This window comes from Priestia koreensis, assembly GCF_001274935.1.
GTDB lineage: Bacteria > Bacillota > Bacilli > Bacillales > Bacillaceae_H > Bacillus_AG > Bacillus_AG koreensis.
This window is the reverse complement of the sequence record NZ_LILC01000023.1, coordinates 115,344-173,014: the sequence shown is the minus strand read 5'-3', so window position 1 is coordinate 173,014 and position 57,671 is coordinate 115,344. Positions and strand designations below refer to the sequence as shown.

Here is a 57,671-nt window from a genome sequence, read left to right as displayed (position 1 = left end):
CAAGTTTCAGGTGAAAACGGCGGTACACAACGTTAGCTTTACCATTCCTAAGGGAGAAATTATCGGCTATATTGGATCGAATGGGGCAGGGAAATCAACGACAATCAAAATGATCAGTGGAATTCTGACGCCTGATGAAGGAGAAATTACGGTAAATGGTATTGTTCCATATAAGGATAGAATGGAAAATGCGAAAATTATTGGGGCTGTATTCGGACAGCGAACGCAATTATTTTGGGATATTCCTGTTCAGGAGTCGCTTCAACTGCTTAAGCACATTTATGAAATTCCAGAAGAACAATATCAGAAAAATTTGGCCGTTTTCCGAGACGTACTCGATTTAGACCCGCTGCTGTCCATTCCAGTTCGTCAATTATCGTTAGGACAAAAAATGAGATGTGAGTTAGCGGCAGCGTTTTTACATAATCCATCCGTCGTGTATTTGGATGAGCCGACAATCGGTCTAGATGCATCGGTCAAAATTAAAATTCGTCAATTTATCAAAGAAATGAATAAGCGCTACGAAACGACCATTATTTTGACTACGCATGATATGCAAGATATTGAGGAGCTTTGTCACCGCGTGATCATTTTAGATAAGGGAATCGTCATTTATGATGGCAGTTTGCTGGGCCTTAAACAGCGTACGACGTTTAATCGTATGATTGAATTAGAAGTTGAAGGAGATCTTGATCATTTCCCACTCCCAGCTTCACTTCAAGGAAGCGTAGAGGTTGAACGAAAGGATGATCAAAAACTTGTGTTGTACTTTAACACGGCCCAAATTAGCGTAGCTGTGATTATGAAGGCGATTATGGAAGCATATCCGGTTGTTGATTTTACGGTAACAGAGCCAAGTATTGAATCCATTGTTCAAGAGATTTATGAGCGGGAGGTTAAGCAATGCGAAAGTACTGGCACTTATTAAAATCACAAATGCAAATAGAAACGGCTTATATGGCGTGGTACTGGGCAGACACGATATCTGGCATTTTGCGTCTGTTCATCATGTATTTTTTCTGGGCAGCCGTTTTTCAAAACCGGCAGTCGGTTGGAGAATTAACGTTTCAATCAATGATTACCTACGTCATTATCGCGATGACTTTAGAGGCCTTTGTAGCAGGAGTTGGGAAAACGATTGCACAAGACATTAAGGGCGGAAATATTGCGCTAGAGCTCCTAAAGCCATACGACTATTTGACAAAGCTAATTTGGATGGATTTTGGATCAAAAATTAATGGATTTGTCCGAAGTGCACTTCCTATCTTACTGTTATCGTTCTTATTTTTAGATATTACGAAGCCTGCATCACTTTTAGCAGGGTGCTTTTTTATCCCAAGCATGGTCGCGGGGATTTTAATCGGAACGCAAATTGATTTAATTATTGGCGTGCTGGCATTTTGGACGGTGAATATATGGGGATTAGGCGTGCTTCGTGAGGCGATTGTCAAATTCTTTTCTGGCGCATTAATTCCGCTCACGCTCTTTCCGGGGTGGTTTCAGGAAGTCAGCCAGTGGTTACCATTTCAATCAATGATTTATGTGCCTGTTGGTATTTACACAGGGCAGATTAGCGGGGGACATATTCTTACATCGTTTGCCATTCAGTGTGTATGGCTACTTGCTATTTATATAATCGTTCGTGTAATGTGGCAACAGGCTGTAAAACGAATTACGGTCTTTGGGGGATAAAAACATGATGAAAAAATGGAAACGATATTTGGTTTTGTACAGCAAGTACTTTAGCAATCATTTGAAAGTCATGATGGAATATAAAGCCGATTTTTATATTGGGATGTTTTCTGTTGCCGTTCAGCAGTTCACGTCGCTTTTCTTTTTGAAAATCGTCTTTAATCATATTGATGTTTTAAAGGGATGGACGTTTTATGAAATTCTATTTATTTATGCCATCGCTTTTCTAGGCCGCTCTATTCATCACATCTTTTTTGATAATCTATGGACGCTTGGGTGGCAGTACGTTCGTACAGGTAATTTAGATCGATTGTTGCTACGACCTGTAAATCCTTTGTTTCAGGTCATTTCGGAGCGCGTACAGCAAGATGGTTTCGGACAACTGTTAATCGGCCTTGTCGTCTTATTTACAGCGACGACACATCTAGACATTACGTGGTCAATCGGAAGTGTACTACTACTAGCGCTTGTTATTATCTCAAGCGGCTTTATTTTCGTCGCTATTAACCTATTTTTTATTTCCTTTTCCTTTTGGATGGTGGACAGTCTCCCTATCGTAGCATCAGTTTTCCAACTCAGTGACTTTGCACGCTATCCGCTCACGATTTATCCAAAAGTCATTACGTATTTAATTACCTGGCTCATTCCATATGGGTTTACCGCTTTTTATCCAGCTGCTTTATTTTTTGAGCAAAAGGGTTACGCACTAACGGGCTTTTTAACACCACTTATCGCTATTTTATCGATGGTGATTGCCTATAAATTTTGGCAAAAGGGCTTGAAAAGCTTTGTGAGTACGGGCAGCTAATAAAGACTTTCAATGGATTTAATAGCGGAGTGCACACAACCAAATGATGATAATTTTCACATAAAAAAAAGCTTAGAGGATTTTTCTCTAAGCTTTTTCGGCGCTTCACGGAATCTCCTACATGATCTAGGAAGAAACCCATCCCACTAATCTCACAATAGAATACGAGATGTATCCTGCTCCTGTACATAAAATGATAAACCTCACGATCCAAGGAAATTTTGTTGGTGGGAAAAATGCGACAACACCAACCACTAAAAATAAAAAGCCAATAGCAAAACTTGTGATAAATTCCAGCAGGATCACGTCCTTATAAAATTTTTCACCAACGTACCAAACCCCCTAAGCGCAGTATGTGACGGCTCAATAGGGAAGTGGTTATTTTTTTAACATATATTACCATAATTGAACGTCGTGCGTATACATATTCCAGGTCTTTTACATGACTGAAGCAAACGTATTACGTCAGCAGAAGACAATTTCTTGTCATTTTAATGGATAAATACGCTGAAAAAGGATCATTATACAGACAGAACGATTGTGTGAGAAAATGATTTAATATTAATAAAACTATGTTCCAAATAATCAATATTAAATAAAGTTATGCAGCAAAGGAGTTTTCCTATTGATTATATATGAGAAACATGAAAAAATAGGGGAAGAATAACGATAAATGCTAGATTTTTCTTTTGTTTTCGTTACTATAAAAGAGAAGATATTTTTACGTAGGAGGAATAACGATGATTCACTTAGATTGGAAAGACCGCGAAACGACTAAAACGGTCAAATGCATTCATACAAATGCCGCAAAATACATGGTAAACAACGTGTTAACGGAAGGAAATACATACGACGTAAAAAATGAAACAGAAGAGTTTTACTTTGTCGTAGACAACACAGGAAAAGTTGGCGGCTACTACAAAGATTATTTTGAGGCGTAAAAAAAGAGCAGACTATCTGCTCTTTTTTTGTTCGGTTTATGCAAATAAAAGACGGATCGCTTATGAAGAAAAAACAATAATGCGACGACAGCTCTACTCCGCTTGTCTCTTTTTCGTATAAGAAAAAAGATTTATCTTTACAGTAATATCAGAACTTCATTTTGAGGTTTAGGTGTGTAAAAATAAGGAAATATTACCTTAGAAATGGGAATAAGATGTAGTATAATAAGGTGATTACATACGAGATAGAGAGAGGAGACTACCAGTGGCTAAGAAAAGAAGACGAAATACACCTGCGTTTACAATGCTAGCTTGGTTAGGGTTGATTGTGTTTACCCTGTTAGTATTTGTAGGATTGTATACATTGGACGCTGAGCTTTATGTAAAAGGTTACTATATCATGGGAACCGTTGGAATTATCATTTCATCTTTTACGGTGGCAAAAGTTGTTCGTGACAATCAAGAGGACGACGACGATGTTAAAGGCAACTTTGATAGCTAACTAGTAAAAAAGCACGTGCAATCACTGCACGTGCTTTTTAACGTTTTCTTGTGCGCCTTGTTACTCGCAGAAGGACCACACCTACAAATAACACAACTAATATGGCAAACAATAACCATCCCCATGAAAATGACGATGATGCCTCTTCTTTCACCACTTTAGGTAATTTCTCTAGCTGTTGGCTTAAAATGGGTTTGCCCTGATTCGAAACATGCAAAACGCCTGTACTCGAGACGTTAATCTCGTCTTTTTTACTTTTGGAACTAACGTATCGTAGTTCCTCTGGTACTCGGTAAGTGACTCCGTTCTGCTTATACAGTTTGTTCTTCGGAATCTCTTTCCACATATAGTCACCAAATGACATATCAAGCAATTTCACCGTATCTTTGTATGCACGCTTTTTATTTCGTGCTTTCAACGTTACGACAATAAGGTTCAAGTCATTCCTTGAAGCGGTGGTAATGAGCGTATAGCCTGATTTGGTTAAATAGCCTGGTTTCCCACCCGTTACGCCTTCATACGGAGTCGTGGTTAATAAGCGATGCTGGTGGGTATAGGTAGTATGTAACGCTTGAGATTGCCATTCCATTTGCTTTAGGCCGAAGATACGCTTGAACTCCGGATTTTTGATTGCATACTGTGTGAGCTTGGCCAAGTCATAGGCAGTCGTCGTATGATTCACGTCGAACAATCCGTTTGGCGTCACAAAGTGCGTATGCCCAAGCTTTACCGTTTGTTTAAGGTAGGCGTTTAAGTCTTCTGAGAACTGTTCAACGCCTCCACTCATATGCTCTGCAATGGCTACCGCTGCATCGTTTCCAGATCGCAACAGCATTCCTTCAAGAAGAGTGCGAAGGGGAAGCTTCTCTCCGGCGACAATCGCTACGCTAGATCCTTCCACGTTGGCGGCACGCGAAGAAACGGTGACCATATCATCTAAGCGCCCATGCTCGATCGCGTAAATGGCTGTTGCGACCTTTGTTAAGCTTGCTGGATAAAGCGATTCATTTATATGCTGTTCGTATAAAATTTGTCCATTATCGGCATTCATTACAATTGCAGCCTCACTGTATAGCTGAAGAGATTGTGCCGTACTTGCTTCACTAACAGGCATGATGAAGATGAATGAACTGAGTAAAAGAAAAAGTGCTTTTTTCATTTTTGTAACTCCCTATAAGATGAATAATGTGCTGAGCAATAGTTGTATTATACATCATCATTTATAGAAAGGAAGGAAGAAATGAAGGTTACTAAGGATGGTTTAGAGGCAATGCTACATAAAAATACCCCCTTCGCAGAAACGAGAGGGGGAGGCAAAAAGGTGGTACTCGGATTTGAACCGAGGATGAAGGTTTTGCAGACCTGTGCCTTACCACTTGGCTATACCACCGCGTATCGAGATATTGTTATTTATATGCCGCTTCACTAAAAAAATGACTACGCGGATCAGCATGAGTGAAAAGTCAATATTTGAACAAATTTTCATAGTAGGATACTATATATGTAGGATGGAAGTATCATAATAAAATGACCATAAAAAGATTATGTAAACAAAGGCTGCCGTAAAAAAGCAGTCTTTTACCTCATGAAATTCACTTTTCATGCTGTATAATTTTTATGTGTGCAACTAGAGATACTTAAAAAAGTAGGAGGTTTCACTTTTGATATTTACAAATAAACGATTTCTTGTTTTGATTTTGTTAGTTGTTTGTTTGTTCGGTTTGCTACTTGTTTATAAAATTCAGGCTTCGCCGACACCAACAGAGCACGCGGCACAGCAAAAAGAGACGTTAAACAAACTACCAGAATCCAAAACTGTTAATACAAAGGATAAGAAAAAATATCGTATGTATCATTATCAAATTACGAAAATTGAAGGCGGAAAATATTACGGTGAGGCGAAAGACGGCACGAGTATTATTTTCCAACTTACCAATTTAAAAGAACCACTGAAAGAACCCCTCGCAAAGGGTGAGATCATTCGCGCCTATTTTGATTTGAAAAATGGAGCGACACTTGTGAAGGTGGAAAAAGTGGAGGAGTAAAAAAGGACACGTGCTGTCCTTTTTTTATTGTCTACTTTGAAGTCACCGCAGTTCTCAATGATCTACAGATGTGGTAAAATGGAAGAAATTTCAGAATAAAAGGAGTTTTTATACATATGTCAACATTTGAACAGAATTTAGAAAAATATGCGGAGCTTGCAGTAAAAGTAGGCGTTAACATTCAGCGGGGTCAAACACTTTTAGTAAACGCAGCCATTCACACAGCCCCATTTGTTCGTAAAGTAGTTGAAAAAGCGTACGAAGTAGGCGCAAAACACGTATATGTAGATTGGAGCGATGAAACGGTTGCTCGCTTAAAATATGATCTTGCACCTGACGAAGCGTTCACGGAGTTTCCTTCATGGAAAGCACAAGCAAGCAAAGAAATTGCAGAAAATGGTGGGGCATTCTTATCCATTACGTCTTCAAATCCAAGCCTGTTAAAAGGCGTAGAACCATCCCGTATCGCAGCAGCGAATAAAGCAGCTGGTCAGGCAATGAGCGAATTCCGTCGCTACATTCAATCGGATAAGGTTAGCTGGTCAGTTATGGCAGCTCCTTCTAAAGAATGGGCAGCAAAAGTATTCCCAGATGCACCAGAGTCAGAGCAAGAAGGTTTGCTATGGGATGCGATTTTTAAAGCAACACGCGCAGACTTAGAAGACCCTGTTCAAGCATGGACGCAGCACGATCAAAATCTCCATCAAAAAGTGGATTATTTAAATGAGAAAAAATACAAAAAACTTCATTACAAAGCACCAGGAACAGATTTGACGATTGAACTTCCAGAAACGCACATTTGGGTAGGCGCAGGAAGCATCAATGAAAAAGGCGATTCGTTTATGGCAAACATGCCGACTGAGGAAGTCTTTACGGTACCATTAAAATCTGGAGTGAACGGCGTCGTAAAAAGCACGCTTCCGTTAAACTACGGTGGAAACTTAATTGAAGACTTTTCATTAACGTTTGAAAATGGAAAAGTAGTCAATATCGACGTGGAAGAAGGCTATGAAACGCTGAAAAATCTGATTGAAACAGACGAAGGAGCAGCTCACCTAGGAGAGGTAGCGCTTGTTCCTCACAATTCACCTATTTCACAATCAAATACCGTGTTCTTTAACACACTATTTGATGAGAACGCTTCTAACCACTTAGCGCTCGGAAGCGCCTACGCGTTCTGTATTGAAGGCGGAAAAACAATGTCAAAAGAAGAGCTAAAAGAACGTGACATCAACGAAAGCATCACACACGTTGACTTCATGATCGGCTCTGCTGACATGGACATTGACGGCATCAAAGAAGACGGTACATCTGAACCAATCTTCCGTAAAGGAAACTGGGCGTTTTAATTCGTACTGTTGGATATGTAAGGCTGTTTAGCTAATTAATAACTTATTTATTGGCTAGCGGTCACAAAAAAGTTATTAAAATAGTGTATGTAACTCAGTAGCCACGTCCTACCTCATAAACGGTAGGGCGTGGCTATACTGATTTAAAGTAATTTGAATAGAAAAATAACTCACGCGCTCTGAAATGACTTTTGCAATAGTACCTTCTACTATTGTCATGGTATAGTGCAAATTATGCCTTCTCGATCCCTAATTTACGATTAACGATCATCTGAAAGGTTATTTTAAATGTTAACAATGTACTAGGAGTGAAGTTAGCATGAAATTTAAGTTGAAAATTACCACTTATGAATATCCGGATAGTTTAATAAGTGATATACAAACGGGAGAAATTGAGTATTCATTATGGGGACGTCTTGATTTTATGATAAATGAAACGACTTTCTTCCAAAATGCAGATGGACTATCTGAGGAAGAAATGGGTACTTCCTCTATATCAAGTTTGGGGCTAACAATCCCTGTTCATGGATTTATGTGTAGTTTTTTAGAGAAAATAAATGATATAGGTAATAAAGCTATAATTGTTGAAGAAGGTCAAATTGATAAAGAATTAGTTATGAAAATCAAAAAAGAAGATATAGTATTTGCTATAAGACACAAGAGGGCATCTAAAGTACATTGGTATGATGGAGAGAAAATAAGTAGATCTGAAAAAATGCCAATCACTAAATATAATTCTGTTCCAATAGACGTGTTTAAACAAGGAATGATGGGAGGAATACAAGAATATTTAGATAAAACCTTGAGTGAGTTTCCGTCATTGAAACAAGCAGAAGAGTTTAATGATTTGTATAAGCAAGTAAGTAATTACATATCGTAGTAGATTGAGATGTTAGACGGTGTTTACAAATTATCTCAAGAAGAAGAGGAGTGAATTTAGTACAACTAAACGCTCTTAGGTAACGAATAGTCATCACTTCATTTTTCTAAAAAAGTTTCGTTTTTTAGTAGGAAAAAACGAAAAAAAGTTGAATACTTATAAGGGGAGAATTTGTAGTTAAAGCAATGGTTAAGTGCTTAACAGTAATTACTGCTTAAGTCATGCTTAAGCAGCTTACATACTAAATTTACACGAACAACCTAGGGGGATGAATAAGATGAGTAAATTAAAAGTAGGAATTATTGGATGCGGTGGCATCGCAAATCAAAAACATTTGCCAGCATTAGCGGCATTTAGTGATATGTGTGAAATGGTGGCTTTTTGTGATATTGAAATTGATCGTGCGCAAGCGGCTGCACAAGAGTTTGGAACAACGGATGCGAAGATTTATGTGGACTATCAGGAGTTATTAAAAGATGAAACGATTGATATCGTTCATGTTTTAACGCCGAACGTTAGTCACAGCCCAATTACGGTGGCAGCGTTTGAAGCAGGGAAGCACGTGATGTGTGAAAAGCCAATGGCGCATAATACAGAAGCAGCGCAAAAAATGATTGACGCATGGAAAAAATCAGGCAAGAAATTTACGATTGGCTATCAAAATCGTTTCCGTGCAGACGTTCAGTCTCTTTATAAAGCATGTGAAAAAGATGAGCTAGGAGACATCTATTTTGCAAAAGCACATGCGATTCGTCGTCGCGCTGTGCCAACATGGGGCGTATTCCCTGATAAATCTCAGCAAGGTGGGGGTCCGTTAATCGATATCGGAACGCATGCGCTTGATATTACGCTATGGATGATGGATAACTATAAGCCAGCGTCCGTGTCAGGTTCAGTGTTCCACAAGCTTGGGAATTTACCAGAAGCAGTAGAAGGAAATATGTTTGGCCCGTGGGATCCCGAAACGTATGAAGTAGAAGATTCAGCGTTTGGCTATATTAAAATGGAAAACGGCGCAACGATTTTCTTAGAATCTTCTTGGGCGTTAAATGTACTAGAATCCAAAGAAGCTGCTACAACGCTGTGCGGAACAAAATCTGGTGCACAAATCAATGCAGGCATGAGCTATGAAAATAACGAGCTTATTTACAATAGCGCAAGAAATGGAATGCTGACAGAAGAGCGTAACTCTACTGGAGGGGCGATTGCTTTCTTTGAAGGTGGTTCTAACAAGCCAGAAGTATTAGAAGCAAAGCAGTGGCTAGAAGCCGTAAAATATGACAAAGAGCCTCTTGTAAAACCGGAGCAAGCGTTTATGGTAACGAAAATTTTAGACGCGGTGTATCGATCTGCTGAAACAGGTAAAGAAGTTGTGTTTGGTAAAGAAAGCGTTGTGAGTCAATAAGGGGAGTCCATTCTCTTATTAGCACATATGTGAACAAAAAAGCTGCTGATGATGTTAATCAGCAGCTTTTTTGTTTGAAGGTAAAGGGAGATATAAACAACTAAATAAGAAGATTCGCTTTTCCATTAATTTGACCAAAGTGATGCTAGAAGGATTATGTGATTGACACGAAGGATTACCTGCTGATATTTGAAGCGAATCATCGTCTCCTTTTTTTCTATGTTTTTCGACAACTTCTCGTATAATTAGGTCTTTGTATCTATTATAATGAAAAGGGAGGGAGAAAAGCATGGTACTAAAAATATGGTTAACGATGTTTACGAGTTTCAGTATGAGTTATTATCTATGTCAATATGAGCTATTACATAGCATCCAGCCAATTATTGTGGCTGCTTCCATCATCGTATCAGCGCTTGTGTGGCTTTCAGATGATCATCCGTTTTTGGCCCGTATTTTGCTGGGCATTTCATCCGCAATCCAGGTCTTATCATTTCTCACTTGGATAATGGAAAAAGCTTCACTTACAATGTCAGTGCCTTCATACAGCAATGAACTCTTTTTGTTTCTGCTTTCTTTATGTATAATCATGATATTCGTGTTACGGTCAGACGGCGGTTTATTTATGACAGCGGGTCTATGTACAGGTAGTGGGATGGCGTGGGCGATCGTCACATTTTTTCAAAGGCTGATGCATCAGCCTAGTATTGCTCTCATTTTTCCATTGCTTGCTCCTTCATTTGCGCTTCTTTTTGCCCGAAATCGAACGTTTTGGATCGCGCCGTTTATTGTGCCCGTCTTTTTCTTAACCATTTCTACTTCGTTATCTCTTAATCGATATGGGGATGGAATAAATCATAGAGCTCTTTCTACTCCTGATCTATCCTTGCTTTTAGGATGGGTGTTTACAATGGGAATTGGCCTGATGCTCGCACCGTTTTTAAACCGGAAGCCAGGTGAGTTTAAAGCGATGAGGTCGTTTGATGAGGTAGAAAAACAATACGAGTCAAGAACGGTGAACCACGGATAATACATAGCAAGGAGAAAGCGTACAATGAATCATCGTATCGGACTGCGAGTTAGAAGTGAAAAAGGTGTTCACGAGGAGGTTCGTAAAGCATGTCTAGTCTTTGCGAACTGGCTACGCTGGCAGATGGAATTTCCTATGCGAGTAGTGGTCTACTTGAAGAAAAAGGAGCAAATCCGTTCAAACGGTGAATGGGTAAGTGCTTCTTTTTTTGCTCCTTTTTCATTAGAAGAAGAGCCCTATATTCGAATTGCCACTGGAGATTACCCGCAGCTTGTTAAAGAATTGGGCCGGGAAGATGCTCTATTAGCGATCCTTATGAGCTTCGCGCATGAAATAATTCACTATCAACAGTGGCTAGATGGACGGGAATTTAGCGAACAAGAAGCAGAAGAACAGGGAGAAAGACTTGTTTATGACTACTGTGATGACCAGGCCTTTTTTGAAGACGTTTTAGAATTGAAAAGAGTATGGACGATTGAAAATGAAGAAGGAACAGCTCTTTTCACAAATGAACAAGGCGAGTCATTAATGCCTTTTTGGTCAAAGGAGGAAAAGGCGTACAAAATTATTCATTCTGTCGCTTTTTATCGGGATTACAAAGCAATAAGTATTACGACAGAGGAGTTCATAGAGGAGTGGCTTCCTGAACTAGAGGAAGAGGGGTATCAGGTCGGACTGAATATGTATAGTCGTTCCTTAATAGGACGTGAAATGGAGCCAAGCACGGTGCTGGAACGACTGGAGGAAGAACGCCGAAAAGGGAGTTCATAATTAGTCTAACCAGCCCGTATCTTTTGATTTTAATTTTAGAATCAGATCTGTCACCACAGCTTCTAATTCGTTAATTCGATTTTTTAGGGCGGTGTTTTCTTTTTTTAGCTGTGCGACTTGAAATTCGTTTTCGACATGCTGGGTAGATGAGAAATTCTGTTTTGATGTGTCTTTTTTAGAAGAAGTAGATGTCTTAGGTGAGAGATTTAATTCTTTTTTCCAATTGTATACCGATGAAAGGTGTACGCCTAGCTGTTCGGATACATCTTTTGGCTTGATTCCTTGCAGCAATAGTTGTTCAGCTTTTTGACGCTCAGCGTTTTTACTATACATATTGCAACTCCCCTTTTAAGCATCAGATGCGAGAAAATCGAGTGTAGTTATTTTTATTTTAGTAGAGTTATAGAAAAAAAGAAAGACTTTCGAATGTGTATCTTTTGGTTTTCGGCTTTAGAGAGGATATAATGGTTAACGTAAAAAAAGAAGGAGGTCATTTGACCATGACTAAAGCAGAAGTATTTGCAGGAACTTGGATGCGTCATCGCGGCGTATTAGAAGAAATCGTTTCAAAAGTAAAAACAGAAGATTTATCGTTTGCCCCTTGGGACGGAGCGCTTACATTTAAAGATCTAGTGATTCACACAGTTGGATCAGCTGACTTCTTCGTAACGGCTGTAAAAGACGGGAAAACATCAGCACCAGCAGGCGGACAGCCAGAAATTAATGATGCACAAGCACTTCAACAATTCGTAAAAGACATGACAGCTAAAACAAAAGCAACAATCTTATCATTAGAAGAGGCTCAGTTTGAAGCGATGGTAGATGCAACAGTACCATTTGGAACGCATATTCCAGGTAGCTCACTTCTTCATATGATGCGTGATCATGAAATTCACCATAAAGGTCAAATGTTCACATACGGTCGTATGGTTGGTATGGAAACAATGCCATCATTTGTTCAACATTAATCACAAGACTCTCTGTGAAAGCAGGGAGTTTTTTTAGATTGAATTGTCAGAAAAGATAAAAAAGTGTTGACAGTACTTTGAGAATTGTGGCATAGTAACAATATTAAAATTGTTCGAAAATAAAATCGCTGATAAGAACGAGTACATGATGTGTAAAATCCACAGAGAGTTGACACCTTGCTGAAAGTCAATGTTTGAACCGTTATGGAAAATCCTCTTTGAGATGTCATGCTGAAATGAATTCAGAGTAAGCGTGACCGGAATTCCCCCGTTATGTGGAACGCGTATGTTTGTACGTGACAAAGTGCTATTTTTGTTAAATAGAACTAGGGTGGTATCGCGAGTAAAATCGTCCCTTCATTAGAAGGGGCGATTTTTTTATTTTCGTAATAATGATCCATTAAGGAGGAACAAATATGACAACACTCTCAAGAAAAGAAACCTTCTTTGTAGGTCTGATGCTGTTTGCATTGTTTTTTGGAGCTGGAAACTTAATTTTCCCACCATTTTTAGGCCAACAATCAGGAACACACTTCTGGTATGCGATTGCAGGATTTATCATTACAGGGGTAGGATTACCAATCTTAACGGTTTTAGCTGTGGCAAAGGCAAAAAACGGCATTCAAACGATTGGGAATCGCGTTCATCCCGTATTTGGAGTCGTCTTTACCGTTATTGTGTATTTAGCGATTGGTCCGTTTATGGGAATTCCGCGCGGTGCAAACGTGGCGTATGAAATGAGCGTGAAACCATTCGTGAGCGAAGGATCAAACACGATGGCCCTGCTGATTTTTACAATCATCTTTTTCGGACTTGTGTATTGGGTAAGCTTGAATCCATCAAAGCTTGTCGATCGTATCGGTAGCTTGCTGACACCTGCCTTACTAATCGCCATTGCTGTACTCGGGGTGGGGAGCTTATTAAAACTTAAACAACCGCTTGGCGCAGTAAGCAAAGAGTATCAAGCTCATCCGGTAATTCACGGGTTCATGGAAGGATACTTAACAATGGATACGATCGCAGCTTTAGCCTTTGGGATCGTCGTCATTACCGCTATTCGTCAAAAAGGCGTGACCAATCAGCGAGCGATCGTAAAAGGAACGCTGCAATCAGGGTTAATTGCTGGAGCTGGACTTATTCTTGTGTATGTCACAATTGGTGTAATGGGTGCAAAAGCAGGGGCAACGCACACTTACAAAGACGGCGCCGCGATCTTGACGACAACGGCTGATCAGCTGTTTAGCGTATGGGGTGTGCTTTTACTAGGTGTTATCGTTCTTCTTGCCTGTTTTACGACATGTGTCGGTCTTGTGGTAGCATGCAGCCAGTATTTTGGAAAGTTGCTTCCAAAGATTTCGCATACGATGCTTGTAACCGTGATGACGGTTATCAGTTTTTTAATTGCCAATCTTGGATTAGCAGACATTTTATCATTATCTGTTCCGATTCTTTCAATGATCTATCCACTTACCATCGTACTTGTCATTCTTTCCTTCTTCCACGGCCTGTTTAAAGAATCAGCGCGCGGGATTTACAGCGGTGCACTCATTGGAACGATTCTTGTTAGCGTGTATGATGGTCTCGTACAATACGGTGTAAAAAGCGAGTTCTTAACTGACCTGTATGGTCATCTTCCTCTATTTGCGGAGGGGCTAGGATGGCTGATCCCAGCTATAATCGGCGGCTTGTGTGGTTTTCTTGTTAGCCTTCTTTCAAAAAGAGCCGATCAATCTGTTCATGCATAATCACGAAAAGGCGCCTCATAAGGCGCCTTTTGTATGCATAAAGTGGGAAGATACGCTATCATTAAGAGAGCATCAAGAGAAAGGAAGCGAAAAAAATGACTATTCGAGGAGCAAGAAAAGAAGAAGCCGGCGAAATTGCGGCCCTGTTGACGGACATGCTTGGCGATATCGCAAAAGACCAAACGGCTGAGCAGAAACCGGAAAAAGTGGCAGAAGTGCTCGCATCATACATACGATCTGAATTAAATCGATTCAGCTATCACAATATCTGGGTAAAGGAAGTAGACGAGCAGGTAGCAGGCGTGATCGTTTGTTACGCGGGTGATGATGCCCTGATCATTGATCAGCCTATTTTGGAATACGTGAGAGCGAAAACAGCTAATGACGCATTTATGCTTGATCGCGAAACAGAGGAAGGTGATTACTACGTGGATTCACTCGTGGTTCACCCATCCTATCGAGGACAAGGAATTGGTTCAGCGCTTCTTCAAAAGGCAGAAGAGCTTTCAGGAGACCTGCGCTTTACGCTAAACGTAGAGCTGGATAATAAAGGAGCGGCTTCCTTATATGAGCGTCAAGGATTCAAACGAGAAAAGAAACGGGATATAAGCGGTCACCATTTTTGGTATATGGTGAAATAATAGATGAACCCTTCCATAAATCGAGGAACGCTCAATTTATAGAAGGGTTCTTTTCGAATACAGAAGAAGAGTGGATGGGAAAGGTTCGTCATTCGGCTTTTTTATGGTAAAATATGTTATAAGGAGTGGTGGATACCTAAAGGAGGAAGGGGAGAATGAAAAAACGCGTAGTGAAAGGAATCGTGTGGATCATTGGCTTTGTTTTATTTGCTTTTTCAATTAAATTACCAGCACTTGGGTACCAAAATATTTCTTCTACACCAGGTACGACCGATTATGAAGTCACGTCGTACAGCTGGTATGGAAAGAGGATTAGTCAGGATGTATTGGCAGGAAACAGTGAGCAAGCATTGAACATTTTTCAACAACAGACGATCGTTCAAAAAATGGAAGTGATAATCCTGTTTCTTCTCGTATTAGCACTTTTTTACTCATTATTTAGAGAACCACGAAGAAAAATTCTCGCGAGCACCATCTCAGCTGGAATACTGATAGGTGTACAGTTCTTCGTCATCCACTATGCTTTTATATAAAAAAACGCTCTACATAAGAGCGCTTTTTTTGTGTTTATTGATATTCCTTACGCAACGTTTTGACTAAAGCAGGCATCCATTCGTGAAGATTTAAAAATGTAAATCCAGCATCTTTGGCTTTTTGTGTATTCATCGTCCAGTTATCAGGAACACCAAATGGGGACATGTGCTGATCCTCTGTTGATGATACGACACGTGATTGTTTTCCCGTTATTTCCTCAATCAGCGTAATAAGCTCATCAAGTGAGTAAGCGCCATTTGAACACGCGTTCACAGGACCTGTAAACGTTTCGTGTCCGGCAAAGAAAAGAAAGTCCGCTGCTTCTTGGGATGTAATAAAGGAAAGAGAAGCCTGTTGATTCGGAATACCGATTGGCAATCCCTCTAATACGTGCTCAACGTGAAAGTGAAGGCGCTTTGTATAATCATCTTCTCCTAGAACAATTGGAAAGCGGACGTACGTAGCAGAAAAAGCACGCGTTTGTTCAAAAATCGCTTCTGCTTGACGTTTTCCTTCTTGGTACGTAAATTCGTCTTGATTTAAATCATAAGCATATGTAGATGGATCAAAATCACCTTCTACTTTCGCATCACCACCGAAGTCGTAGACGGAAAGGGTAGAAGTGAAAACATAGCGACCAACGTTTCCTTCAAATACTTCAATCGCACTTTTTGCGTCGTGCGTATTGTAGTTAATATTATCGTACACAATGTCCCATTTTGTATCTTGAAACGCGTCCTTCATGGATTGTGGATTACTTCGATCAACCGTCACTCGATGTACGCGATCACCAAATGCATCCTTGGTTTTCCCACGCGTTGCAACGGTTACATCATAGTTGTGCGCTAACAGCTTTTCTACTAAACGTCGTCCGAAGAAACGTGTTCCTCCGAGTACTAAAACCTTTTTCATGTTCATTCCTCCAATTTCTTTGAATATTCGTATAAATTATAGCACGAACGATAAAAAAAGAAGGAGAATCTGCTCTCAAAAAAAGAGAAAAGGCCACCGTGTAGGTGACCTGTTTCATTACGCCTGTTGTTCTGCATAGAGCTGTTTGATAAGAGCAGGCAACAAATTATACGCATTATAAGAACGTGCTAATAGAGATTTTGGCCCCTTTTATACAGATGGTAATAAAAATTGTACAACAATTTTTCTCTATCCTATTTACAAATAGTAAGAGAGGTCCTATAATCAAGAAATTGTAGAACAATCTTAATCGGCTTAGAGGAGAAATGCGGAATGAAGAAAAACATCAAAGAATGGAGCATCTTGACGGTTGGTTTATTACTAATTGCCACGTACGTTCATTTTTTCTTAGCACCTAATCAATTGGCAACGGGAGGAACAAGTGGACTCTCCATCATTATTCATCACTATTTTCCTGGCGTTCCAGTAGGGGCTATTATGTTGGGATTTGAACTGGTGTTATTTGTGATCGGATTTATTTTTTTAGGGGCAGCGTTTGGGACAAGAACAGTCTATGCAAGCTTAACGCTGTCATTTTTAGTGTGGGCATTTGATTATTTATTCCCAATGACTGCACCACTTTCAGACGATAAGCTTATTCAGCTTATTTTAGGAATTAGCTTGGACGCGCTAGGTCTGGCTCTTATTTTTAAGCAAAATGCGTCATCAGGCGGCACGGATATTATCGCCATGATTTTAAATAAATATCTTTCGTTAAATATGGGTCTGGCGATGCTTGCGGCAGATAGCTTAATTGCGGCATCATCTTCGCTTGTATTTGGCTTTGAGACAGGGATGTACGCAATTTTTGGCGTCTTTTTTGCTGCAATTATGATTAATTTTGTATTAAAGCAGCTTCAAATTACAAAACAAATTATGATTATTAGCAACCACGGAGAAGAAATTAAGCGATACATTGTATCAGAATTAAAGCGTGGTGCAACGGTTCAAACCGCAAAAGGGGCGTTCACAAACGACTCTAAAGAAGTTATTACAACGGTTCTCTCTCGTAAAGAACTTCTTCGCCTGAAAAAACACTTAATCAACGTCGATCAAAAAGCATTTGTCACGATTCAAGACACGAGTGAAATTTTAGGGAATGGGTTTGCCCGCTCCATCTAAAGGAGTAGAGAAGGGTCATTCCGTTACCTGATGCGGTGCTCTTCGTTTCGATCTATACTAACGGTATAAAGAAGAATCGAGGGGAACGAGATGGAAATTTTGCACGTGAATTTAAAAACAACGAATTTAAAAAGGATGAAAACATTTTACACCGAACAGCTTCGTCTGCGTCTGTTAAGGAGTGGACAGCTGTTTTTTACGGTTGAGGTAGGAGAGACGAAGCTAACGTTTGAAGCAGGTGAAGAGCAAACACGCTATCATGTTGCATTTCGATTAACGACACGAGGATTTAATGCTCTTCAAAATCATCTTGCTTTTCTGCCTAATCCTGAAGGAGAGACGAGCCTATTTTGGAAAGGCCGTCAGCGCTATTTGTATGATCCGGATGGCAATATTTTAGAACTTTTAGAGCGTGAAAGTACGCTTCCACGAGATTTTTTAGATATTGGCGAGGTCGGGATGCCTAGTGATGATGTTTCCGAATTTGCGGCCTTTTTACGTCCCATCGAAACGAGCTTAGAAGCAAAAGGAGATGCGTTTCGATTTTACGGAGACGAGACGGGTGTGCTTGTACTTGTGAAAGTAGGGCGCCATTGGTATCCAACGATGGATGAGGCGACTATTTCGCCCATTCATCTAGAAATTAGAGGAAGGGAAGAGCAGCTTCTTACTCATCCAACGTATCCTTATACCATCGCCGTAACGAAATAAAAGCAACGATTAAAAAGCTCGCTTTGATCGATCAAAGTGAGCTTTTTGTGTGGAAGAATATATTTCTATAACACACTATTTGACCCAACAATTTGTAGCGAAAAGAGGGTTTTCTTCGTTAAAGTTGAATAATTACAAAATATGTTAGGAGGTGTCTTGTGAGAAAGAAAGTCACCATTTTATCTCTACTACTCATATTTACGGTTTTTTCATCTGTGCACGCATTATCGTGGGCGATTAATTTTGTTGTTTGGAAAGGAAAAGTCTATGAAGTCAAACAAGCGGAACCGATTAAAAACAATAGAATTGGCCACGTCATTGGAGAAGTAAAGACCAAGCCCGATGATATGACGGGGGAGTACTATGGAAATGCTTCAAATTTTTATCCGATCGGAACGAAATACTATGAAATAAAAGGGGTATCAACTTCACATGTCATTGCGATCAAACATGACAATCAGTGGGCAAAGGCTATTTATGTTTACAAAGCACCTTTTCACATAATGAATCTTTTAACGAACCCAATGTTCATTGTTTCTATTCCACTACTTGCATTGATTTTAATCGGATTTATATTCCGAGTGAAAAAGCTAAGAATCCATACATAACATATGCTTATCCTATTGTATGTAGTATTTCTTCTATTTTTGTCACTCGTACTGGGGTACTACAGCCAGATAAAGGCCACAATCATTTTTTTAGCAAAGGGGGAAACAGCAATACTGATGGAGAAGCAAGAGAAAATTTTAGATGAGCTTAGAGAAATTAAGCGATCATTATGGGACGTACATAGACGAATGGATGAACTTGAAAAAAAGCAAAAGAAGCCATTTCTATTGTGGGACATAATCAGGTCTCTTTTGATTGGCTTTTTCGCTGTTGGACCTGCAATTATTATTGTGATGGTTTTGTGGCAGTTTGTATTGAATTGGACGGGGCTATAAGTAGTTAAGAAAAAGGAAGATGTGAACACTTCACACCTTCCTTTTTCTTATACTTTTTCAAGCGGCCGATGTGGAAGAGAGGGAAGTTCGGCAATAATTCGATCTCCGTTTTGTACCGTTCCTCCTTCAAGAACAATTCCCATAATACCCGCTTTTCGAATGAGATTTCCTTGTTCATCGTGATCCAAGACAGCCTGCATAAGGCCTGATTGAAAGTCGTTGATTTGTTGACAGGGATTGCGAAGTCCTGTTACTTGAATAATAGCTGAATCACCAATATGTAGAAGGGTATCAGTCGGAAGAGACAGAAGGTCAATTCCTGAAGTCGTAATGTTTTCTCCGAGTTCACCTGGTTCAATATGATAGCGGTCTTGTAAATCATAAAACAGCTCTTGATGAATGAGATGAACTTGTCGCAAATTAGGCTGATGGGGATTTTGCGCCACTCTTGAGCGGTGCTTGACAGTGACTCCTGCATGGGCGTCTCCGTCTACTCCAATTCCTTTTAAAAGGGTAATAGAAGCACTTGAATGTTTGCTAAAGCTATGAGAGGAACTTTTGCTTACACTGATGACGGTTCCTTTATGCATTGAACATCATCCGTTCTTTTTGTTATTTACAGTTTATGTTAACTGTATAAGTTGAGTATATACAAAAAATGCGCTTCTGCCTATCGAAATGCTTAATCATACGGATGATTTGCTCCTATAGACAGACGGGGTGACATGCGTTTACGGAGCGATTTCCTCAACATTCAGCTGCTTATAAAAAGTGTCAACGATTGGGTATAGATCAGGTTCTGTATGATAGTAATGTCCATCTACATTTGTCATACTGAAAGAAAAAATGGATTTTTTATCGTTATAAAATGTAACGTTGTATCTAAACCCTACTCGTCTTTCTTGATTTTCATCTGGTATAAACGGAATGTCTTTGATGCTGTTAATAAACGGTACGATACTTTGTTTGTCCGTAGTCGTTTTTTTAGCACCTGATGATCCATTAAGGATAGCTATTTTCGATACGTGATCAAAACCCTTTGGATAAAATTGTGAAAGAGTTTTCGTTTCGAGCTTTTCTTCGTGTAATACGGCTACCCCCTCGAACTGATGAACGCACAACCCAACGAGTATAGCGACCAACCCAACGATAAGCAATACACGCCTCACTATTATTCCTGCCCCCTTCATCATTTAAAACGTATGTACAGAAAGACCAACACCCATTTACTTCACATCAAATGAAATAACGGTACTGAGCGGCTTGCTAAGCTGCTTTGCTCCTTTTTCAACAGAAAACTGAGCTTCGGCATGCAAAATGTAGTGTCCCTTTGGCATAGAGTCTTTTGCTATTTGTTTGGCAAAATTAATTTTGTCTTTTTGCTCGTCTGGGATATAGCCACCAAAGGGTTGAAGAGATTCACGAAAAGGTTTGTCTCCGGTGAACGGAACGCCGGTTGATAGGGGAGCAGGAACAGATGCGTCAAACGTATATCCTCGTGTCGTTTCTTCGAGTTTTGTGAACGTGATGGGGGAATATCCGTATGAGATCGTTACGCCTTTTTCGTTTCCGATATAGGCGAGCTCTGCATAGATATCCGGCTTTTCTCCCTGGAGATAGGTTGCCTTTTTTGAGACAATGTTAAAAACAAAATCGCCTTCCTGCACTTGTTTTTGAATGTCTTTTTGAACATGTTCTTTGCTTTCGATTGGTTTTGCTTCTGATTCTGCTGATGTACAGGCGCTCATAAGCAATATGCTGCTAGTCAGAAGCACCATACCTAACTGTTTTTTCATAAAAAAACCTCCTTATCGGAACATTAGACGGGGGTGAGGAGGAAAAAGTTACAAAAAAAGAGAAGATCACGGAGATCTTCTCTTTTTGTTTATTAATAGATCGCTTTTACTTGTGCTTGAACAGAAGAATCGTCTAAATATTCATCGTAAGACACTTGTTTATCAACCATTCCGTTTGGTCCGATTTCAATAATGCGGTTAGCAATTGTTTGAACGAACTGATGGTCATGAGATGTGAATAGCATTGCGCCTTTGAATGCGATTAAGCCGTTATTTAGTGCTGTAATTGATTCAAGGTCTAAATGGTTTGTTGGCTCATCTAAAAGTAAGATGTTTGATCCGCTTAGCATCATTTTTGACAACATGCAGCGAACTTTTTCGCCCCCAGAAAGAACGCTTGATTTTTTCAACACATCTTCACCAGAGAATAGCATTCTTCCTAGGAATCCACGTAGGAAGCTTTCACTTTGGTCGTTTGGTGAGTATTGACGTAACCAATCAACAAGAGTCATATCGTTTCCTTCAAAATAAGCAGAGTTATCGTTCGGGAAGTAAGCTTGAGATGTTGTAACACCCCACTTGAATGAACCGCTATCAGGCTCCATTTCACCCATTAGGATTTTAAGAAGCGTTGTTTTGGCAATTTCATCGTGACCAACTAACGCAATTTTGTCTTCTTTGTTCACAATGAAGCTTACGTCGTTCAATACTTTTACGCCGTCGATTGTTTTGCTTAACCCCTCTACGCGAAGCACGTCGTTTCCGATTTCACGTTCAGGCGTGAAGTTTACGTACGGGTAGCGACGAGAAGATGGACGAATATCATCCAGCGAGATTTTATCAAGTAATTTTTTACGAGACGTTGCTTGTTTGGACTTTGATGCGTTCGCACTAAAGCGCGCAATGAAGTTTTGAAGCTCTTTAATTTTCTCTTCTTTTTTCTTGTTTGATTCCTGTGTCAATTTAAGCGCTAATTGACTAGATTCATACCAGAAGTCATAGTTCCCAACGTAGATTTGAATTTTTCCAAAGTCTAAGTCGGCAATGTGTGTACATACTTTGTTTAAGAAGTGACGGTCATGGGATACAACAATAACCGTGTTCTCAAAGTTAATAAGGAATTCCTCTAACCATTTAATTGCTTGCATGTCTAAATGGTTGGTAGGCTCATCGAGAAGAAGAACGTCTGGTTTACCAAATAGTGCTTGTGCAAGCAATACTTTTACTTTGTCTGAACCTGTTAGGTCAGCCATTAGTTTTGTGTGAAGATCTTCACCGATACCAAGACCTTTTAAGAGAATCGCTGCTTCAGATTCTGCTTCCCAACCGTTCAGCTCAGCAAATTCACCTTCAAGCTCAGCCGCACGCATGCCGTCTTCATCTGTGAAGTCTGCTTTCATGTAGATCGCATCTTTTTCTTGCATAACTTCATAAAGACGGCTATGTCCCATGATGACCACTTTTAATACTTCATGTTCTTCGTACTCAAAGTGGTTTTGCTTTAGAACAGCAAGGCGTTCACCAGGGCCCAAGTGTACATCGCCGCTTTGTGCTTCAATTTCACCAGATAAAATTTTTAAGAACGTTGATTTACCTGCACCGTTTGCTCCAATTAGACCGTAGCAGTTACCAGGCGTGAATTTAATATTTACATCTTCAAACAGCTTGCGGTCACCATAGCGCAAGCCAACATTATTTACAGTAATCATATAAGTTAATTCCTCCAAGACTAATATCTACGAAATTATATCATTAAATAGAAGGAAGATGAAGTACATGAAGAGAAAAGCTGACAGAAGAGGCAAAAATAATTGTCTCTCTGCTCCTCTAAAGAGCGATTCGTGCTTGATCATGGCGAAACATACATAAAGATCATTTGGATGAAAAAGAAAAAAATGGATTACGATTCCTTTTTCTTTTTGTATAATAAAATGGTGATTTAGGAAGTTAACTTTTCGTTTTTCGAAATATACATAGTAGTAGTCATTTATTTTACGGGGAAGAAGGAATGTCTGATGCAAGTCGTCACCAAAGCGAATGTTGCACCAAAACAGATGGTGTATCAAATTTTATTTGCGATTAGTGCAGGGCACTTATTAAATGATTCCATGCAAGCTGTTGTACCGGCTGTTTTTCCTATTTTAGAGAAGTCAATGAACTTATCGTATGCGCAAATTGGCTGGATTGCGTTTGTGCTCAATATGACGTCGTCGCTGCTTCAACCGGTATTCGGCTATTATGCGGACCGGAAGTCGTCACCGTTTCTGCTACCGCTTGGCATGTTTTTTAGTTTGATCGGCATGATTGGACTTGCGCTTGCCCCTCATTTTTATGTCGTGCTCGCGTCTGTCTTATTTATTGGCCTTGGCTCAGCTATTTTTCACCCCGAAGGCTCTCGCGTTGCGTATATGGCGTCTGGTCCTAAGCGAGGGTTAGCACAGTCTATTTATCAAGTAGGTGGAAATACGGGGAATTCGCTTGCGCCTGTTTTTACGGCTCTTATCTTTCTTCCTCTTGGTCAAAGGGGAGCGCTTTGGTTTACGGGCCTTGCCGCACTTGGCATGATGGTTCTTTGGTACGTATCCATCTGGTATCGCGGACAGCTCGCACAGGGAGTAGCAACAAAAAAACGCCCGCAATCAGCAGTTCCTGCAGGCAATATTAGCCGTTCAGTGAAGGTGGCAATCGGACTTCTAATCTTTTTAGTGTTTGCTCGTTCTTGGTACGGAGCAGGTATTTCAAGCTTTTATCAGTTCTACTTACGCGAACATTATGACATTACGATTAAGCATGCGCAGACGTACATCTTTATTTTTATGATGGCGGGCGTGTTAGGAACGTTTTTTGGTGGTCCGCTCGCAGATCGCTTTGGAAAACGAAACGTGATTTTGTTTTCGACGATCGGCTCAGTGCCACTTACGCTACTATTACCGCACGTTTCTCTTGCGATGGTCATACCGCTTCTGTTCCTTATTGGATTCATCCTGTCGTCAAGCTTTAGCGTTACCGTAGTATACGCACAGGAGCTTCTTCCGGGGCGAATTGGAATGGTATCAGGGTTAATTGTGGGTCTTGCATTTGGCATGGGAGCGCTCGGTTCGGTTGTATTAGGAAATCTAGCCGACCTTTTTAATCTTCGCTTTATTATGATTTTTTGTAGCGTGCTACCTGTGCTTGGTGTACTGACCTGGCTGTTACCGAGCGATGAGAAAATTAAACAAATGTATGCTTCATAGGGCTAACCGGCGCTGTACATACTAACAGAAAAACGGCGATCATTCATGTTCGCCGTTTGTTTGTATTGGGGAGGCTAATTTCTTTTCTTTCTCTTTGAAAAAGAGCTATAGTGAAACAACACGATATGGAAGACAGGAGGTTGCATCATGATACGGTTAGGTGTCTTAGATCAAACACCCATTTCAAACGGACAAACACCAAGCGATGCATTTGGTCAAAGCGTGGAGCTAGCACAGTGGGCAGAGAGACTCGGGTATGAGCGATACTGGCTCGCTGAGCATCATAACACATCAGGACTAGCTGGAACGTCTCCTACGCTACTTATGACCCATATTGCATCAAAAACAGAGAGCATTAAGGTAGGTTCAGGGGGTGTTTTACTCCCGCAGTATAGCCCGTTTAAAGTAGCAGAAGATTTTCACGTGATGGAAACGCTATTTCCTGGTCGCGTTGAGCTAGGAATTGGCCGTTCACCAGGCGGAGGAAATACAACCCGTCTAGCTCTAACAGATGGAATTCGAAGAAGCATGAATGAGTTTCCGCGTCAGGTAGCGGATTTGCAGTATCATTTGCATAACCGTCTACCAAGCGATCATGAATTTGCGGGAGTGATCGCAAATCCTAAAACGGAACAGCAGCCAGAGATTTGGCTACTCGGAATTAATCAGCGCAGTGCTCGCCTTGCTGCTGAACAAGGCACCGCTTTTACGTTCGGTCACTTTATTAATCCTACTGCGGGAGAAGAAGCAATCGACTATTACTATGAGCATTTTCAGCCTTCTTTTGCACAAAGTGAGCCACATGTAAATGTATGTGTGTTTGTTGTTTGTGCGCCAACGGATGAAGAGGCCGAATACCATGCAAAGAGTCTCGACTTGTGGCTACTGAAAGTCGAAAATGGGCTTGATACACGCGTTCCAAGTCCTGAAGAGGCGAAGAATAGAGCATACAACGAGCGCGATCGCGAAAAAATTTCGAAAAACCGACGTCGTATGATTGTTGGAAACCCAGAAAAAGCCGCAAGAGAACTAGTAGAGCTACAGAAACGCTACCAAACCGATGAATTTTTAATTATTACGAATATCTATGATTTTGAAGCGAAAAAACGCTCGTATCAATTACTAGCAGAGGCGATTAAGAGCGGTTCGCACACTCATTTTACCCCTTAAAGGGAAGAAAAGTGTTAGAATACTGATAGAGCTTATAAACTTGGTAGATAGTGGGGAAAAACATGAACGACTATATGGTACGTATAAGTAAAAAGATCTTTGAACAAAAAGAGGAACTTGCACAGAAAATTACAGATGAACAAAACAAACGATATCCAGATGAGTTATTGCCTATGGCGAAAAGTCTATACCCGTTACGCATAGAGCTTGTCACGCTCTATGCTAATTCGCTTATTTTAGATGAGAGCGAACGTACGCGTCAGGTTGAAGAATGGGGATTGCAGTCAGGTCGTAAGTGTGCAGAGATGAACGCGACGCTTGATGCCATGTTAAACGAGGTTCCTCAATACCGACATTTTATCGGAGAAGTTGTACAGGAGGAAGGAATTTATTTAAATCTAACTCTCTCAGAGTTTTACTATGCAATTTCACTTCTCGACCGAACAGTAAATGAAGTCGTGTATTATTTTAGCCTTCCGTTCGTTAATTTCCACAGTGAACAAATCGAGCAATCAAGAAACGCCATGATGGAGCTATCGGTACCCGTCGTTCCGATTGTTGAAGGAGTGGCTGTCCTTCCCGTTGTCGGAACCATTGATACATATCGTGCCAAGCTTTTACTAGAGCATGCGCTTGAGCAAAGTGTACAGCTGAAGCTTTCTTACTTCGTGCTTGATTTATCTGGTGTTCCAATCATTGATACATATGTAGCGCAGCAGCTTTTTCAAATTATTGATTCGTTAAAATTAATCGGTGTAGACGCTATGGTCAGTGGAATTACTCCTGATATTGCCCAAACGGTTGTGAACCTTGGCATTAACTTCGGTCAGACAAAAACGTTCTCAAGCCTTCAACAAGCGCTTGGAAACATCGGCCTGAATTTTCAGAGCGTTCAGTAGAACGTTTGTTTAAAGCTATGTACATGGTTGAACATATAGAAAGTCCGATCGATCTATAGGGGGTATGGGGATGTTTACGATGAAACGGCTTGCTGATTGTACGATCACAGAAGCAGTACAGGCATGGAATGAGGGATTTGAGGGGTATTATTTTGATATGAAGATGACCCCCGATTCTTTCTTAAAACGGCTCGGCACATATGGATTATCTGCCACACATTCTGTTGTAGCGTTTGATGGGGATCAGCCTATTGGGCTCGTTGTGAATGGAATTCGCACAGCAAAAGGAATTAAACTTGCTTATAACGGGGGCACAGGGGTGAAAATGAGCTACCGAAATGATGGCGTTGGTCAGCTTTTGATGGACGAGGTGCTGGCAATCTATCAAAGAGAGAACGTCCAGCTTGCAACGCTTGAGGCGATTAAAGAAAATGAGCGGGCAATTTCTCTATATAAGAAGAAGGGGTATGAAATTGTTGATTATGTCGATCACTATCAGGCAATGAATTTCACTCCGATAATCGTCGCTGATTCACCCTATACGTACACAAACGCTTATAAATGGGAAATAACGTCCCTTGATTTTTATAATGAACGAGCGCCGTGGCAGACGCAGTGTGATCATATACCTGACGCACAGTACGTTCTAGCAAAAGATGAACGAGGCGAGGTAGTCGGTTATGCAGTGTATCGCTCAGCAGTTGATCCCCATAAGAAAAAGCTGATCACTACGCTGATGCAGTGTGAAGTGAACGAAGGGAACGGGCAGCGAACGTGCTACGATGGATTATTGACCCAAGTGTTTCATCCTTCTAAAGAGATGATTCGTCTAGCAGCCTGTATTCAACAATCGAATGAGACGTTAGCAAAAGCACTAGCTGATTGGGGATTTGAGAGAACGGTAGAGCAAGTGTATATGACAAAGGCAATATCATCATGAACAACTATGAAAGAGGGATTAAAAGTGGCAGGGGCAATTGAACAATTATTGCAAACACAGCTTGAAAAAATGGTGTATGAGATGCGCTATGATTTTCTACATGAAAAAAATGATGAAGGGGAAATGCTTTGTCAGATCGTTACGCGAGATGATTCAGGCGACATTCTAGCAACACCTTTAAGCTTTCAGCTAGACATTAATGAAGACGCTGGAAAAGGAGAAGTCATTTTTTATCACAGCAGCGGCGAATTTCACCGGGAGCGTGTGGACATTGCACAGACAGAAACGATTTTAAATGTGATTCGTTTCGTGCAAAATCGCCTACGCTTAAATGAGTAAGAGAGGGCAGAGATGCTCTCTTTTTTTTGCAAGATAAGATTGTAAAAACAAGAATAAATTACCACTAAAAAACTATGTGAAAAACTTCACATATATCTTGATTTTTAAAAGGAATCGTCCTATAATGAAAATTGTAAACGATATGTGAAACATTTCACATAAACTTGTGAAAAGATTCACAATCATACTTTTTCTTATTATAAGGAGGACTTTTTCATGAAAGTAGCAGTCATTGGTTGTACACATGCCGGAACAGCGGCGGTCAAAAATATTGCAACACTATACCCAGAAGCTGAGGTTACCGTATATGAGCGAAATGACAACGTGTCATTTTTATCATGTGGTATTGCACTTTATGTAGGAGGAGTAGCGAAAGATGCAAATGGACTTTTCTACTCATCACCTCAAGAGCTTGCTTCAATGGGTGTTTCAATGAAAATGAAGCATGAAGTCCTATCGATTGATACAAATGAAAAACGAATTACGGCGAAAAACTTAGAAACCGGTGAACAAATCGAAGATACATTTGATAAGCTTGTGATGACAACAGGTTCTTGGCCAATCATTCCGCCAATTGACGGAATTAAGCTAAATAACATCGTGTTATCGAAAAACTTTCACCATGCAAATAACATTATTGATAAAGCGAAAGAAGCGAAAAAAATTACGGTCATCGGTGCTGGATACATTGGTGTAGAACTTGTAGAAGCATTTGAGAAATACGGTGCGGAAGTTACGCTAATTGACGGAGAAGAGCGCATTTTAAATAAATATCTAGATCGTGAATACACGGATTTAATTGAAGATGAATTTAGAAAACGAAACGTTACGCTAGCGCTCAATCAAACGGTGACAAAATTTGAAGGCGAAAACGGTAATGTTTCTAAAGTCATTACGACAAAAGGTGAATACGAAGCGGATCTTGTTATCTTGTGTGTGGGCTTCAAACCAAACACAGGGCTTTTAAATGGTCAAGTTGATATGTTAGGAAATGGAGCCATTGTTGTTAATGAGTATATGCAAACAAGTAATCCTGACGTATATGCTGCAGGTGACAGCTGTGCCGTGAAATATAATCCAACTGGTGAACACATGTATATCCCGCTTGCGACAAATGCGGTGCGCATGGGAACATTAGTAGCCAAAAATCTAGTAAAACCAAGCATTCGTTACATGGGCACACAAGGGACATCAGGTCTTCACATTTATGACTATAGCATGGCATCTACAGGTGTAACGGAAACATCTGCTAAACTTTTAAATATGAATGTGAAAAGTATCACAATCACAGAAAACAATCGACCTGAGTTTATGCCAACGTACGAGCCGATTATGCTAAAAGTAACGTATGAAGAGGAAACAAGTCGCATTGTGGGCGCGCAAATTATTTCGAAAGTAGACGTGACTCAAGCGATTAACACCATTTCAGTTGGTATCCAAAAAGGTCTAACGATTGAAGAGCTTGGATTCGTGGATTTCTTTTTCCAACCGCACTTTAATAAACCTTGGAACTTCTTGAATCAAGCTGGACTGCAGGCACTTGCGTAAGAACGAAAAAGGGGCTAGGATCTTCGAGGCCACTGAAAAAGTGTAAAGGATTGCGGTCATAACGGAGTCGGTTGATCTCCACTCCAGGTCGCTTCGCTTTCCGCGGGGCGTGCGGTGAGCCTCCTCGCTGCTCTGCGGGGTCTCACCTGTCACGCTAGTCCCGCACCTTCCGTTCCAAACCACCTAGAGCGACTGCATCAGATGTAAGGGCCAAGTTCCCATCTTGAAAGGAACTTGGCCCTTTTTTGCTTGATAATGAAGAAAATCCATTTATTCAAAAGGGTGGTTCCAATAATTCCGTTTCAGTGAAGTCAACGGAACATACTGACCAAGCACCTTTTCAAAGAGAAGCATACTTCAAGGAGAAATCCAAGAAACGGTCTAAATTGAAAAGCAAAAGCTGGATCAATTCTAGAAAACGGAATTGATCCAGCTTTTTTGTCTTACGTTCTACTGATTATCTAAAAATCTGAAGTTTTTCAGTGGCCTAGGATTTTCCAAGCTTCTTTTTTCATGCTTCCCTTTATTAATCTACCACAATATAAGCAATCATCGGTCCGTTATGAGCCATGTCTGAATGAGCCGTGCAAATTAAACGGTACGTACCTTCTTTGTTAAAACGAAGGTTGACAACGGTTTCTTTGCCTTTTGTCACCATCCCTTTAATCGTGGTGCCTTCAATTTTAAACGGGTGCTCTTTTCCGTTGACACCGTAGAGGCTCAGCTTAATATTCTCGTCTTTAGGTACGACGATTGTTCCTGGGTCCCAGCGATAGGCTTCAATTTCTTTGCCATCACTCGTTGTCGTTTTAAATTCGCCTGTTACCATATTGATTACGTATTCTTTTTGCGGTTTCCCAGTCGTTGCAACACTATCAGGCTTCAGTAATAACCATGCACCGCAAACGGCCACAGCAAAAGCCAAAGCAAACGCGATCAGTCGTTTTTTCGTAATCACCACAAACTTCATGATTTTCACTCCTTTTTAAAGATGCTTGTTTTATATGTATGCATGTACCAGTAGGAGACTTGTCTGTTTTTTTACATAGAAAAAGAAAATGTCCGCACAATCGAGAGCGCTCCTTAGCGATACGGTTAAAAATACTGGAGAAGTCACTCATTTACGTTATAATGGAGAAAGTGAATTGGAGGTATATAGAAATGAAATCATTAGTACTCGCTGAAAAGCCAAGCGTTGCTCGGGAAATTGCACGTGTACTTGGCTGTAATGATAGTAAAAAAGGATACATAGAAGGACCAAAGTATGTCGTTACGTGGGCATTGGGTCATTTAATTGAATTAAAAACACCAGAAGATTACGATAACCGATATAAGATGTGGAAATTAGAAGACTTACCGATTATTCCAAAAGAAATGAAGCTAAAAGTGATTGGTAAAACAAGTCCGCAGTTTCGCACGGTCGCGGATTTAGCGAAACGAAAAGACATAAAAGAACTGATTATCGCAACCGATGCAGGGCGTGAGGGAGAGCTTGTGGCACGCTGGATTATGGAGAAAGTTCGCTGGAATAAGCCGTTCAAACGCTTGTGGATTTCGTCCCAAACGGATCAGGCCATTCGCCAAGGATTTCAAAACCTAAAGCCTGGGAAAGAGTTTGACCGCCTATACGAATCAGCGGTTTGTCGCTCAGAAGCTGATTGGCTGATCGGTCTAAATGTGACGCGCGCAATGACAACAAAATACGAAGAGCCTTTGTCAGCAGGTCGTGTTCAAACGCCAACGCTTGCGATGATTTTGCAACGTGACAAGGAAATCGAAAAATTCGTCCCTAGCGAATACTGGACGCTATCTGCAAATCTTGGTAAGTTCGGAGCGATGTGGGAACGAAATCAAGAAAAGCGTTTATTTGATAAGGAAGAAGCAGAGCGTATCGAGAAAAAAGTAGCGGATCAACAAGCAAAAGTCGTGAAGGTTTATTCTAAGATCGCAAAAGAAGCGCAGCTGCTTCCTTACGATTTGAACGAATTACAGCGTGATGCGAATAAACGCTACGGCTTTTCTGCCAAAAAGACGCTAAGCGTATTACAAAAGCTGTATGAACAACATAAGCTTGTCACATATCCACGTACAGATTCTCGCTATTTAACGACGGATATGGTGGACACAATGAAAGAGCGACTGCAAAGCATTGTAGGATCGTATAAAGAAGAAGTGCGTCCGATTCTTCAAAACCCTACGCTGCCAAAACGTGTCGTAAACAACGAAAAAGTGAGTGATCATCATGCGATCATCGTCACAGATCAACCGCTATTTTTACGTGATTTATCACAGGATGAACGCAAATTGTACGATTTGATTGCTAAGCGATTTATTGCCCTCTTTTATCCTGCTTATCAATACGAATCCATTCGTATGGATCTTGATCTGAACGGCGAGCGCTTTGTAGCAAAGGGAAATCGCGTCATTGATCTAGGATTTAAAAAGGTGATTGGAAAAGACGGTGAGGACAAGGAAAGTACGCTTCCACCCGTTGAAGAAGGGCAAATGCTTAGCGTTCAGGACGTGCAGCTAAAAAGTGCGTTCACAGAACCGCCACATCGTTATACAGAGGCCGATCTATTAGGGAAAATGGAAAAACATAATCTCGGTACACCGGCTACTCGTGCGGATATTATTGAAAAGCTTTTGCATAGTGAATCCATCGAACGTCAAAATAATCGTCTGTTCCCAACGAAAAAAGGGAAGCAGCTGATTGATCTTGTCGCAGATGAATTGACTTCTCCAGAGCTTACAGCGAAATGGGAAAGTGAGCTAGAAGCGATTGCAAAAGGAAAAGGAAACGCGCGTGAGTTTTTAGCGAACATTCGCAAGCAAACGGAAAACCTCGTATCTGAAGTGAAGATGAGTAGCAAAGAGTATCGCCCGCATAATTTAACAGGGTCTAAATGTCCAGACTGCGGGGAGTTTTTGAAAGAAAAGAAAACGAAGCAAGGACGTATGCTTATTTGTTCAAGCCGTGAATGCAGCTACAAGCGTGCCAAAGATCCGAAGCTTTCTAACCGTCGCTGTCCACAGTGTCATAAACGCATGGAAATTCATGATGGAAAAGCAGGAACCTATTTCCAATGTCGCATGTGTCAAGTGGTCGAAAAAGCAGAAGATAAGAAGAAAAAAGTGACAAAGCGCGAGGAGCGTCAGCTGATGAAAAAATACAGTGATGACAGCGCATTTGGTTCAAGTCTTGGCGATGCATTAAAACAAGCGTTGCAAAATAAGAAGTAAAGAAAAAAGATCTGACGTCGCATATACGTCAGATCTTTTTTTGCTATTTTCCTTTTAAAAAGCGGTCATATAACACGTAAACAGCAGAAAGACCGATAGCCCAGTAGATGATGTCAACGAGTGTCGGGGATGATCCAAATAGCTTTGTTACGAGATTAAAGTCAAGAGACACAAATAACCAGTTGAGCCCACCGATAATAAGCAACACGCTTGCGAGCATGGAAATAAATTTTGTCATGTTTCGTTCACCTCTTTTTTTGTAAGCGATTTCCTTATAAAATATGAGAAAGCGAAGGGTTTGGCGCCAAAAGAAAAGAAAATCCTTCCTTTGAACTAGAGGAATTGCGGTGGTTACAGTATTTTTCTCTCTGCCTTTGCTTCATAATATGCTACACTAGGGATACTGATAGAGTAGAGAGAAGGGTCTTGATGAGAAAATTCGTAATAAGTGATATTCACGGAAGCTATCGTGAGATGATGCAGCTATTTGAACACGCTGCGTTTGATCCTGAAACCGATCAGCTTGTTGTGATAGGAGATATGATGAATCGTGGTCCAGATAGCGGCCCCGTATTAAAAGAGATTAAGAGACTTCATGAAACGTACGAGAACGTGCACGTAACGATTGGAAATCATGAAGAGATGATGCTTTGGTACATAGGTAATATTCTTGATATGTGGCTTCAATTTGGCGCAAAAGAAGCAGCGGATAGCATTAACGAGACGTTTTCAGAGCCTGGCGAGGTGGCTGATTTGTTAGAATGGCTTCGAACATTGCCGATGCGATGGGATGATGACGAATACGTATACAGCCATGCCGGTTTTGAAATTCCATACGGCGATACGAATCGTGAAAATCTGTGGATGAAGCGCAAAGATCTGTATCGCTATAGCAAGCAGCAAATTTTAGACGAAACGGGTGGGAAGACGCTCGTTCATGGGCATACGCCGATTGCGGCCGTAACGTTTGACGGGGCGAGACTTGCGATCGATTTAGGTGCACAAGTCGTATCCAAGCGCCCAAAACTGGCACTCGTTGAGCTGACGGAGTTTGTCGCGCACGTATATGATTTTGATCAAGAAACGATTACAACAGAACCAATTAAACGAGGAACACGTTCCCGCCGATAATAAATAGAACAACCATTTTTGGTTGTTCTATTTTGATATTCTTTTATTTACACACAAAACTACATAAAGAAAGAAGGAATCAACTACGTGAATCAAGCTTTATCTGTCACGCAAAAGCAGCTATATGATTTTTTACTAAACGTCGCACCCGTTCGACCTGTCTTCATTTGGGGCGCACCTGGTATTGGAAAATCTTCCATCGTAGAGTCGTTCGCTGAGGAGTTAGGTATGGAGTGCGTCTCGCTTTTAGGAAGCCAGCTTGCTCCTGAGGATATTATTGGCGTACCGCAAATTGAGAATGGATATAGCGTGTTTTGTCCACCTAAAAACATTGCCAGAACCGAACCGTTTTGCTTATTTTTAGATGAGCTTAATGCCTGTTCACATGAGGTCCAAAAAGCCTTCTACAGCCTTATTCATGAGCAGCGAATTGGCGAATACCGTCTTCCAGAAGGCTCAATCGTAATCGGAGCAGGAAACCGAGCGCAGGACAGTGCGATCGTCAAACCGATGTCTTCTGCACTTATTAACCGTATGGTCCACGTACAGCTTCGTGCGTCTCATCGTGATTGGCTAGAGTGGGCATACGATCATAGCATTCATCCACATGTGATTGAATACATCCAGCTTCGACCAGATCACCTGTGGAGCGAGCCACCCAAAACAGAAGAGCCGTTTTCGACTCCACGCTCTTGGCATATGTTAAGCGACTGTTTGTATGGATACGGAGAAAACGCAAGCGATCAGGATATAGATATGATCGCAAGAGGCTGCTTATCCCCTCATCATGCGAACCAGTTTAAAGGATTTATTAAGCAAGTCAACAGCCGCTTTGATTTAGCTAAAATCATCAACGGCGAAATGAAGTGGCCGTCAGAACCAGGAGAGCGGGACTTATTATACTTTATGGCTCAATCTTTCCGTGCGCAGCTTTTAAAAGAGCTTCCAAACGATAAGCAAGGCTTGCGTGATTCCCAGCAACAGCTATCATTCCGCGCCAAAGACCTTTTAAAAGATTTAGCGTCAATTAGCCTAGAGATTGCCCAAATGGTCGTGTCAGAGCAAAAAGGTGAGGTGCTACCTGCTTGGTTTATGTTAGAAGTCATTCGTGACCTTCCTCGACTAGCTCTCAAGAAGGACGGAAAATCGTGAAGAAGCAGCGAGATGTAAAAGAGGAAAAGCGTCTTAAACAGATTGAAAGAGGCGTTGACTTAATCAAGCAATCTCCCATGTTCGCACAGATGTGGGAGGAGGTGTGGGATCATGCGGAATCGATGGGGCCTACTTCATGGGCGTATATCATGTCTTCAGGTGTGATGCGAGTAAACAAGGACAAGGATGCAACGCCAGAAGAGTGGGCATATGTGATTGCCCACTGTCTTCTTCATTTAGGTCTTGGTCATGAAAAGAAGAAAAAGCATCCGGAGCTTTGGAACATTGCTTGTGACTGCTATATCGCGCAGTTCCTACAAGAGCTCAAGTTTGGAAAAGTACCAAGAGAATTTAATATTCCTGTTTATGAATCCATTTCATCCGAGGAAGTGCTGTATGAACGTTTCGTACAAGAGGGCGTTCCTGATCATTTAAAAGGATTTAGTACGATGCCAGGAGAAATTGATTTTATTTTGACAGAAGAAAAGCTCTATTACTACCACCAGCCACCTAAATTCGATGAGCTATTTGCTACGGGATTGGCTCATGCTGTGCAGCACGTTGTACGATCAGCAGGCGGATATGAATATGATCTTGGTCTTCAAAAAAAGCGCACGCTCGCAAAGGAAGTAAAGGATTGGTTTATTAGCTCTTATCCGCTTTTAGGAGCGCTTGCGAGTGATTTTGAACTTGTCGAAGATCCGATTATTTGTCGTCGTCTTGACATTTCGGTTGCGGCCGTTGCGGTTGATACGAAGGAAATTTACATTAATTCCGCTGTACCATTAACGAAAGAAGAGCTAAAGTTTGTCATGGCACATGAATTTTTGCATGTTGGCTTAAGTCATGCGCCGAGAAGACAGGGGCGAGATCCTTACTATTGGAACGTAGCCTGTGACTACGTCATTAACAGCTGGTTGATTGAGATGCAAATTGGAGATATGCCGCAAATAGGTGGCTTATACGACCCCGAGCTCAAAGGTCTCTCTGCAGAAGAAGTGTATGACCAAATTGTCACAGATCTTCGTCGCTATCGTAAGCTAATGACGCTACGTGGTCAAGGTGGCTGTGACATGATTGAAAGCAAATCACCAGACTTTTGGGATGGAAAAGTCGGAACTGATTTAGATGACTTTTATCGTCGAGCGCTTAGTCAAGGGCTTGTGTATCATCAGGCACAGGAGAGAGGGTATTTGCCTCAAGGATTAATAGAAGAAATTCGTGCGCTCTCACAGCCTGTCATTCCGTGGGATGTTGAATTAGCACGATGGTTTGATCATCATTTTCAACCGATTGAAAAAGTTCGGACATATTCTCGTCCAAGTAGACGGCAAGCGTCGACACCAACTATTGCACGACCTCGCTATGTCTATCAGGCAGGCGATGAAGATGGCCGGACATTTGCAGTCATTATTGATACGTCAGGATCAATGGACCGTGAGCTGCTTGGGAAAGCGCTTGGCACGATTGCAAGCTATAGCATTGCACGGGACGTTCCGTACGTTCGGGTTGTATTTTGTGATGCTCATGCTTATGATGCAGGATATATGCCGCCTGAAGCGCTCGCGGATCGCCTCAAGGTAAAAGGACGAGGTGGAACGGTTCTTCAACCAGCCGTTACGCTAATCGAACAGGCAACAGACTTTCCGAAAAATGGCCCGATTTTACTTGTTACGGACGGAGAATGTGATCGCCTATCTATCAGGCGTGATCATGCATTTGTGATGCCGCAAGGGGCGCGCTTACCTTTTATACCAAAAGGAGAGGTCTTTCGAATGAAGTAAAAAAGGTTCTAACCAACACGGCTAGAACCTTCTTTTGCTTATTGTAATGTCGCTTGCACAGGAATTGATTTTGATTGCTCTGCTTCATCTGCCGTAATATACCCATGAGCTGCCATCGCATCAAGCACTTGATCACGACGATTTTTCGCGGCCTGTGGATGCTCGCGAGGATCGTAGCCGTTGGGGTTTTGTTGCATGCCAGCAAGCATAGCCGCTTCATGGATTTTTAAGTCATCTAAACTTTTTCCATAATATTTTTCAGCTGCGGTTGCTACACCATAGATATTCCCAGGGTAGTAGATACTGTTTACATACATTTCAAGAATTTGCTGCTTCGAAAAATGACGTTCCATTTGAATGGCCAGCCACATTTCCTGGGCTTTACGTCTTGGCGTTTTCTCAGGAGATAACAGCGTGTTTTTAACAAGCTGCTGCGTAATGGTACTTCCGCCCTGTGCACCGAACCCACCTTTTACGTTAGCAAGGAGTGCGCCACCGAAGCGAATGAAATCAACCCCGTGGTGATCATAAAAACGCGCATCTTCAATTGCTACAAAAGCGTTGCGAACACGACTCGGAATTTCATCAGCCGTCACGTAAATTTGATTATCACCTTTATGAACCTCTTCTTTTACTTTTGCTTCATCAAGCGGTGGTGCAGAAGAGGCGTAGTAGGCAAACACGCCGCCGCCGATAACGCCTACAATGATGGCTACCGTTACCAAAAAGGCAATAAGTCGTCGCAAAAAACGGAGCTTTCCCTTTTTCTTCGGCTTCTTTTGCGGTTGTGGCGCGATCTCTTGCTCTTGTTTTTGACGCTGCTGTCTTTTATATTCACTTCTTGTTAAAAACTCGTCACTCATAATGTATATCCGCCTTTCAATGGCAAGTCTGTGTTAATAGTTACTAGTAGTTTGTACAAAATTCGAAAAGTTAGCTATACTGAAGGTATATACCAAGTATATACGTGAGGTTAAAGCAAATGTCAATTTTAACGGTAAGAAATTTGAACAAATCAATCGGAAAAAAACAGATTTTGTCGAACGTATCCTTAGACGTGAAGCAGGGAGAAATTATGGGTTTACTCGGACCAAACGGCTCGGGGAAAACAACGCTCATTCGTACGATTGTGGGCCTAGTTCAAAAAGATGATGGCGAAGTGAACATTGGGGGAGAGAACATTCAGAGTCAGTTCTCACGCGCTATTTCACAGGTTGGTGCTATAATTGAGAACCCAGAATTCTACGATTATTTAACGGGGTATCAAAACTTAGTTCATTTTGCCAGAATGAACGGAGCGCTAGATGAGAAGAGGATTGATGAGGTAGTGGAGCTTGTGGATTTGTCACCTGCCATTTATTCTAAGGTAGGCACATATTCACTCGGGATGAGGCAGCGCCTTGGGATTGCTCAAGCCATTTTACACCGCCCCGCACTCTTAATATTAGATGAGCCAACGAACGGATTGGACCCAGCTGGTATGAAAGAACTGCGTATCTACTTGCGAAAGCTGTGTGACGAAGAAGGCGTGTCGATCTTAATCGCCACGCATCTTTTAAAAGAGATTGAAGCACTCTGTGATCGTGTAGCGATTATTCAGCGCGGAAAAGTCATTGCGATACAGGAAATACGCACAACAGCTTCAAACGAACGGGTAACAGTCAACATCACAGCAGAGCCGCTTGAGGAAGTCAAAGCGTGGTTAAAAGGCGCCGAATACGCGATGCAGGTTGTAAACAATGACGTAATCGTACATATGCAGTATCAAGATATTCCCGTTCTTACAAAAGGATTAGTGGAGGCAGGACTCCGTGTTTATCGGATTGAACCTCTTGCACCGTCGTTAGAAGACTCATTTTTAGCGCTAACAGGAGGCAATGAAAATGATGAACTTAATTAGAAATGAACAAATGAAGTTGCGCTATAAAACGAGCACGATCGCCATCGTGATCATTATTTTAGCCATCGCTATTCTTGGCGCTTTGCTTGCACGTCAATTGTTTGGGGTTGGAAAAATTGGCGAAACAACGATGGGCTACTTGATTTTCAGCACGACGTTTTTATCAGCGGTAAAGCTTGTTCTTATTCCAATTGCAGGCACAATTGTCTCGACAGAATTTGACCGCGGAACGATTAAATTTTTACTTATTCGTCCTGCGAAAAGAAGCACCATTTTACTGTCAAAGTATATAACGATTTTACTTGCGAGCATATACGGCTTGCTGCTATTTTTTATTGTGTCCTTTATTGTGGGGCTTGTTTTGTTCCCGTTTAAAGCGTCTGACCTGTCTGATACTTGGATTTTGGCTAGTCGTTACGGCTTTCAGTGGATTGAGATCATCGTTGTACTGACGATTGCCTTTACGGTTTCAACCGTTTTTCGAAATGGTTCTCTCGCCATCGGGATCACGCTTTTGATCGCATTAGTTGCGAAAACCGTTTCTTCTTTATTTGCTCACTTTGAGCGAAGCGAAGGAAAATACCTGTTGTTCTCAAACGTGGATTTAAGTCAGTATTTTAGGGGGAGTCAGCCTTTGTTTGATGGAATGACCCTTCCGTTTTCCATTTTTATCATTGTTGGTCACATGATTTTCTTTCTTGCTTTGTCATGGTATTTCTTTGTGAAGCGGGATGTGTCCGTATAACGAAAAAACTCGGAGCACGGTGCTCCGAGTTTTTTAGATGAAATCTTTCACAAACGTAACGAACGATTGAAGCTCTTCGACCGTATTGAATCCTGCTTGAGCCTGCTTATCATTTCCGCCACCTTTTCCGTTGTAGGAAGGAAGGTGTTCTTTAAATAGCTGACCGCACTTTAACGAAGCCGTACCTGCATGAGTGAGAAGGATTTTTTTCTCTGAAGCAGAGGCAATTAAAATGACTCCATCAAAGCTCTCTTTTAGCGATGCTGCCAACAGCTGCATTTCCTTCATGGATTGATTGTCAAACGTCTTAGCAATCAAATTACTTTCTGCTGACGACAGCAATTCTTTTGCGACATACGAAGCCTGCGCTTCTTTTAATTCATCTAGCTCGCGCTGAAGGGCTTTTTGCTCCTGTTCCCATTTATCTAAGCGCTCAATGACTTCACTGCGTGACGTGCTAAAACGTTTGCTGATGATCGTTAAAATATCCTGGGCTTCGCCGTAATCTTTCAGCGCTCGAGATCCAGCTTTAAAGTGAAGGCGCGTATTCCCTTTTTGCTTTTCCGTTTTGATCAGCTTGATTAATCCGATTTCTCCTAAACGAGCAACATGTGTCCCGCAACATGCAGAATAGTCAATCTCACCTTTAATTTCCACAATTCGAATGTCTTCGGTTACGTCAGGAAGCTTGCGTAGAGGGATAGAAGAAAGCTCTTCTTCTGTCACCATATAAGTTTCAATAGGATAGTTTGCCGTAATGTATTCATTGACCTTTTTCTCAACGTTGTTTAGTTGTTTCGCTGACAGCTCAGCCGTCGCTAAATCAATCGAGACCATTTCCGTTCCGAGATGAAAGCTCATCGTTTTAGCATCGTACAACTCAATGCAAACAGCGGATAACAAATGCTGAGCGCTATGGTGCTGCATATGATCAAAGCGGCGCTCCCAGTTAATTTCACATGAGGCTTCGCCAAGTGATGGTTTGTCACGCAGTATATGATAAATATGCGGGCCGTCTTCTTGAACATCGATTACGCTCATTCCGTTGATGGTTCCCTGGTCGGCAGGTTGTCCACCGCCCTCTGGATAAAAAGCCGTTTCTTTTAACTGAATCCAATATGTATCGTCTTTCTGCTCAATGTGTGTAATTTCCGTGTTCCATGTTTTTGTATAAGGAGAGTGGTAATATAATTTTTCCGTCATCTCTAACGTCCTTTCATTCCGTTCTCCTGCTTATCATAACGTATTTCGGTAAATAAGGACATGATGTAGTATTGACATAAAAAGGTTATTTTGTATATGATAGGGATGAAGAGGGCAGAAATGAGCACCTCTATACCCATTTATCTCTTAAACGTAAAGGAGTATGTTCTATGTTAGGTGTCGTTCTTAACTAATCCGTAAATTGGATACGGTCATTCTTTTAAAAATTTCTAGTTCGCTAGATGTTTATTTGAGTACGCTCAAAAAGAATGATGGTTAAGGACACGAATCATAGCATACCGAAGATAAATTTATCTACGACGCTGTGTCTTCATGCACAGCGTTTTTTTAATCCACTGAGATAAATGGGGACGTAGATCAATATTTTCGAGCGCCATGAACGTTGTTCATGGTGCTTTTTTATTTTCTAAAGGAGGGTTTTTACGTTGAACGAACGTGCATATAGCGTATTAGAATATAACCGAGTGAAAGAAGACGTGGCGAAATTCGCTATGACAGAAGAAGGAAAAGAACAAATTTTAGCGCTTCTACCGTCTATAAATAAACGACAGCTGCAAGCACAGCTAGCGGAAGTAACGGAAGCGGTCGCTATTTTAGAAAAAAGTGCGAGTGTTCCATTATCAGGGTTGTCAGGAATGAGCGTGCTGATGAAACAGCTTCATAAAGGAACAGCATTAAAAGTCGACACGTTAAGTAAGCTTCTTGGCTTTCTGGACAGCTGTGCAAAGCTAAAGCGATTTATGAAAGATAAACAGCACCTCGCACCTCGCGTTAGTTTATATGTAGATGGAATAGATGATTTGTCAGTGATAGCAGATGAAATTGTTCGCTGCATTCGAAACGGACGGGTAGATGATTATGCAAGTAAAGAATTACTAAAAATTCGGAGACAGCTTGAAACACACGAGCAAAAGCTTAAAGAAAAGCTGCAGCAAATCGTAAAATCATCCAAATATAAAGCGTACCTCCAAGAGTCAACAATCAGTGAACGAAATGGACGATATGCAGTAGCGGTGAAAAAAGAGTATAAAAGTAAGGTGAAAGGATCAATTTTAGATACCTCTGCTTCTGGATCGACGCTATATATCGAACCAGAAGAAGCCTCATCCATTCAAGACCTGATCGATCTGCAAAAAGCAATGGAGGAGGTAGAGGTAGAGCGAATTCTATTTTCCCTTACCGCACTTGTAGAAGAGAACGAACCGTCACTAAAAGGATCGATTGAAACGATGATCCACTACGATGTCTTGTTTGCCAAAGGAAAACATAGCCAGTTCATTAACGGAAGGGAAGTTGCTATTAACGAAGAAAGCCGTGTGTTGTTGAAGGGGGCGAGGCATCCGTTATTAGGAGATGGGGCTGTACCACTCACTGTTGAAATCGGAACCAATTACCGCAATTTGGTTATTACAGGTCCAAATACAGGCGGAAAAACGGTGACGATCAAAACAGTGGGTCTTCTTGTAATGATGGTTCAAAGCGGACTCCACGTTCCTGTTAACGAAGGAAGTGAAGTGGCTATTTTTAAGCAAATTCTCGTTGATATTGGAGATGGCCAAAGTATTGAACAAAGCTTGAGTACCTTTAGCTCGCATTTGACAAATATCATTGAAATTTTAAAAGAAGCGAATGAATATACGCTTGTATTAGTGGATGAACTTGGCTCTGGTACCGATCCAAGTGAAGGGATGGGACTTGCAACGGCCATTCTTCATCAGCTTGCTAAAAAAGGCGTAACGATGCTTGCGACGACTCATTACAGCGAAATCAAGGAATTTGCTGATGCCACAGAAGGGTTTCGAAACGGGTCCATGGAATTTGATATTCACACGCTAAAGCCAACTTACCGCTTGCTGATTGGAAAGGGTGGGGAAAGCCAGGCGTTTGCCATTGCCTTAAAGCTGGGTCTTCATCCAAAGATTATTGAAGAAGCGCATCGCATTACGTATCGAGAAGAAAAAGAATATCCGTTAGGATCAACAGAAAATCAAAGAGAGCTAGACAAACAGATCATCGTCAATCGTCATGCTCATCAAAAAACAGCCAAACCACAGCAAGCAACTGCGACGATATTTGTTCAGGGAGATAACGTACGCATTACGCAAAGCGATGAATTCGGTATTGTGTACAGCGGTCCTGATTCGTTCGGTAATTACGTGGTGCAGGTAAAAGAGGAAAAGCGCACGTACAATCACAAACGTCTAAAACTCTACATCTCAAGGGATGAGTTATACCCTGACGATTACGATTTTTCCATTGTTTTTGACTCAAAAGAGAATCGTAAAAAAGAGCGGTTGATCAGTCGCAAATACGTAGAGGGTCTTGTGATTGAGCGCGATGAGGAAGAGTGAAAGATATCCTATTTTATGGATCTATTGGTTCAAGTTTCATAGTGACTTCTACCTTCAGCCTTGTTAAAGTGACAACTAGCACGAAAAAGTCACAGGAGGTTTTCAACTATATGCTAAAGAAACTGATTATGACAGCCGCGCTTGTAATACCTGCGTTAGGTGTTCAATATGCTGGAGATGCCGGACAACATAAGGCAGAGGCAGCTGAAAAACAAGTATCACTAAGTTCAAATGAAAAAGACCTACTCGCTCGATTGGTAACGGCCGAAGCAAAGGGTGAACCTTATGCTGGTCAAGTAGCCGTTGCAACAGTCGTTTTAAATCGTTTAGATAGCGACAAGTTCCCAGATTCATTAAAAGGAATTGTCTACCAAAAAAACGAATTTTCACCTGTACTAAACGGAAGCATTAATGACCCAGCAACGTCCGAAGCTAAAAAAGCTGTAGACGAAGCGATTAATTTCCACGGCAAAGGTCAAGGTTCATTGTTCTTCTATAATCCAGATAAAACAGATAACCAGTGGTTACGTGGTAAGCACGAAACGATTAAAATCGGTGAGCACGTATTCGCAAAATAAGATGATTTCAAAAAAATCCTCGCTGTAAAAAGCGGGGATTTTTTTGTCGTAAATTAATGCTTGTAATTTTTTGCTCGTGAATTATAATATTAACTGTAATAGGATTCGTAATACAGTTAATACAATGAAACGTGATTACTAATTGGAAGGAGGGCCACTATGTTTGAATTAGACTTACGTAGTCGCAAGCCCATCTATGAACAGCTTGTCGAGAAACTAAAAGAACTCATCATCCATGAAGTGTTTAAAGCTGATGCGCAATTACCTTCCGTACGGTTGCTGGCAAAAGAGCTAACCATCAATCCAAATACGATTCAAAAAGCGTATCGTGAGCTTGAACACCAGGGTTACATATACTCGGTCCCAGGAAAAGGGAGCTTTGTCGCTCCGCAGGCTATTACAACAAATAATGAGAAGGTGAAGAAGATGAAGAATGATCTAATTAAGCTCATTTCAGAAGCACTGTATCTAGGGATGAACCGGGAGGACATTCTCTCACTCATTGAAGCAGCAGAGGAAACGGTGCAAGGAGGTAATCCGAATGATCAAGGCAACTAATCTGCGAAAAGAATTTGAAGATATAGAAGCGGTAAAAAACGTTACGCTTCATGTAAAAAAAGGATCGATCTACGGATTGCTTGGATCAAACGGAGCGGGGAAAACGACGCTGTTAAAAATGCTTTGTGGCATCTACAAGCAGGATTCAGGAACGATTTCAGTGATGGATCAATCCGTTTTTGAAAACGTAGAGGTGAAACAAAAGCTGATTTTTATACCTGATGCACTGTACTTCTTCCCGCAGTCCACGATTAAACAAATGGGGCAGTTTTATAGAAGTGTGTACGCTGACTGGAACGAGGAGCGCTTTCAAAAGCTACGTTCGGTGTTCAACATCGATCTAAATAAAAAGGTCCACCGCCTATCAAAGGGTATGCAGCGTCAGGTGGCGTTTTGGTTAACGCTATCAGCGATGCCAGATATTCTTGTATTGGATGAACCGCTTGACGGACTTGATGCAGTGATGCGTAAAAAAATTAAAAATCTGCTTATTCAAGACGTTGCAGAACGTGAGATGACGATCTTGATTTCGTCTCATAATCTTCGTGAAGTAGAAGACCTGTGTGATCATGTTGGGATTTTACATAAAGGAGAGTTAATGATTGAGAAAGATCTTGATGATCTAAAATCAGATGTCCATAAAATTCAGGTAGCCTTCAAGCGCGATGTCCCAATGGGTCTTCTTGAAAAGCTGAACGTTTTATATGAGGAAAAACGAGGCAGCGTCATGCTGTTTATTGTGAGAGGAAAAGAAGACGCCGTGACAAGGCTTATTGACTCTTACAATCCAGTGATTTTTGATCTCCTTCCGCTCACATTAGAAGAAATCTTTATTTACGAAATGGGGGACGTTGGCTATGCGGTCGAAACTATTTTCGTTTAATCGCGGCATTTTTATACAAGATTTACGAAGCGTCGGATGGATTAGCATCGTTTATTTTCTGACGTTGCTCTTCACAGGGCCGCTCGATCTTTATAACATCATTACAGAAGAAAACTTTATAGAAGAAAAAAGCCAAAGCTTATTTGATTTATCAAGAGACATTTATACCATCGCTATTTTTACTGTACCTGTTCTTCTTGGACTACTATTATTCCGCTATATGCAAACAAAGCTCTCCGCTGATTATATTCATAGCTTGCCGATTAAGAGAGAAAGCTTATATAACCAGCGTATTATAACAGGGGTTGTTTTATTAATTCTTCCTGTCTTTTTAACGGGTATTGTGTTTTACGTAATAGGAGTAAACTACAAGCTTATGTATATTACCACGCCAGCCCATATATGGAGCTGGATCGGGCTTACCATTTTGTTTTTATTATTCGTATTTATGGCTACTGTTTTTGTCGGAATATTTACGGGAATCACGATGGTGCAAGGGGCCTTAACCTACATTCTGTTTTTGTTACCTGTAGGTATTACGAGCATTGTGGCGATTAACGCAGCTTCTCTTATTAAAGGAATTGCGCTTGATTACTACTTAGATGGCACGTTGACAAGAGATGCCCTTCCGTTTGCTCGAGTTGGATTACTTGGTCAAGGTACAGTCAGTCCAACCGTTCTAATTACGTATAGTAGTTTAGTGGTCATTTTTTACGTAATCGGTTTGATTGCCTATAAAAAGAGAGCAATCGAAATGAGTTCAAGAGCCATCTCGTTCCAATTTTTTCAGCCTGTCTTTAAATATGGCGTAATGGCGTGTTTTACGCTCCTTGGAGGTGCCTATTTTGGCCTTTCACAAAATAATAAACTAGGCTGGTTTTTATTTGGGTACGTAATTGGATCGATCGTCGGTTACGTAGTAGCGGAAGTCGTATTACAAAAAACGTGGCGCATTGGTTTCAGATGGAAAGGATATGTTGGGTTTGCAGTCGTTGCCGCACTGTTTTTTGCGATTATCTCACTGGACATTCTCGGAATTGAAAAGAAAGTACCAGACTTAAAAAATGTGAAGAAAGTATATGTAGGTGAAGATCTTTACACGCTAAAAGCAATAGACAACGGGGATGAGGCGATTGGTGATGATCGAAGTATGGTAGCTTACACAGATCCTACTATCTTAAAACACATTGAACAGTTGCACAAAAAGCTAATTAAAGAAGCTTCTCTCCAACGTGGTCATGGAGTTTTTGATACAATTGGGATTGCATATGAGTTGAAAGGTGGAGGGCGTATCGTTCGATTATACAACATTCCACGTCACCTATTTGATGAGGACATGAAGCCACTTGTGGACTCAAGGGAATATAAAGAGAAGATGTATCCTGTCTATGCATTAAGTGATAAAAGCATTTCAACGATTCGATCAATTGAGATTCAATCAAATCTAGTAGAAAAACGTCCCGTCTATATTACGGAACGAACGAAAATTGAAGAATTTGTTCACTTGCTTCAGGAAGAAATTCAAAAACAAAAAGCAACAGATGTCTTAACTGACAAGGTTGATTTGTCATCCATTAACATTTCTATAACAGATCGAAATCAACTACCGATGACGCTAGAAGTTTATTATAAGGAAATTGAAAAGTGGCTACAAAAAGAAGGGCTAGCAGATCAAGCTCTAACAACCGCAACTGACTTTGAATCAGCGACCATTCTGCCAAAATATGATCAAGATGTACGAGAGAGCTCATATAATATGTCAAGAGCAGAGTTCAATGAATATCTAGCGGAGCAGCCAAAAGTAAAAACGACTCGTGATGAAAAGCAAATTCAAAAATTGCTTGAGAATAGTGAGTATGATGTTTACGATGGTCGAGATTACCAAACGATTGTCTTCCTACCAAAAAAGGCTGGGCAAACGATTCAAGTTTACGATGTTCCAAAAGAATCTATGAAAAAGCTCATAAAATAGTAAAAAGAAGGCCTCCTTTTCGAGGTCTTCTTTTATTATAAGAACGAATGATGTTTTTGTGATAACGGTTTCTTTCACCTAAATTAAGGATAAAAAGAGAACACATTTTACCATTTTTATCATTTCAGAGTTTTTTGATTTGTTTTTAGGTGATAGCGGTTCTTACAATGGGTATATAAATAAAATCAACATTACAAAATTACAAAACAAACAGAAAGAAGATGAAAACAATGAGTATGATGCAAGAAATTCTAACAAAGCGTGCAGAGAAAACACCACACCTTGAGGCTTTGGTTGGGGGGACGACGCGTTATACGTTCAAGCAATACAATGAGCGCGTTAATCAAATGGCTCATTACTTAATGAGTCTTGGCGTTCAAAAAGGGAATATGGTTGGAATTTTGTGTAAAAACAATCATCCTGTTCCAACCATTATGATGGCGGCAATAAAAATTGGAGCTGTTCCTGTCCCGTTTAGCTGGCAGCTGACAGCTTTTGAACTAGAAGATTTACTTCAGACAGCGAAACCAACCGTTCTTTTTTATGATGAGGAGTTTGCTGATCATGTGAAGAATGCAAAAGAAAATCAGATTGTTCCGCACATGATTCAAGCAGAAAAAGGATTCCATACAACTGAGGCATATGAGCAAATTTTCGCAGAGCACTCAATGGAAGAGCCGTCTGTTTCACTAACAGGGGAAGAAACGGCGTTTATGCTGTTTACGTCAGGAACAACGGGGAATGCAAAAGGCTGCATGATCACGCACGATGGATTGGATGCTTATTTTAAAGAAGCCGCCAAACGTCCTGTCAAAGAGGGCGGTCGTTTCTTAGCGGTTCATCCACTGTTTCACATGAGTGGAATCTTAAATCTGTTTAATTCCATTACGTCTGGAATTACCATCATTTTTGAAATTGATTCCACACCGAAAACGATTTGGGATACGATTGAGCGCGAAGGAATTCATATGATGCTTGGATTCCCGTCCGTTTATACGTATATGCTTGAGGAACTCAAGGAAAGAGGAGGCAAACCTGAAACGTTTAAATATGCAGCAGCAGGTGGAACGAAGGTGCCAGCAAGCCTCATCTATGAATATGAAAAACAAGGCATTTTCATGATGGAAGGCTACGGAAGCACCGAGGCATGGGTCGTCAGCGCTTGGCGTCATGATATGGGTGAAAGCAAGGCAGATTCGGTTGGAAAAGCTGTTCCAGGCGTCCAAATTAAAATCGCGGATCCTGACACAGGGGAAACTCTCCCACAAGGTGAAGTAGGCGAAATTATGGTGAAGAGTCCTTACGTATTTAAAGGGTATTGGAATAACGAAGAAGCAACGGAGCAGGTTTTCACTGACGGATGGTTCCATATGGGCGATGCCGGAAAATTAGACAGTGACGGCTTCTTATACATTATGGGACGTTATAAAGACGTCATTGTGCGCGGTGGTGATAACGTGTATCCTATTCAGCTAGAAGAAATTATTCAGCATATGGATGGTGTATTAGAAGTAGCGGTAATTGGGATTCCGGATGACTTTTGGGGAGAGATTCCGCGTGCGTACGTCGTAAAAGATGCGAATAGCTCTCTTACTGAAAAGGACGTTATTGCGAATCTTCAATCACGCGTAGCGGACTACAAGGTACCCCAAGTGGAGTTTGTTCGTGAGCTTCCGAAAAACACGCTCGGAAAAATCGTGAAGCGTGAGTTAAAGGATCTTGTGTTAGGTGCTCTTCAATAGGAAGACGTAAAAAAGGCGTAGCCCAAAGGGTTACGCCTTTTTTTACATGTGATGAGACATATGTGAGTGAATGACATGGCCCTTTGGAGTGAGAGTGTAGCCTTGTCTTAATTTACTAATAACTTCCCACTTTTGAAGCGTTTCAAACATCGAATATAAATATTTTTCTTTTTGATGAGAAAGAGCTCCGTATCCCTTGTGCTGATCAAGCTTTCGTTGGCGAATATTATTCGTTGAATGCCCCGTTAAAAGCTGTGTGTAGAGCTGACCTGATACAGAGTCGCGTAAATCATGAATGAGCGAAAGCGTGTCGTATAATTGATGAGGCGTTAACGTGATTTTTCCTACATCTATTGAATGATTCAAGAGTCGACCTTGTAACAAATGAAGCTCATCCTCAAGCTGCTCTTTAAGAGTGGTGAGGGCATGAACCCATTCTGTTTGTTTCGCTATCTTTTTATAGGAAGATAGCTGGGATAAAATAGATACGTCCTCTATGTGAAAAGAGGAGAACCACTCAATGGTTTCTTCGTCCGTTGTGCGGGGGGCCTTGAGGTCCATGAGTACATGAATCCATGACAGCAGGCGAGGAATCTCAAGAGGTGACATACTCCACGTTTCAAGTTCTTTTTGTAAATTATTTATTTCGTTAATCACGGAGGCGTCCTGCTCGATCTGATCTTTCCAATGCTGAATGGAATGAAGCGATTGAATGAGTTCCGGATTTAATAACATTAACTCTTTTAATTGCTCGCTTGTCGTATAGAGACGTTTACTAGCGAGCTCAACATTTACTTCTTCTTTCAGCGTGACCGTCTGTGAAGGAACGTGGTACACTAAAATGGTCCCACCTGTAGTGTCTTTCACAACGATCTGCTTCTCTCTCGCTTCAAAGGATAACGTCACTTCTGAATAGGCATCAAGACCTTCATGAAACTCCTCTTTTGACCACATGCGAAACGGTCGCATAATAATCTCCACACGTTCTCGCCAATACGCTACTTTTTCAGGCTGCTTCATCGAGAAAAGTAGTGGAGAGACTGCCACACGTTCAATCGCTTCAATTCTCCTCTCATACTCATGGTATAGTTGGATGAACGGATGTTTATAAAAGGCTTCGTTCATGGAAGAAAGCCAATCTTCACGATTTTTTTGTGCGATCTGTGCACAAAACATGTAGTCTCTTATGACGTGATCAATGTGAGCCTGAAGCTGTTCTTTGCTTAACGTCGTAATATCCTGCTTATAGCATTGTTCCAAGTGGATAGGGACACCTGTTTGTGCGCTCTGTTCTTTCCATAAAAACGTATCAGGTTTCCATAAATGAGGAAAAATTTCTTCCTCTCTATTAATAGCTAGTGGAAAGCCACTATGCTGATTTTTAAACAAGAAAGTGGAGAGCTGTAGCTGGTCCGCATCGGAATAGGTGCTTAATGTTTGGGAGACGGCGTGATTAATGCGTGTTAACAGCCCTCTTGTATGCTTGTTTGCCAGTGAACGAATGGCTTTATTTTTTCTCCCAATCGGGATGAAGGTTAGGTAATCATAGTCGGTAAACTCAACGACAAGTTGTGATGGAATCGCCATATATACAGCTCCTTTCTACTATTAATATAGTGTACGATTTTTGCTAGAGAATATGAAAGTTTTAGTGTGCTGACGCTTATAAATTAATGTTATGATAGAAAAATGATGAACGATGGTACAGATATGCTGTATCAAATGTAGGAGGACATACTAAATGATGCAAGAAGCAACGCGCTATTTAAAAAGTTATTTCGGATATGATCAGTTTCGACAAGGACAAGAGGACATTATTCAAAATGTCTTAAACGGTCATCACACGGCAGGCATCATGCCTACTGGAGGCGGGAAATCACTTTGCTATCAAATTCCTGCTCTCGTCTTACCTGGAATAACGCTTGTGATTTCACCGCTTATTTCCTTAATGAAAGATCAAGTGGACGCTCTCGAGCAAGTAGGCATCCATGCGACGTATATTAATAGTACGTTAACGGCAAGTGAAGCAGATCGTCGCCTAGAGGAAGTAAGCACGGGAGAATGTCGCATTTTGTATATCGCACCTGAACGATTAGAGTCGCCTTTTTTCATGCAACAACTTGAAAACTTGCCTATTTCGCTTGTTGCAGTAGATGAAGCTCACTGTATATCGCAGTGGGGACACGATTTTCGACCAAGCTACTTGCGTATTCATCGCTTTGTAAAAGAGCTTTCGTCTCAACCAACAGTGTTAGCACTAACCGCAACGGCCACTCCACAAGTACAGGAAGATATTTGTGCGCAGCTGTCGATTCCACAAGAATCCACTTTTATTACCGGATTTGAACGCAGTAATTTATCCTTTAACGTTGTAAAAGGTCAAGATGCAGATGATTTTCTACAGCAGTACCTTAAAAAAAATCCAGGAGAATCGGGCATTATTTATGCAGCCACACGAAAAGACGTGGATGCATTATATGAACAATTAAATAAACGCGGAATTGAAACAGGTCGTTATCATGCGGGATTAAACGAAAAGGAGCGGTCAGAGCAGCAGGATCGCTTCTTACGAGACGATGTGACCATTATGGTCGCAACGAATGCATTCGGAATGGGAATTGATAAAAGTAACGTGCGCTTTGTCATTCATTATCAGCTTCCTAAAAACATGGAGAGCTACTACCAAGAAGCAGGGCGTGCAGGGCGGGATGGATTAGAAAGTGAATGTATATTGTTATATTCGCCTCAGGACGTCCAAGTACAGCGCTATTTAATTGATCAATCCATGAACGAGGAAAAGAAGAAGCAGGAGCTCCAAAAGCTTCATCAGATGCGCGATTATTGTCACACAGAAGGCTGTCTGCAAGCGTTTATCCTTCACTATTTTGGTGATCATAACGCAGTGGAATGCGGAAAATGCAGTAATTGCACAGATGATCGAGACTCAGTGGATGTGACAAAAGAAGCACAAATGGTGCTCTCTTGTATGATTCGTATGGGACAGCGATTTGGAAAAACGTTGATTGCGCAAGTGTTAACGGGTTCGAACAACAAAAAAGTTATTGATATGCGTTTTAATCAGCTTCCTACGTACGGAATTATGAAGGATAAAACGGCTAAAGAAGTCAGTGAATTTATTGACTTCCTTACTTCTGAACAAATTATCGGCATTTCGGGGGGGCAATATCCGGTTTTAATCGTCACGGAAAATGCGAAGAGCGTGCTTCAAGGGACGCATCCTGTTATGAGAAAAGAACAAGTCGAGGTCGTGCAAGTCGCGGTCGATGACGAGCTTTTTGAAAAGCTCCGTCAGCTTCGTAAAGCAATTGCGGATGAAGAAAACGTGCCTCCGTTTGTTATCTTCTCGGACCAAACGCTACAAGATATGTCGAGGAGACTGCCGCTCTCAAAAGAGGAGCTACTGATGGTAAAAGGGATCGGAGAACAAAAGAAAGATCGTTACGGAGATCGTTTCCTTCAAGTAGTAGAAGACTACAAGCGTGATCATCCTGACCGTGAGCCGATGATCGAGGAAGTGAAAGTAAAGAAAAAACCGAAGCGATCAAGTTCAAAGGAAGGGTCTCATTTAGTCACGTTTGAGTTGTATGAACAAGGGCGAACGATTGAAGAGATTGCCAAAAGCCGTGACCTTTCGCTTGTAACAGTCGAAAACCATTTATTGCGTGCGGCAGAAGACGGTAAAAGCATTGAGTGGGAGACGTTTTTTACACCTGAACAAGAAAACCAAGTGGAAGAAGCCATTCGTGAGGTAGGGGAAGGATTCCTGAAACCAATCAAAGAAGCCCTTCCAGATGACATTAGTTATTTTGTTATTAAAGCTATTTTGGCCAAGCGTCAGTTAATGAATCATTAGAATTTTCAAAAACCAGGAATAAAAGGTAAGGTCATGATGCATACTACTGTAAAAAAAGGAGACATGCTCATGTACTTTGCGAAAAAAGGAATCGAAGAACCAGCTCCAATTATTGAAAATACGGTTGTATACGCCTGTGAAGCAGACTCTTGTAACGGCTGGATGCGTGAGGAATTTGCGACGGTGGACAGAAGTTGTCCGTTATGCAACAGTGGGATGAAACAAGAAGTACGTGAGTTACCTCAAATTAAAGTTGAATATAACGCTTATTCATAAGAAAAGAGCCATGACAACTCATCGTCATGGCTTTCATTATTTATTCGTCTCTTTGAGAGAAAGAATGTTGCAGAAGAAAAAATCATGCTAAAAAAGTATTATTTTTCCTCTATTGAGCAAACTACTTACTGTAACAGGCACAACAATTTATTAAAACATCAATTAATAGAAAAGGTAGGTTTGGTCAATGGATATTATGAGAGATATTTGCTTCTTAACCGGAGTTGGATGCTTAGCCTTTTTCTACTATCAAATGTTTCGAAAAGAAAGTCGAAAAAAAGAAGAAAAAGAGTCATAAAAGGGTTGACTTATTAAATTAATTATCGTATGATTATGTACCTGTTGATAAATTACTGAGGAAATCTGCGGCACAGAGAGAAGGGATGCTCTCTGTTTTTCAAGATCGTAAGGAGATCAGCAGACAAAGGGGACCACATTCATTTTATTTTTCTCCCATGCGTTACTTTCATCTTCGTTTTGTTACTTCGCATAGAATGATTCCATTCATTTATCCATTTAACAGAAAGCTTAAATGACTTATGCAGTAAGGAAGCGATGCACAAGTCTGGTTCATACTGGCACGGCTTCGGAGCCGTAAGGACGAAAGAGAGGTAGGGCTTTCGTTGTGCTAGACACAATCGCTCCGGATACTGTACGTAATGAAAAGAAAAAGATTATAACTGAGGTCGGTCAAACAAGCGGTGAAATCGTCTAGATTTCACCGCTTGTTGCAATTTGTCGAGCATTTTTTTTATTTTTTCATGGAATACTTGGGTATCCCCTGTCGCTCTAAAGATTGTTGAACATTTTATTTTTCGGATGTTATCGCTTACAACAACTTGTCAGGAAGGACTTTCCTTGACATCATTTCTCCTCGTGTTAGTATTAAAGGCGTTGAAAAAACACGAACAGAAACACGAACAAATCATATGAGCACAAAGAAAATTATAGGGGAGCGATTTAATGTTAAACGAACAAAAAGTTGCATTTTTAGGCGCAGGATCGATGGCGGAAGCAATGATTTCCGGCATGGTTAGTGCAAAGAAATTATCTCCTCATCACATTATTGCAACAAACAAAAGCAATGAAGATCGATTAACAGAATTACGAGAGAAATACGGCATTACAGCTATTTCAAGAGATGAATTGGTGTACGAAGACGTAGATGTATTCATCTTAGCCATGAAACCGAAAGATGCAGATGCTGTTCTTGCTGATTTAAAAGATAAAATAAACCCTAATCAGTTGGTTATGTCTGTACTCGCGGGTATTTCAACAGAGTTTATGGAATTCCGCTTGCATGACAATCAGCCGATTATTCGCGTGATGCCGAACACTTCTAGCATGATGCAGGAATCTGCTACGGCTATTTCAACTGGTCAACATGTAGGAATGGATCATGTGCTAACAGCAAAAGAATTGCTGTCTTGCATCGGTGAAGTGTATGTGATTGAAGAAGAAAAAATGGACATTTTTACAGGGATTGCCGGAAGTGGCCCCGCGTATTTTTACTATTTGATGGAGCACATTGAAAAAGCGGCTGCTGAAGAAGGTATGCCACCAGAGCTTGCTCGTCAAATTGGAGCTCAGACGATTCTCGGTGCAGCTAAAATGATCATGAATCGTGATGAAACTCCCTCAGAGCTACGTGAGAACGTGACGTCACCGAACGGAACAACAGCAGCAGGACTAGATGCGCTAGCTGAAAATGGTGGTGGAAGGGCGATTATGGCTGCAGTAAAAGGAGCCTCTTCTCGTTCAAAAGAAATTAGTAAGCAATTAGAAAAAGTTCATGCATAAGGGTTTTAACCCTTGTGCACATGGGTAAAATGGTAAGTTGAATAATCGAAATATTGAAAAAACAGGAGTGATTAGATGGCCCCCGACACCATGAGAAAGCGGGTTGTAATTAAGATTGGAAGTAGTTCACTAACGAGTATGCACGGTGAAATTAGCCGAAAGAAGTTAGAGCGACTTGTCGATGAAGTTGTTCATTTAAAAGATGACGGACACGAAGTTTTACTTGTTTCATCTGGAGCAGTAGCAGCAGGATATCGGAAGTTAGGATGTCTGGAGCGACCAAGCTCCCTTCCAGAAAAACAAGCTGCAGCTTCCATTGGTCAAGGATTGCTAGTTGAGGCATATTCAGAGCTATTCCTTTCACATGGTTACGTAGCTTCTCAAATTTTAATTACGAGAGATGATTTTTCAGATGAGAAGCGCTACAACAATGTTCGTAATACGATCAATGTCTTGCTAGAACGAGGAATTGTACCTATTATTAACGAAAATGATACCGTCACGATCGACCGTCTTAAATTTGGAGACAACGACACGCTGTCTGCAAAGGTCGCTGGATTAGTGAACGCGAATCAGCTCGTCATCCTATCAGACATTGATGGTCTTTATGATGATAACCCCCATACAAATCCGCATGCAAAACTGCTCGAAAACGTTGAAGAAATCACACCAGAAATTGAAGCAGGTGCAGGTGACTCAGCAAGTGCTGTTGGGACAGGTGGAATGCGCTCGAAGCTTGATGCTTTTAAAATCACGATGGCGTCCGGTATTCCCGCCTTTTTAGGGAAAGCTGGAATCACCAACATTATCTATGACTCCATTCATAGCAAGGCAAAAGGAACGTACTTTACACCAACCGACGATAGCGCAAACCTAGACCAGAAGAAGCAATGGATTGCCTTTAACTCAGGTCCAGAGGGCGAGATCGTGGTTAGCAATTTTGCCAAAGACGGAATGATTGAGCATAGCAAGTGTCTTCATTCAGATGGAGTCGAGCATGTAATGGGCTACTTTCAGCGCGGATCGGTCGTTCGTTTATTAGACGCAGACGAACAGGAAATCGGACTTGGAATCGTGAACTATTCATCAGAGGAAATAAAAGCCTCTAACAGCGGTGAGGAGCTTCAGCGGATTATTGAAAAGGATGGTTTCGTCTGTCATTTAGAAATTGCCATCCCAGTTGGCGTATAAACATAAGCAACAGATAAGTAAATGTTTTTATTGAAGAACGGTTGAAATCAAACAGGAGGTTATTCGATGTTGACAAAGAATGTCAAACAAATGGTAGAAGACCAAGCAGTAGCAGCAAAAAAAGCGGCAAAGGTATTGGGTATGTTAACGACGGAAGAAAAGAATGACGTGCTTCTGACGCTAGCAGATGCGCTTGAGGATCGCTATCAGGATATTTTAAACGCCAATGAAGTTGATTTAGAGAACGGACGTAAAAATGGCTTTGAAGAAGCGTTTATGGATCGTCTGGCATTGTCTAAGGAGCGTGTCTATGACTTCGCGAAAGGATTACGTGAGGTAGCTCAATTAAAAGATCCGGTCGGGGACGTACTTTCTGATTGGACGCTTGAAAACGGCCTTCACGTATCTGAAGTACGTGTACCGCTCGGTGTAATTGGGATGATTTATGAAGCACGTCCGAACGTGACGGTAGATGCAACCGGACTCGCGCTAAAATCAGGAAACGCCATTATTTTAAAAGGTGGATCTTCTGCGATTTCATCAAATAAAGCAATTGTTGATGTGATGCATGAGGCACTAGAGAAAACCATCATTCCAAAAGAAGCGGTTCAGTTCATTGAAAGCACCGATCGTGCAGCAACGGAAGCTCTGTTTACGATGAAGGAACACGTAGACGTATTAATTCCGCGCGGTGGTGGTGCGCTTATTAATGCCGTTGTGAATAATGCGACGGTTCCTGTATTAGAAACCGGGGTAGGAAACTGTCACTTGTATGTGGATGCAGACGCTGACGTGCAAAAAGCACTTGCTATTCTTGTGAATGCGAAAACAGATCGACCAGCGGTTTGTAACGCGGCGGAAACGCTTCTCGTTCACCAGAAGTGGTTTGAGCAGCATAAACAAGAGCTCATTCGAACGTTAAACGAGCATAACATTGGCGTTCACGGTGATGAAACGGTTGTGGAGGCTATTCCTGGAGCGATGCTTGCGACAGAAACCGATTGGGCAGAGGAATATTTAAGTCTCGATATTGCAATTAAAGTAGTAAGCGACGAAAACGAGGCGATTGATCATATTGATCAATACGGTACAAAGCATTCAGAAGCAATTATTACCGAAAATAAGCAAACGGCACAAAAATTCATGTCACTTGTTGATGCAGCAGCCGTTTATCACAATGCATCTACGCGCTTTACAGACGGTGGTGCGCTAGGGTTTGGAGCAGAAATTGGGATTTCAACTCAGAAACTTCATGCACGTGGCCCAATGGGATTACCTGCGCTTACGACGATCAAGTATTTAATGAGCGGTAATGGACAAATTCGATAAAATGATTGTTAAAGAAGCGAACTGCCCGTGCGGTTCGCTTCTTTCATGCGTATTGCTGTTTTTGAGGGCTAAAAAAGGGTAAACTAGACGCAAAGGCTTATGTTTCAACGGCATAGCAGCTCTTTTTGAAACAAACAAAAGAAAAAATATTTTTTTGAAACCTTTTCGGAAGTCGTCCGTATAAAAAGGTAGGAAAAATATTAGAAACATCGATGGTAGTCCCATCAAGGAGGAAAAGAGATTAATGTTAAAAAAATTCATGGCTGTTTTAATTAGTGCAACCTTTTTGTTCGCCGTCACACCAGTAGGGTCGTTCATTACGCCTCACGAAGATCATGTAGCAAGTGCAAAAGGCTACAAATCAGGAAAACGTTCGTTCGGAGGTAACAGTAGTAACAACGGACCATCACTGTTCAAAAAGTCTACACCTTCTAAAAAGAACAACTCGGTAACAAATAAGAGTGCTGCAACAAAATCTAAAACAGGCGGATTTATGAGAGGGATGCTGTTTGGCGGAATCGCTGGTCTACTACTAGGCGGCTTGCTTGGTAACATGGGTGGATTTGGTGCATTCTTAGGCCTAATGCTTAATATCCTTGCAATCGTCGTTGTAATTAGCATTATTCGTGGGATCTTCACGTATTTCCGCAACAAGCGTAAAGAAGAGGAAGCTCGTTCATGGAGACGATAAAAATATCTGAGCAAGAAATCGTGGATGCCATTTGTCTTCACGCTGCTCACAAGCGTGAGGTTTCTCCACATGACGTTGAAGTGGAACTGATGTATGATGACGACTACGGCTTTTCCGCTGAAATGTACATCAACGATCGTAAAATTGTCTTAATCACGGCGAATATGATTGAAGCGCTCCGTTTTTGGCTTGATACAGAGCAGGGCGTAGATCCATTTTCAGCAGGATTAGACTTACAATTAGATGATGAAGAAGGAATTGT

Annotated in this window: 56 protein-coding genes, 1 tRNA gene and 1 other annotated feature (2 of these 58 cut by a window edge); of the genes, 44 read left to right on the top strand and 13 right to left on the bottom strand. The window is 41.1% G+C overall.

Annotated elements, in window-relative coordinates; genetic code table 11:
* The 5 genes from AMD01_RS17010 to AMD01_RS16990 form a co-directional block, all read left to right on the top strand.
* On the top strand, positions 1–928 hold the 3' portion of the coding sequence (locus AMD01_RS17010; protein ID WP_053402644.1) for an ABC transporter ATP-binding protein. The gene continues 89 nt to the left of window position 1, outside the view; only the last 928 of its 1,017 coding nucleotides appear in the window; the start codon falls outside the window, past its left edge; the stop codon is at positions 926–928.
* A complete protein-coding gene (locus AMD01_RS17005) occupies positions 904–1,692 on the top strand; it encodes an ABC transporter permease (protein WP_053402643.1) in 789 nt (262 codons plus the stop codon). Before AMD01_RS17010 ends, AMD01_RS17005 begins: the two co-directional genes overlap by 25 nt.
* 4 nt (positions 1,693–1,696) lie before the next feature.
* Positions 1,697–2,500 carry an ABC transporter permease gene (locus tag AMD01_RS17000; RefSeq protein ID WP_053402642.1) on the top strand — a complete coding sequence of 268 codons (804 nt, stop codon included), beginning with the start codon at positions 1,697–1,699 and terminating at the stop codon, positions 2,498–2,500.
* Between the two features lie 740 nt (positions 2,501–3,240).
* On the top strand, positions 3,241–3,441 hold the full coding sequence (locus AMD01_RS16995; RefSeq protein WP_053402641.1) for a DUF6501 family protein: 201 nt from the start codon (positions 3,241–3,243) through the stop codon (positions 3,439–3,441).
* Positions 3,442–3,706: 265 nt separating this feature from the next.
* Positions 3,707–3,943: a YiaA/YiaB family inner membrane protein gene (locus tag AMD01_RS16990; RefSeq protein WP_053402640.1), complete on the top strand. Its 237-nt coding sequence runs from the start codon at positions 3,707–3,709 to the stop codon at positions 3,941–3,943.
* Positions 3,944–3,980: 37 nt separating this feature from the next.
* Here the strand turns inward: AMD01_RS16990 and AMD01_RS16985 are convergent, their stop codons facing one another.
* The gene (locus AMD01_RS16985) at positions 3,981–5,102 is read right to left on the bottom strand and encodes a D-alanyl-D-alanine carboxypeptidase family protein (protein ID WP_053402639.1); all 1,122 of its coding nucleotides are present in this window, start codon (positions 5,100–5,102) and stop codon (positions 3,981–3,983) included.
* Positions 5,103–5,262: 160 nt separating this feature from the next.
* Positions 5,263–5,333, bottom strand: a tRNA-Cys gene (locus AMD01_RS16980).
* A gap of 271 nt (positions 5,334–5,604) precedes the next feature.
* On the opposite strand from AMD01_RS16980, the gene AMD01_RS16975 reads away from it, so the two are divergent.
* The 6 genes from AMD01_RS16975 (at position 5,605) to AMD01_RS23695 (ending at position 11,420) form a co-directional block, all read left to right on the top strand.
* Positions 5,605–5,988, top strand: coding sequence for a hypothetical protein (locus AMD01_RS16975; protein ID WP_053402638.1), 384 nt, complete (start codon positions 5,605–5,607; stop codon positions 5,986–5,988).
* A gap of 116 nt (positions 5,989–6,104) precedes the next feature.
* Positions 6,105–7,337: an aminopeptidase gene (locus AMD01_RS16970; protein WP_053402637.1), complete on the top strand. Its 1,233-nt coding sequence runs from the start codon at positions 6,105–6,107 to the stop codon at positions 7,335–7,337.
* A 319-nt stretch (positions 7,338–7,656) separates the two neighbouring features.
* Complete coding sequence (locus tag AMD01_RS16965) at positions 7,657–8,217, top strand: hypothetical protein (RefSeq protein WP_053402636.1); 561 nt, start codon at positions 7,657–7,659, stop codon at positions 8,215–8,217.
* 277 nt (positions 8,218–8,494) lie between these two features.
* Positions 8,495–9,622: a Gfo/Idh/MocA family protein gene (locus tag AMD01_RS16960; protein ID WP_053402635.1), complete on the top strand. Its 1,128-nt coding sequence runs from the start codon at positions 8,495–8,497 to the stop codon at positions 9,620–9,622.
* Between the two features lie 289 nt (positions 9,623–9,911).
* Positions 9,912–10,649: a hypothetical protein gene (locus AMD01_RS16955; RefSeq protein ID WP_053402634.1), complete on the top strand. Its 738-nt coding sequence runs from the start codon at positions 9,912–9,914 to the stop codon at positions 10,647–10,649.
* Positions 10,650–10,673: 24 nt separating this feature from the next.
* A complete protein-coding gene (locus tag AMD01_RS23695; protein WP_083446594.1) occupies positions 10,674–11,420 on the top strand; it encodes a DUF2750 domain-containing protein in 747 nt (248 codons plus the stop codon).
* Here the strand turns inward: AMD01_RS23695 and AMD01_RS16945 are convergent, their stop codons facing one another.
* Positions 11,421–11,753 (bottom strand): helix-turn-helix domain-containing protein, encoded by a 333-nt coding sequence (locus AMD01_RS16945; protein WP_053402633.1) that lies wholly within the window; start codon positions 11,751–11,753, stop codon positions 11,421–11,423.
* A gap of 167 nt (positions 11,754–11,920) precedes the next feature.
* Between AMD01_RS16945 and AMD01_RS16940 the strand changes: the two genes are divergently transcribed.
* The 4 genes from AMD01_RS16940 to AMD01_RS16925 all read left to right on the top strand — a co-directional run bounded on the left by AMD01_RS16940 (position 11,921) and on the right by AMD01_RS16925 (position 15,307).
* Positions 11,921–12,388 carry a DinB family protein gene (locus tag AMD01_RS16940; RefSeq protein WP_169775983.1) on the top strand — a complete coding sequence of 156 codons (468 nt, stop codon included), beginning with the start codon at positions 11,921–11,923 and terminating at the stop codon, positions 12,386–12,388.
* Between the two features lie 119 nt (positions 12,389–12,507).
* Positions 12,508–12,748, top strand: a binding site (T-box leader).
* Positions 12,749–12,804: 56 nt separating this feature from the next.
* Entirely contained in the window at positions 12,805–14,133 is a 1,329-nt protein-coding gene (gene brnQ / locus AMD01_RS16935) for a branched-chain amino acid transport system II carrier protein (protein ID WP_053402631.1), read from the top strand.
* Between the two features lie 95 nt (positions 14,134–14,228).
* Entirely contained in the window at positions 14,229–14,774 is a 546-nt protein-coding gene (locus AMD01_RS16930) for a GNAT family N-acetyltransferase (RefSeq protein WP_053402630.1), read from the top strand.
* Positions 14,775–14,929: 155 nt separating this feature from the next.
* The gene (locus AMD01_RS16925) at positions 14,930–15,307 is read left to right on the top strand and encodes a hypothetical protein (protein ID WP_053402629.1); all 378 of its coding nucleotides are present in this window, start codon (positions 14,930–14,932) and stop codon (positions 15,305–15,307) included.
* Between the two features lie 34 nt (positions 15,308–15,341).
* Here AMD01_RS16925 and AMD01_RS16920 read toward each other — a convergent pair whose 3' ends face one another.
* Positions 15,342–16,220 (bottom strand): NAD-dependent epimerase/dehydratase family protein, encoded by an 879-nt coding sequence (locus AMD01_RS16920; RefSeq protein ID WP_053402628.1) that lies wholly within the window; start codon positions 16,218–16,220, stop codon positions 15,342–15,344.
* A gap of 333 nt (positions 16,221–16,553) precedes the next feature.
* Between AMD01_RS16920 and AMD01_RS16915 the strand changes: the two genes are divergently transcribed.
* The 4 genes from AMD01_RS16915 to AMD01_RS16900 all read left to right on the top strand — a co-directional run bounded on the left by AMD01_RS16915 (position 16,554) and on the right by AMD01_RS16900 (position 19,057).
* A complete protein-coding gene (locus tag AMD01_RS16915; RefSeq protein WP_053402627.1) occupies positions 16,554–17,402 on the top strand; it encodes a YitT family protein in 849 nt (282 codons plus the stop codon).
* A 90-nt stretch (positions 17,403–17,492) separates the two neighbouring features.
* Positions 17,493–18,113: a VOC family protein gene (locus AMD01_RS16910; RefSeq protein ID WP_053402626.1), complete on the top strand. Its 621-nt coding sequence runs from the start codon at positions 17,493–17,495 to the stop codon at positions 18,111–18,113.
* A gap of 158 nt (positions 18,114–18,271) precedes the next feature.
* A complete protein-coding gene (locus AMD01_RS16905; protein ID WP_053402625.1) occupies positions 18,272–18,721 on the top strand; it encodes a hypothetical protein in 450 nt (149 codons plus the stop codon).
* 117 nt (positions 18,722–18,838) lie between these two features.
* Positions 18,839–19,057: a hypothetical protein gene (locus tag AMD01_RS16900; RefSeq protein WP_053402624.1), complete on the top strand. Its 219-nt coding sequence runs from the start codon at positions 18,839–18,841 to the stop codon at positions 19,055–19,057.
* 47 nt (positions 19,058–19,104) lie between these two features.
* Here the strand turns inward: AMD01_RS16900 and AMD01_RS16895 are convergent, their stop codons facing one another.
* From AMD01_RS16895 to AMD01_RS16880, 4 genes are all read right to left on the bottom strand, one after another.
* Positions 19,105–19,647: an MOSC domain-containing protein gene (locus tag AMD01_RS16895; protein ID WP_053402623.1), complete on the bottom strand. Its 543-nt coding sequence runs from the start codon at positions 19,645–19,647 to the stop codon at positions 19,105–19,107.
* A 141-nt stretch (positions 19,648–19,788) separates the two neighbouring features.
* Entirely contained in the window at positions 19,789–20,226 is a 438-nt protein-coding gene (locus tag AMD01_RS16890) for a hypothetical protein (protein ID WP_245638969.1), read from the bottom strand.
* 57 nt (positions 20,227–20,283) lie between these two features.
* Positions 20,284–20,853, bottom strand: coding sequence for a hypothetical protein (locus AMD01_RS16885; RefSeq protein ID WP_053402622.1), 570 nt, complete (start codon positions 20,851–20,853; stop codon positions 20,284–20,286).
* A gap of 92 nt (positions 20,854–20,945) precedes the next feature.
* Entirely contained in the window at positions 20,946–22,562 is a 1,617-nt protein-coding gene (locus AMD01_RS16880) for an ABC-F family ATP-binding cassette domain-containing protein (RefSeq protein ID WP_053402621.1), read from the bottom strand.
* Positions 22,563–22,868: 306 nt separating this feature from the next.
* Here AMD01_RS16880 and AMD01_RS16870 point away from each other — a divergent pair, with 306 nt between their 5' ends.
* The 6 genes from AMD01_RS16870 to AMD01_RS16845 all read left to right on the top strand — a co-directional run bounded on the left by AMD01_RS16870 (position 22,869) and on the right by AMD01_RS16845 (position 28,985).
* Positions 22,869–24,089 (top strand): MFS transporter, encoded by a 1,221-nt coding sequence (locus AMD01_RS16870; protein ID WP_053402619.1) that lies wholly within the window; start codon positions 22,869–22,871, stop codon positions 24,087–24,089.
* Positions 24,090–24,236: 147 nt separating this feature from the next.
* The gene (locus AMD01_RS16865) at positions 24,237–25,259 is read left to right on the top strand and encodes an LLM class flavin-dependent oxidoreductase (RefSeq protein WP_053402618.1); all 1,023 of its coding nucleotides are present in this window, start codon (positions 24,237–24,239) and stop codon (positions 25,257–25,259) included.
* Between the two features lie 62 nt (positions 25,260–25,321).
* Positions 25,322–26,158 carry an STAS domain-containing protein gene (locus AMD01_RS16860; protein ID WP_053402617.1) on the top strand — a complete coding sequence of 279 codons (837 nt, stop codon included), beginning with the start codon at positions 25,322–25,324 and terminating at the stop codon, positions 26,156–26,158.
* Between the two features lie 70 nt (positions 26,159–26,228).
* Positions 26,229–27,098 carry a GNAT family N-acetyltransferase gene (locus tag AMD01_RS16855; protein WP_053402616.1) on the top strand — a complete coding sequence of 290 codons (870 nt, stop codon included), beginning with the start codon at positions 26,229–26,231 and terminating at the stop codon, positions 27,096–27,098.
* Between the two features lie 6 nt (positions 27,099–27,104).
* Complete coding sequence (locus AMD01_RS16850) at positions 27,105–27,437, top strand: hypothetical protein (RefSeq protein WP_053402615.1); 333 nt, start codon at positions 27,105–27,107, stop codon at positions 27,435–27,437.
* Positions 27,438–27,653: 216 nt separating this feature from the next.
* Complete coding sequence (locus AMD01_RS16845; protein ID WP_053402614.1) at positions 27,654–28,985, top strand: FAD-dependent oxidoreductase; 1,332 nt, start codon at positions 27,654–27,656, stop codon at positions 28,983–28,985.
* Positions 28,986–29,511: 526 nt separating this feature from the next.
* Here the strand turns inward: AMD01_RS16845 and AMD01_RS16840 are convergent.
* Entirely contained in the window at positions 29,512–29,955 is a 444-nt protein-coding gene (locus AMD01_RS16840; protein ID WP_053402613.1) for a cupredoxin domain-containing protein, read from the bottom strand.
* Positions 29,956–30,146: 191 nt separating this feature from the next.
* Between AMD01_RS16840 and AMD01_RS16835 the strand changes: the two genes are divergently transcribed.
* The gene (locus AMD01_RS16835; RefSeq protein WP_053402612.1) at positions 30,147–32,228 is read left to right on the top strand and encodes a DNA topoisomerase III; all 2,082 of its coding nucleotides are present in this window, start codon (positions 30,147–30,149) and stop codon (positions 32,226–32,228) included.
* A 43-nt stretch (positions 32,229–32,271) separates the two neighbouring features.
* On the opposite strand, the gene AMD01_RS16830 is transcribed toward AMD01_RS16835, so the two are convergent.
* A complete protein-coding gene (locus AMD01_RS16830) occupies positions 32,272–32,466 on the bottom strand; it encodes a DUF378 domain-containing protein (RefSeq protein WP_053402611.1) in 195 nt (64 codons plus the stop codon).
* Positions 32,467–32,657: 191 nt separating this feature from the next.
* On the opposite strand from AMD01_RS16830, the gene AMD01_RS16825 reads away from it, so the two are divergent.
* The 3 genes from AMD01_RS16825 to AMD01_RS16815 all read left to right on the top strand — a co-directional run bounded on the left by AMD01_RS16825 (position 32,658) and on the right by AMD01_RS16815 (position 36,295).
* Positions 32,658–33,359 carry a metallophosphoesterase gene (locus tag AMD01_RS16825; RefSeq protein ID WP_053402610.1) on the top strand — a complete coding sequence of 234 codons (702 nt, stop codon included), beginning with the start codon at positions 32,658–32,660 and terminating at the stop codon, positions 33,357–33,359.
* An 87-nt stretch (positions 33,360–33,446) separates the two neighbouring features.
* Entirely contained in the window at positions 33,447–34,511 is a 1,065-nt protein-coding gene (locus AMD01_RS16820; protein WP_053402609.1) for an AAA family ATPase, read from the top strand.
* The gene (locus AMD01_RS16815) at positions 34,508–36,295 is read left to right on the top strand and encodes a vWA domain-containing protein (protein ID WP_245638968.1); all 1,788 of its coding nucleotides are present in this window, start codon (positions 34,508–34,510) and stop codon (positions 36,293–36,295) included. The genes AMD01_RS16820 and AMD01_RS16815 overlap by 4 nt, the downstream gene beginning before the upstream one ends.
* A 38-nt stretch (positions 36,296–36,333) precedes the next feature.
* Here the strand turns inward: AMD01_RS16815 and AMD01_RS16810 are convergent, their stop codons facing one another.
* Positions 36,334–37,158, bottom strand: coding sequence for a transglycosylase domain-containing protein (locus AMD01_RS16810; RefSeq protein WP_053402607.1), 825 nt, complete (start codon positions 37,156–37,158; stop codon positions 36,334–36,336).
* 119 nt (positions 37,159–37,277) lie between these two features.
* On the opposite strand from AMD01_RS16810, the gene AMD01_RS16805 reads away from it, so the two are divergent.
* Both AMD01_RS16805 and AMD01_RS16800 read left to right on the top strand, forming a co-directional pair.
* Positions 37,278–38,195 carry an ABC transporter ATP-binding protein gene (locus tag AMD01_RS16805; RefSeq protein WP_053402606.1) on the top strand — a complete coding sequence of 306 codons (918 nt, stop codon included), beginning with the start codon at positions 37,278–37,280 and terminating at the stop codon, positions 38,193–38,195.
* Positions 38,179–38,940, top strand: coding sequence for an ABC transporter permease (locus AMD01_RS16800; RefSeq protein WP_053402605.1), 762 nt, complete (start codon positions 38,179–38,181; stop codon positions 38,938–38,940). The genes AMD01_RS16805 and AMD01_RS16800 overlap by 17 nt, the downstream gene beginning before the upstream one ends.
* 33 nt (positions 38,941–38,973) lie before the next feature.
* On the opposite strand, the gene AMD01_RS16795 is transcribed toward AMD01_RS16800, so the two are convergent.
* On the bottom strand, positions 38,974–40,143 hold the full coding sequence (locus tag AMD01_RS16795; RefSeq protein WP_053402604.1) for an alanyl-tRNA editing protein: 1,170 nt from the start codon (positions 40,141–40,143) through the stop codon (positions 38,974–38,976).
* A 446-nt stretch (positions 40,144–40,589) separates the two neighbouring features.
* Here AMD01_RS16795 and AMD01_RS16790 point away from each other — a divergent pair, with 446 nt between their 5' ends.
* From AMD01_RS16790 to AMD01_RS16765, 6 genes are all read left to right on the top strand, one after another.
* Positions 40,590–42,515: an endonuclease MutS2 gene (locus tag AMD01_RS16790; protein ID WP_053402603.1), complete on the top strand. Its 1,926-nt coding sequence runs from the start codon at positions 40,590–40,592 to the stop codon at positions 42,513–42,515.
* 110 nt (positions 42,516–42,625) lie between these two features.
* A complete protein-coding gene (locus AMD01_RS16785; RefSeq protein ID WP_053402602.1) occupies positions 42,626–43,093 on the top strand; it encodes a cell wall hydrolase in 468 nt (155 codons plus the stop codon).
* 159 nt (positions 43,094–43,252) lie between these two features.
* Complete coding sequence (locus AMD01_RS16780) at positions 43,253–43,651, top strand: GntR family transcriptional regulator (RefSeq protein ID WP_053402601.1); 399 nt, start codon at positions 43,253–43,255, stop codon at positions 43,649–43,651.
* Complete coding sequence (locus tag AMD01_RS16775; protein ID WP_053402600.1) at positions 43,635–44,534, top strand: ABC transporter ATP-binding protein; 900 nt, start codon at positions 43,635–43,637, stop codon at positions 44,532–44,534. Before AMD01_RS16780 ends, AMD01_RS16775 begins: the two co-directional genes overlap by 17 nt.
* Positions 44,509–46,506 carry a DUF6449 domain-containing protein gene (locus AMD01_RS16770; RefSeq protein WP_053402599.1) on the top strand — a complete coding sequence of 666 codons (1,998 nt, stop codon included), beginning with the start codon at positions 44,509–44,511 and terminating at the stop codon, positions 46,504–46,506. Before AMD01_RS16775 ends, AMD01_RS16770 begins: the two co-directional genes overlap by 26 nt.
* Positions 46,507–46,736: 230 nt before the next feature.
* A complete protein-coding gene (locus AMD01_RS16765; RefSeq protein WP_053402598.1) occupies positions 46,737–48,248 on the top strand; it encodes a class I adenylate-forming enzyme family protein in 1,512 nt (503 codons plus the stop codon).
* A 42-nt stretch (positions 48,249–48,290) separates the two neighbouring features.
* Here AMD01_RS16765 and AMD01_RS16760 read toward each other — a convergent pair whose 3' ends face one another.
* The gene (locus tag AMD01_RS16760; RefSeq protein ID WP_053402597.1) at positions 48,291–49,835 is read right to left on the bottom strand and encodes an RQC-minor-2 family DNA-binding protein; all 1,545 of its coding nucleotides are present in this window, start codon (positions 49,833–49,835) and stop codon (positions 48,291–48,293) included.
* A 154-nt stretch (positions 49,836–49,989) separates the two neighbouring features.
* Between AMD01_RS16760 and recQ the strand changes: the two genes are divergently transcribed.
* From recQ to AMD01_RS16725, 7 genes are all read left to right on the top strand, one after another.
* The gene (gene recQ, locus AMD01_RS16755) at positions 49,990–52,122 is read left to right on the top strand and encodes a DNA helicase RecQ (RefSeq protein WP_053402596.1); all 2,133 of its coding nucleotides are present in this window, start codon (positions 49,990–49,992) and stop codon (positions 52,120–52,122) included.
* Between the two features lie 69 nt (positions 52,123–52,191).
* A complete protein-coding gene (locus AMD01_RS16750) occupies positions 52,192–52,398 on the top strand; it encodes a cold-inducible protein YdjO-related protein (protein ID WP_053402595.1) in 207 nt (68 codons plus the stop codon).
* Between the two features lie 963 nt (positions 52,399–53,361).
* Positions 53,362–54,198 carry a pyrroline-5-carboxylate reductase gene (gene proC, locus AMD01_RS16745; protein WP_053402594.1) on the top strand — a complete coding sequence of 279 codons (837 nt, stop codon included), beginning with the start codon at positions 53,362–53,364 and terminating at the stop codon, positions 54,196–54,198.
* A gap of 75 nt (positions 54,199–54,273) precedes the next feature.
* Entirely contained in the window at positions 54,274–55,389 is a 1,116-nt protein-coding gene (gene proB, locus AMD01_RS16740; RefSeq protein ID WP_053402593.1) for a glutamate 5-kinase, read from the top strand.
* Between the two features lie 66 nt (positions 55,390–55,455).
* Positions 55,456–56,718, top strand: coding sequence for a glutamate-5-semialdehyde dehydrogenase (locus tag AMD01_RS16735; protein WP_053402592.1), 1,263 nt, complete (start codon positions 55,456–55,458; stop codon positions 56,716–56,718).
* A 244-nt stretch (positions 56,719–56,962) separates the two neighbouring features.
* The gene (locus AMD01_RS16730) at positions 56,963–57,409 is read left to right on the top strand and encodes a hypothetical protein (protein WP_053402591.1); all 447 of its coding nucleotides are present in this window, start codon (positions 56,963–56,965) and stop codon (positions 57,407–57,409) included.
* A protein-coding gene (locus tag AMD01_RS16725) for a YxcD family protein (RefSeq protein WP_053402590.1) crosses the window boundary here: on the top strand, positions 57,397–57,671 show its 5' portion. It continues 25 nt past the right edge of the window; the window shows 275 of its 300 coding nt (coding positions 1–275); the start codon lies at positions 57,397–57,399; its stop codon lies beyond the right edge, outside the window. The genes AMD01_RS16730 and AMD01_RS16725 overlap by 13 nt, the downstream gene beginning before the upstream one ends.

Excerpts from the sequence above, each read along its gene's own strand:
- AMD01_RS17005 (WP_053402643.1), top strand. The coding sequence starts at position 904 with ATGCGAAAGTACTGGCACTTATTAAAATCACAAATGCAAATAGAAACG.
- AMD01_RS17000 (WP_053402642.1), top strand. The coding sequence starts at position 1,697 with ATGATGAAAAAATGGAAACGATATTTGGTTTTGTACAGCAAGTACTTT.
- AMD01_RS16995 (WP_053402641.1), top strand. The coding sequence starts at position 3,241 with ATGATTCACTTAGATTGGAAAGACCGCGAAACGACTAAAACGGTCAAA.
- AMD01_RS16985 (WP_053402639.1), bottom strand. The coding sequence starts at position 5,102 with ATGAAAAAAGCACTTTTTCTTTTACTCAGTTCATTCATCTTCATCATG.
- AMD01_RS16970 (WP_053402637.1), top strand. The coding sequence starts at position 6,105 with ATGTCAACATTTGAACAGAATTTAGAAAAATATGCGGAGCTTGCAGTA.
- AMD01_RS16965 (WP_053402636.1), top strand. The coding sequence starts at position 7,657 with ATGAAATTTAAGTTGAAAATTACCACTTATGAATATCCGGATAGTTTA.
- AMD01_RS16960 (WP_053402635.1), top strand. The coding sequence starts at position 8,495 with ATGAGTAAATTAAAAGTAGGAATTATTGGATGCGGTGGCATCGCAAAT.
- AMD01_RS16955 (WP_053402634.1), top strand. The coding sequence starts at position 9,912 with ATGGTACTAAAAATATGGTTAACGATGTTTACGAGTTTCAGTATGAGT.
- AMD01_RS23695 (WP_083446594.1), top strand. The coding sequence starts at position 10,674 with ATGAATCATCGTATCGGACTGCGAGTTAGAAGTGAAAAAGGTGTTCAC.
- AMD01_RS16945 (WP_053402633.1), bottom strand. The coding sequence starts at position 11,753 with ATGTATAGTAAAAACGCTGAGCGTCAAAAAGCTGAACAACTATTGCTG.
- AMD01_RS16940 (WP_169775983.1), top strand. The coding sequence starts at position 11,921 with ATGACTAAAGCAGAAGTATTTGCAGGAACTTGGATGCGTCATCGCGGC.
- brnQ (WP_053402631.1), top strand. The coding sequence starts at position 12,805 with ATGACAACACTCTCAAGAAAAGAAACCTTCTTTGTAGGTCTGATGCTG.
- AMD01_RS16930 (WP_053402630.1), top strand. The coding sequence starts at position 14,229 with ATGACTATTCGAGGAGCAAGAAAAGAAGAAGCCGGCGAAATTGCGGCC.
- AMD01_RS16925 (WP_053402629.1), top strand. The coding sequence starts at position 14,930 with ATGAAAAAACGCGTAGTGAAAGGAATCGTGTGGATCATTGGCTTTGTT.
- AMD01_RS16920 (WP_053402628.1), bottom strand. The coding sequence starts at position 16,220 with ATGAAAAAGGTTTTAGTACTCGGAGGAACACGTTTCTTCGGACGACGT.
- AMD01_RS16915 (WP_053402627.1), top strand. The coding sequence starts at position 16,554 with ATGAAGAAAAACATCAAAGAATGGAGCATCTTGACGGTTGGTTTATTA.
- AMD01_RS16910 (WP_053402626.1), top strand. The coding sequence starts at position 17,493 with ATGGAAATTTTGCACGTGAATTTAAAAACAACGAATTTAAAAAGGATG.
- AMD01_RS16900 (WP_053402624.1), top strand. The coding sequence starts at position 18,839 with ATGGAGAAGCAAGAGAAAATTTTAGATGAGCTTAGAGAAATTAAGCGA.
- AMD01_RS16895 (WP_053402623.1), bottom strand. The coding sequence starts at position 19,647 with ATGCATAAAGGAACCGTCATCAGTGTAAGCAAAAGTTCCTCTCATAGC.
- AMD01_RS16885 (WP_053402622.1), bottom strand. The coding sequence starts at position 20,853 with ATGAAAAAACAGTTAGGTATGGTGCTTCTGACTAGCAGCATATTGCTT.
- AMD01_RS16880 (WP_053402621.1), bottom strand. The coding sequence starts at position 22,562 with ATGATTACTGTAAATAATGTTGGCTTGCGCTATGGTGACCGCAAGCTG.
- AMD01_RS16870 (WP_053402619.1), top strand. The coding sequence starts at position 22,869 with ATGCAAGTCGTCACCAAAGCGAATGTTGCACCAAAACAGATGGTGTAT.
- AMD01_RS16865 (WP_053402618.1), top strand. The coding sequence starts at position 24,237 with ATGATACGGTTAGGTGTCTTAGATCAAACACCCATTTCAAACGGACAA.
- AMD01_RS16860 (WP_053402617.1), top strand. The coding sequence starts at position 25,322 with ATGAACGACTATATGGTACGTATAAGTAAAAAGATCTTTGAACAAAAA.
- AMD01_RS16855 (WP_053402616.1), top strand. The coding sequence starts at position 26,229 with ATGTTTACGATGAAACGGCTTGCTGATTGTACGATCACAGAAGCAGTA.
- AMD01_RS16850 (WP_053402615.1), top strand. The coding sequence starts at position 27,105 with ATGAAAGAGGGATTAAAAGTGGCAGGGGCAATTGAACAATTATTGCAA.
- AMD01_RS16845 (WP_053402614.1), top strand. The coding sequence starts at position 27,654 with ATGAAAGTAGCAGTCATTGGTTGTACACATGCCGGAACAGCGGCGGTC.
- AMD01_RS16840 (WP_053402613.1), bottom strand. The coding sequence starts at position 29,955 with ATGAAGTTTGTGGTGATTACGAAAAAACGACTGATCGCGTTTGCTTTG.
- AMD01_RS16835 (WP_053402612.1), top strand. The coding sequence starts at position 30,147 with ATGAAATCATTAGTACTCGCTGAAAAGCCAAGCGTTGCTCGGGAAATT.
- AMD01_RS16830 (WP_053402611.1), bottom strand. The coding sequence starts at position 32,466 with ATGACAAAATTTATTTCCATGCTCGCAAGCGTGTTGCTTATTATCGGT.
- AMD01_RS16825 (WP_053402610.1), top strand. The coding sequence starts at position 32,658 with ATGAGAAAATTCGTAATAAGTGATATTCACGGAAGCTATCGTGAGATG.
- AMD01_RS16810 (WP_053402607.1), bottom strand. The coding sequence starts at position 37,158 with ATGAGTGACGAGTTTTTAACAAGAAGTGAATATAAAAGACAGCAGCGT.
- AMD01_RS16805 (WP_053402606.1), top strand. The coding sequence starts at position 37,278 with ATGTCAATTTTAACGGTAAGAAATTTGAACAAATCAATCGGAAAAAAA.
- AMD01_RS16800 (WP_053402605.1), top strand. The coding sequence starts at position 38,179 with ATGATGAACTTAATTAGAAATGAACAAATGAAGTTGCGCTATAAAACG.
- AMD01_RS16795 (WP_053402604.1), bottom strand. The coding sequence starts at position 40,143 with ATGACGGAAAAATTATATTACCACTCTCCTTATACAAAAACATGGAAC.
- AMD01_RS16785 (WP_053402602.1), top strand. The coding sequence starts at position 42,626 with ATGCTAAAGAAACTGATTATGACAGCCGCGCTTGTAATACCTGCGTTA.
- AMD01_RS16780 (WP_053402601.1), top strand. The coding sequence starts at position 43,253 with ATGTTTGAATTAGACTTACGTAGTCGCAAGCCCATCTATGAACAGCTT.
- AMD01_RS16775 (WP_053402600.1), top strand. The coding sequence starts at position 43,635 with ATGATCAAGGCAACTAATCTGCGAAAAGAATTTGAAGATATAGAAGCG.
- AMD01_RS16770 (WP_053402599.1), top strand. The coding sequence starts at position 44,509 with ATGCGGTCGAAACTATTTTCGTTTAATCGCGGCATTTTTATACAAGAT.
- AMD01_RS16765 (WP_053402598.1), top strand. The coding sequence starts at position 46,737 with ATGAGTATGATGCAAGAAATTCTAACAAAGCGTGCAGAGAAAACACCA.
- AMD01_RS16760 (WP_053402597.1), bottom strand. The coding sequence starts at position 49,835 with ATGGCGATTCCATCACAACTTGTCGTTGAGTTTACCGACTATGATTAC.
- recQ (WP_053402596.1), top strand. The coding sequence starts at position 49,990 with ATGATGCAAGAAGCAACGCGCTATTTAAAAAGTTATTTCGGATATGAT.
- AMD01_RS16750 (WP_053402595.1), top strand. The coding sequence starts at position 52,192 with ATGTACTTTGCGAAAAAAGGAATCGAAGAACCAGCTCCAATTATTGAA.
- proC (WP_053402594.1), top strand. The coding sequence starts at position 53,362 with ATGTTAAACGAACAAAAAGTTGCATTTTTAGGCGCAGGATCGATGGCG.
- proB (WP_053402593.1), top strand. The coding sequence starts at position 54,274 with ATGGCCCCCGACACCATGAGAAAGCGGGTTGTAATTAAGATTGGAAGT.
- AMD01_RS16735 (WP_053402592.1), top strand. The coding sequence starts at position 55,456 with ATGTTGACAAAGAATGTCAAACAAATGGTAGAAGACCAAGCAGTAGCA.
- AMD01_RS16730 (WP_053402591.1), top strand. The coding sequence starts at position 56,963 with ATGTTAAAAAAATTCATGGCTGTTTTAATTAGTGCAACCTTTTTGTTC.